General features: G+C 52.2%; 54 protein-coding genes and 1 riboswitch (2 of these 55 cut by a window edge). Of the genes, 22 read left to right on the top strand and 32 right to left on the bottom strand.

Annotation, left to right across the window (positions count from 1 at the left end; genetic code table 11):
- Together MKX42_RS19335 and MKX42_RS19340 are read right to left on the bottom strand one after the other, a co-directional pair.
- On the bottom strand, positions 1–826 hold the 5' portion of the coding sequence (locus tag MKX42_RS19335) for a diaminopimelate dehydrogenase (RefSeq protein WP_340753924.1). It extends 158 nt beyond the left edge of the window; only the first 826 of its 984 coding nucleotides appear in the window; the start codon lies at positions 824–826; its stop codon lies beyond the left edge, outside the window.
- Between the two features lie 252 nt (positions 827–1,078).
- Entirely contained in the window at positions 1,079–2,320 is a 1,242-nt protein-coding gene (locus tag MKX42_RS19340) for a hypothetical protein (protein ID WP_340753925.1), read from the bottom strand.
- A gap of 252 nt (positions 2,321–2,572) precedes the next feature.
- Here MKX42_RS19340 and MKX42_RS19345 point away from each other — a divergent pair, with 252 nt between their 5' ends.
- Positions 2,573–3,925: an FAD-binding oxidoreductase gene (locus tag MKX42_RS19345; protein ID WP_340753926.1), complete on the top strand. Its 1,353-nt coding sequence runs from the start codon at positions 2,573–2,575 to the stop codon at positions 3,923–3,925.
- A 70-nt stretch (positions 3,926–3,995) separates the two neighbouring features.
- On the opposite strand, the gene MKX42_RS19350 is transcribed toward MKX42_RS19345, so the two are convergent.
- The 7 genes from MKX42_RS19350 to licT form a co-directional block, all read right to left on the bottom strand.
- Entirely contained in the window at positions 3,996–5,582 is a 1,587-nt protein-coding gene (locus MKX42_RS19350) for an ABC transporter substrate-binding protein (protein WP_340753927.1), read from the bottom strand.
- Between the two features lie 192 nt (positions 5,583–5,774).
- Positions 5,775–6,665, bottom strand: coding sequence for an Rpn family recombination-promoting nuclease/putative transposase (locus MKX42_RS19355; protein WP_340753928.1), 891 nt, complete (start codon positions 6,663–6,665; stop codon positions 5,775–5,777).
- A gap of 320 nt (positions 6,666–6,985) precedes the next feature.
- Positions 6,986–7,285, bottom strand: coding sequence for a heme biosynthesis protein HemY (locus tag MKX42_RS19360; protein ID WP_036729071.1), 300 nt, complete (start codon positions 7,283–7,285; stop codon positions 6,986–6,988).
- Positions 7,286–7,525: 240 nt separating this feature from the next.
- Positions 7,526–7,849, bottom strand: a complete 324-nt coding sequence (locus MKX42_RS19365) for a hypothetical protein (protein ID WP_340753929.1) — start codon at positions 7,847–7,849, stop codon at positions 7,526–7,528.
- Positions 7,850–7,952: 103 nt separating this feature from the next.
- On the bottom strand, positions 7,953–9,422 hold the full coding sequence (locus MKX42_RS19370; protein WP_340753930.1) for a 6-phospho-beta-glucosidase: 1,470 nt from the start codon (positions 9,420–9,422) through the stop codon (positions 7,953–7,955).
- Between the two features lie 34 nt (positions 9,423–9,456).
- Positions 9,457–11,355 carry a beta-glucoside-specific PTS transporter subunit IIABC gene (locus MKX42_RS19375; protein WP_340753931.1) on the bottom strand — a complete coding sequence of 633 codons (1,899 nt, stop codon included), beginning with the start codon at positions 11,353–11,355 and terminating at the stop codon, positions 9,457–9,459.
- A gap of 109 nt (positions 11,356–11,464) precedes the next feature.
- Entirely contained in the window at positions 11,465–12,301 is an 837-nt protein-coding gene (licT, locus tag MKX42_RS19380) for a BglG family transcription antiterminator LicT (protein ID WP_340753932.1), read from the bottom strand.
- 302 nt (positions 12,302–12,603) lie between these two features.
- Here licT and MKX42_RS19385 point away from each other — a divergent pair, with 302 nt between their 5' ends.
- On the top strand, positions 12,604–13,077 hold the full coding sequence (locus MKX42_RS19385) for a DUF1572 family protein (protein ID WP_340753933.1): 474 nt from the start codon (positions 12,604–12,606) through the stop codon (positions 13,075–13,077).
- An 87-nt stretch (positions 13,078–13,164) separates the two neighbouring features.
- Here the strand turns inward: MKX42_RS19385 and MKX42_RS19390 are convergent, their stop codons facing one another.
- Both MKX42_RS19390 and MKX42_RS19395 read right to left on the bottom strand, forming a co-directional pair.
- Positions 13,165–14,121, bottom strand: a complete 957-nt coding sequence (locus MKX42_RS19390; RefSeq protein ID WP_340757739.1) for a DMT family transporter — start codon at positions 14,119–14,121, stop codon at positions 13,165–13,167.
- 317 nt (positions 14,122–14,438) lie between these two features.
- Entirely contained in the window at positions 14,439–15,905 is a 1,467-nt protein-coding gene (locus tag MKX42_RS19395) for a chromosome condensation regulator RCC1 (RefSeq protein WP_340753934.1), read from the bottom strand.
- Between the two features lie 324 nt (positions 15,906–16,229).
- Here MKX42_RS19395 and MKX42_RS19400 point away from each other — a divergent pair, with 324 nt between their 5' ends.
- Genes MKX42_RS19400 through MKX42_RS19410 form a run of 3 tightly spaced genes read left to right on the top strand, consistent with a single transcriptional unit; the run spans position 16,230 to position 19,807 of the window.
- Complete coding sequence (locus tag MKX42_RS19400) at positions 16,230–16,937, top strand: hypothetical protein (protein WP_340753935.1); 708 nt, start codon at positions 16,230–16,232, stop codon at positions 16,935–16,937.
- A gap of 18 nt (positions 16,938–16,955) precedes the next feature.
- Entirely contained in the window at positions 16,956–18,641 is a 1,686-nt protein-coding gene (locus MKX42_RS19405; RefSeq protein WP_340753936.1) for a vWA domain-containing protein, read from the top strand.
- Positions 18,642–18,667: 26 nt separating this feature from the next.
- Positions 18,668–19,807, top strand: a complete 1,140-nt coding sequence (locus tag MKX42_RS19410) for a toxic anion resistance protein (protein WP_340753937.1) — start codon at positions 18,668–18,670, stop codon at positions 19,805–19,807.
- An 88-nt stretch (positions 19,808–19,895) separates the two neighbouring features.
- Here MKX42_RS19410 and MKX42_RS19415 read toward each other — a convergent pair whose 3' ends face one another.
- On the bottom strand, positions 19,896–20,819 hold the full coding sequence (locus MKX42_RS19415) for a helix-turn-helix domain-containing protein (protein ID WP_340753938.1): 924 nt from the start codon (positions 20,817–20,819) through the stop codon (positions 19,896–19,898).
- Positions 20,820–21,048: 229 nt separating this feature from the next.
- Here MKX42_RS19415 and MKX42_RS19420 point away from each other — a divergent pair, with 229 nt between their 5' ends.
- The 3 genes from MKX42_RS19420 (at position 21,049) to MKX42_RS19430 (ending at position 23,997) form a co-directional block, all read left to right on the top strand.
- A complete protein-coding gene (locus MKX42_RS19420; RefSeq protein ID WP_340753939.1) occupies positions 21,049–21,897 on the top strand; it encodes an ornithine carbamoyltransferase in 849 nt (282 codons plus the stop codon).
- A gap of 70 nt (positions 21,898–21,967) precedes the next feature.
- A complete protein-coding gene (locus tag MKX42_RS19425; protein ID WP_340753940.1) occupies positions 21,968–23,269 on the top strand; it encodes a DUF5050 domain-containing protein in 1,302 nt (433 codons plus the stop codon).
- Between the two features lie 167 nt (positions 23,270–23,436).
- Positions 23,437–23,997, top strand: a complete 561-nt coding sequence (locus MKX42_RS19430; protein ID WP_340753941.1) for a hypothetical protein — start codon at positions 23,437–23,439, stop codon at positions 23,995–23,997.
- Between the two features lie 80 nt (positions 23,998–24,077).
- Here MKX42_RS19430 and MKX42_RS19435 read toward each other — a convergent pair whose 3' ends face one another.
- From MKX42_RS19435 to MKX42_RS19450, 4 genes are all read right to left on the bottom strand, one after another.
- Positions 24,078–25,217 carry a DUF4179 domain-containing protein gene (locus MKX42_RS19435; protein WP_340753942.1) on the bottom strand — a complete coding sequence of 380 codons (1,140 nt, stop codon included), beginning with the start codon at positions 25,215–25,217 and terminating at the stop codon, positions 24,078–24,080.
- Positions 25,207–25,743: a sigma-70 family RNA polymerase sigma factor gene (locus MKX42_RS19440; protein WP_340753943.1), complete on the bottom strand. Its 537-nt coding sequence runs from the start codon at positions 25,741–25,743 to the stop codon at positions 25,207–25,209. The genes MKX42_RS19435 and MKX42_RS19440 overlap by 11 nt, the downstream gene beginning before the upstream one ends.
- A gap of 266 nt (positions 25,744–26,009) precedes the next feature.
- Complete coding sequence (locus MKX42_RS19445; RefSeq protein WP_340753944.1) at positions 26,010–27,242, bottom strand: aminopeptidase; 1,233 nt, start codon at positions 27,240–27,242, stop codon at positions 26,010–26,012.
- A 135-nt stretch (positions 27,243–27,377) separates the two neighbouring features.
- Entirely contained in the window at positions 27,378–27,725 is a 348-nt protein-coding gene (locus tag MKX42_RS19450; RefSeq protein ID WP_340753945.1) for a hypothetical protein, read from the bottom strand.
- Positions 27,726–27,857: 132 nt separating this feature from the next.
- On the opposite strand from MKX42_RS19450, the gene MKX42_RS19455 reads away from it, so the two are divergent.
- Positions 27,858–29,003 carry a VanZ family protein gene (locus MKX42_RS19455; protein WP_340753946.1) on the top strand — a complete coding sequence of 382 codons (1,146 nt, stop codon included), beginning with the start codon at positions 27,858–27,860 and terminating at the stop codon, positions 29,001–29,003.
- Between the two features lie 15 nt (positions 29,004–29,018).
- Positions 29,019–30,503 (top strand): amidase family protein, encoded by a 1,485-nt coding sequence (locus MKX42_RS19460; RefSeq protein WP_340753947.1) that lies wholly within the window; start codon positions 29,019–29,021, stop codon positions 30,501–30,503.
- 119 nt (positions 30,504–30,622) lie between these two features.
- On the opposite strand, the gene MKX42_RS19465 is transcribed toward MKX42_RS19460, so the two are convergent.
- Positions 30,623–31,390: an exodeoxyribonuclease III gene (locus MKX42_RS19465; RefSeq protein ID WP_340757740.1), complete on the bottom strand. Its 768-nt coding sequence runs from the start codon at positions 31,388–31,390 to the stop codon at positions 30,623–30,625.
- A gap of 175 nt (positions 31,391–31,565) precedes the next feature.
- On the opposite strand from MKX42_RS19465, the gene MKX42_RS19470 reads away from it, so the two are divergent.
- Positions 31,566–31,853 (top strand): hypothetical protein, encoded by a 288-nt coding sequence (locus tag MKX42_RS19470; protein WP_340023200.1) that lies wholly within the window; start codon positions 31,566–31,568, stop codon positions 31,851–31,853.
- A 114-nt stretch (positions 31,854–31,967) separates the two neighbouring features.
- Here the strand turns inward: MKX42_RS19470 and MKX42_RS19475 are convergent, their stop codons facing one another.
- Both MKX42_RS19475 and MKX42_RS19480 read right to left on the bottom strand, forming a co-directional pair.
- Positions 31,968–33,074, bottom strand: coding sequence for a citrate synthase/methylcitrate synthase (locus tag MKX42_RS19475; RefSeq protein ID WP_340753948.1), 1,107 nt, complete (start codon positions 33,072–33,074; stop codon positions 31,968–31,970).
- A gap of 125 nt (positions 33,075–33,199) precedes the next feature.
- Complete coding sequence (locus MKX42_RS19480; RefSeq protein ID WP_340753949.1) at positions 33,200–34,042, bottom strand: helix-turn-helix transcriptional regulator; 843 nt, start codon at positions 34,040–34,042, stop codon at positions 33,200–33,202.
- A gap of 132 nt (positions 34,043–34,174) precedes the next feature.
- Between MKX42_RS19480 and fabF the strand changes: the two genes are divergently transcribed.
- On the top strand, positions 34,175–35,413 hold the full coding sequence (gene fabF, locus MKX42_RS19485; protein ID WP_340753950.1) for a beta-ketoacyl-ACP synthase II: 1,239 nt from the start codon (positions 34,175–34,177) through the stop codon (positions 35,411–35,413).
- 116 nt (positions 35,414–35,529) lie between these two features.
- Here fabF and MKX42_RS19490 read toward each other — a convergent pair whose 3' ends face one another.
- A complete protein-coding gene (locus MKX42_RS19490; RefSeq protein WP_340753951.1) occupies positions 35,530–36,963 on the bottom strand; it encodes a glycoside hydrolase family 43 protein in 1,434 nt (477 codons plus the stop codon).
- Positions 36,964–37,135: 172 nt separating this feature from the next.
- On the bottom strand, positions 37,136–38,206 hold the full coding sequence (locus MKX42_RS19495; RefSeq protein WP_036729120.1) for an ABC transporter ATP-binding protein: 1,071 nt from the start codon (positions 38,204–38,206) through the stop codon (positions 37,136–37,138).
- 314 nt (positions 38,207–38,520) lie between these two features.
- On the opposite strand from MKX42_RS19495, the gene fabV reads away from it, so the two are divergent.
- Positions 38,521–39,711: an enoyl-ACP reductase FabV gene (gene fabV, locus MKX42_RS19500; RefSeq protein WP_340753952.1), complete on the top strand. Its 1,191-nt coding sequence runs from the start codon at positions 38,521–38,523 to the stop codon at positions 39,709–39,711.
- A 55-nt stretch (positions 39,712–39,766) separates the two neighbouring features.
- Here fabV and MKX42_RS19505 read toward each other — a convergent pair whose 3' ends face one another.
- Genes MKX42_RS19505 through MKX42_RS19525 form a run of 5 tightly spaced genes read right to left on the bottom strand, consistent with a single transcriptional unit; the run spans position 39,767 to position 44,728 of the window.
- Entirely contained in the window at positions 39,767–40,738 is a 972-nt protein-coding gene (locus tag MKX42_RS19505; protein ID WP_340753953.1) for a phosphotransferase family protein, read from the bottom strand.
- Between the two features lie 3 nt (positions 40,739–40,741).
- Positions 40,742–41,710, bottom strand: a complete 969-nt coding sequence (locus MKX42_RS19510; protein ID WP_340753954.1) for a sugar phosphate isomerase/epimerase family protein — start codon at positions 41,708–41,710, stop codon at positions 40,742–40,744.
- Between the two features lie 41 nt (positions 41,711–41,751).
- Complete coding sequence (locus MKX42_RS19515; protein WP_340753955.1) at positions 41,752–42,822, bottom strand: Gfo/Idh/MocA family protein; 1,071 nt, start codon at positions 42,820–42,822, stop codon at positions 41,752–41,754.
- 48 nt (positions 42,823–42,870) lie between these two features.
- A complete protein-coding gene (locus MKX42_RS19520; RefSeq protein ID WP_340753956.1) occupies positions 42,871–43,968 on the bottom strand; it encodes a Gfo/Idh/MocA family protein in 1,098 nt (365 codons plus the stop codon).
- Positions 43,961–44,728 carry a sugar phosphate isomerase/epimerase family protein gene (locus tag MKX42_RS19525; protein ID WP_340753957.1) on the bottom strand — a complete coding sequence of 256 codons (768 nt, stop codon included), beginning with the start codon at positions 44,726–44,728 and terminating at the stop codon, positions 43,961–43,963. Before MKX42_RS19525 ends, MKX42_RS19520 begins: the two co-directional genes overlap by 8 nt.
- Before the next feature lie 312 nt (positions 44,729–45,040).
- Between MKX42_RS19525 and MKX42_RS19530 the strand changes: the two genes are divergently transcribed.
- A complete protein-coding gene (locus tag MKX42_RS19530; RefSeq protein ID WP_340753958.1) occupies positions 45,041–45,859 on the top strand; it encodes a helix-turn-helix domain-containing protein in 819 nt (272 codons plus the stop codon).
- 399 nt (positions 45,860–46,258) lie between these two features.
- Positions 46,259–46,939, top strand: coding sequence for a TIGR00266 family protein (locus tag MKX42_RS19535; RefSeq protein ID WP_340753959.1), 681 nt, complete (start codon positions 46,259–46,261; stop codon positions 46,937–46,939).
- A 93-nt stretch (positions 46,940–47,032) separates the two neighbouring features.
- On the opposite strand, the gene fur is transcribed toward MKX42_RS19535, so the two are convergent.
- Entirely contained in the window at positions 47,033–47,506 is a 474-nt protein-coding gene (gene fur, locus MKX42_RS19540) for a ferric iron uptake transcriptional regulator (protein WP_036729146.1), read from the bottom strand.
- A 286-nt stretch (positions 47,507–47,792) separates the two neighbouring features.
- On the opposite strand from fur, the gene MKX42_RS19545 reads away from it, so the two are divergent.
- The 4 genes from MKX42_RS19545 (at position 47,793) to MKX42_RS19560 (ending at position 50,475) form a co-directional block, all read left to right on the top strand.
- Positions 47,793–48,368 carry a hypothetical protein gene (locus tag MKX42_RS19545; RefSeq protein ID WP_340753960.1) on the top strand — a complete coding sequence of 192 codons (576 nt, stop codon included), beginning with the start codon at positions 47,793–47,795 and terminating at the stop codon, positions 48,366–48,368.
- Positions 48,369–48,482: 114 nt separating this feature from the next.
- Positions 48,483–49,157, top strand: a complete 675-nt coding sequence (locus MKX42_RS19550) for an S-layer homology domain-containing protein (RefSeq protein ID WP_340753961.1) — start codon at positions 48,483–48,485, stop codon at positions 49,155–49,157.
- Between the two features lie 174 nt (positions 49,158–49,331).
- On the top strand, positions 49,332–49,838 hold the full coding sequence (locus MKX42_RS19555) for an RNA polymerase sigma factor (RefSeq protein WP_340753962.1): 507 nt from the start codon (positions 49,332–49,334) through the stop codon (positions 49,836–49,838).
- Complete coding sequence (locus tag MKX42_RS19560; protein WP_340753963.1) at positions 49,822–50,475, top strand: hypothetical protein; 654 nt, start codon at positions 49,822–49,824, stop codon at positions 50,473–50,475. The genes MKX42_RS19555 and MKX42_RS19560 overlap by 17 nt, the downstream gene beginning before the upstream one ends.
- Positions 50,476–50,674: 199 nt before the next feature.
- Here the strand turns inward: MKX42_RS19560 and MKX42_RS19565 are convergent, their stop codons facing one another.
- From MKX42_RS19565 to MKX42_RS19585, 5 genes are all read right to left on the bottom strand, one after another.
- Positions 50,675–50,827 carry a hypothetical protein gene (locus MKX42_RS19565; RefSeq protein WP_340753964.1) on the bottom strand — a complete coding sequence of 51 codons (153 nt, stop codon included), beginning with the start codon at positions 50,825–50,827 and terminating at the stop codon, positions 50,675–50,677.
- A 312-nt stretch (positions 50,828–51,139) separates the two neighbouring features.
- A complete protein-coding gene (locus MKX42_RS19570; RefSeq protein WP_340753965.1) occupies positions 51,140–51,889 on the bottom strand; it encodes an amino acid ABC transporter ATP-binding protein in 750 nt (249 codons plus the stop codon).
- Positions 51,890–51,907: 18 nt separating this feature from the next.
- Positions 51,908–52,576, bottom strand: a complete 669-nt coding sequence (locus MKX42_RS19575) for an amino acid ABC transporter permease (RefSeq protein ID WP_340757741.1) — start codon at positions 52,574–52,576, stop codon at positions 51,908–51,910.
- Positions 52,576–53,427, bottom strand: coding sequence for an amino acid ABC transporter substrate-binding protein (locus MKX42_RS19580; RefSeq protein WP_340753966.1), 852 nt, complete (start codon positions 53,425–53,427; stop codon positions 52,576–52,578). The genes MKX42_RS19575 and MKX42_RS19580 overlap by 1 nt, the downstream gene beginning before the upstream one ends.
- A 146-nt stretch (positions 53,428–53,573) precedes the next feature.
- Positions 53,574–55,094 carry a DHA2 family efflux MFS transporter permease subunit gene (locus MKX42_RS19585; RefSeq protein WP_340753967.1) on the bottom strand — a complete coding sequence of 507 codons (1,521 nt, stop codon included), beginning with the start codon at positions 55,092–55,094 and terminating at the stop codon, positions 53,574–53,576.
- 182 nt (positions 55,095–55,276) lie between these two features.
- On the opposite strand from MKX42_RS19585, the gene MKX42_RS19590 reads away from it, so the two are divergent.
- The 3 genes from MKX42_RS19590 to MKX42_RS19600 all read left to right on the top strand — a co-directional run.
- Positions 55,277–55,933, top strand: a complete 657-nt coding sequence (locus MKX42_RS19590; RefSeq protein WP_340753968.1) for a TetR/AcrR family transcriptional regulator — start codon at positions 55,277–55,279, stop codon at positions 55,931–55,933.
- 66 nt (positions 55,934–55,999) lie between these two features.
- Positions 56,000–56,102: riboswitch (TPP riboswitch) on the top strand.
- Complete coding sequence (locus tag MKX42_RS19595; RefSeq protein ID WP_340753969.1) at positions 56,097–57,002, top strand: ABC transporter ATP-binding protein; 906 nt, start codon at positions 56,097–56,099, stop codon at positions 57,000–57,002. (Overlaps the previous riboswitch by 6 nt.)
- A protein-coding gene (locus tag MKX42_RS19600; RefSeq protein ID WP_340753970.1) for an ABC transporter permease crosses the window boundary here: on the top strand, positions 56,983–57,671 show its 5' portion. 88 nt of this gene lie beyond the right edge of the window; only the first 689 of its 777 coding nucleotides appear in the window; its start codon is at positions 56,983–56,985; the stop codon falls past the right edge of the window. The genes MKX42_RS19595 and MKX42_RS19600 overlap by 20 nt, the downstream gene beginning before the upstream one ends.

Genomic DNA, 57,671 nt, shown 5'->3' on the forward strand with positions numbered 1-57,671 from the left:
TGTCCAGCTTCAGCCCGAATTCGGCGATCTGTTTGCTTCCGCCTCCGGTCACTCCGCTGCGGATGACGAAGCCGCCATGCGGCATCCCTGAATGCTCAGCAGCAAGCTCCTCGTCCGTAATGAATTGAACCGTTGTGTCGTAATCGGCGAAATAGTTCGGCATCTCCACAATCGTCCGGGTAATGGCATCGAGGTCAGCTCCTGCTTCAGCCACTACGTAGCATTCCCGGCGGTGCTTCTCGCGGGTGGACAGCTGCGGGGTCTCGCCTCCGCGAATGCTGTCAATAACCTCCTGGACCGGCACGGTATATTGCACGCCTGCCTTGACACCGGGAACCCGGCGGATCGCATCCGAATGCCCCTGGCTGACTCCTGTACCCCAGAACGTATAATCTTCGCCTACCGGCAGGATGGACTGCATCAGCAGCCGGTTCATAGAGAACATGCCCGGGTCCCAGCCGGTGGAGATCACACTTACGCTGCCGCCTTCGCGGGCAGACTTGTCCACCGCAGCGAAGAAATCAGGGATTTTGGCATGAGTGTCAAAGCTGTCCACCGTATTGAATAACCGGGCCAGCTGCGGAGTCTGCTCCGGCAGATCTGTTGCGGAACCGCCGCACAGAATCATTACATCAATCTTGCCTATGTACTGCTCGGCGGCTGAGATGTGCTCGGTGCGCGTTCCTGTGATGTCTGCCAGCTGCTGCGGATCTCTGCGGGTGAATATGGCTACCAGCTCCATATCGGAGTTCTGCTCAATGGCCTGTTGTACCCCTTTACCCAAATTTCCGTATCCGACGATGCCTACTCTAATGGTTGATGTCATGTCTGTAATATCCTCCCTTGCCGGGTAACCCGGAGATATGAATCCTTCAAAAGTTAAGTATATATACATTACACGAAATGTAAATAATTAAAGTGTTATAAACCACAGTTATTTATGGAAAGCAGCCGCTGCTGCTTCACGAAGCCCGCAATCAGGCAGATGAGCATGCACACCGGGCCTTAACAGAATGCTGATCCAAGCAGACGGAGGGCAGCCCGGTGGCAAGGAACACAACATGTGATACAGGAAGTCCTAAGCTACGCTGAAAAGCACGGTTTTGGTGCCTATTAACGTTGAACCGCTGTTTACAAAATAATAGTTGGACGATGTATCCAGCGTGAGCGGACCGGTCCAGGTAATCGTGGCGAACTGGCTGCTGAAAATTCCGGTTGGCGGCACATCTGACAAAGCAAGCGTTACTGTAACCGCAGCATTAATAGTTGTGTTAGTAATGTGGGAATACCCCCGGACATTAATGACCCCGTCGGATTGGCTGTCCACCATACGCTGAATATTAAGCCCATTATGCACCATTGTATTGATCCGGCTATGGTACAGGTAAGTGTTCAAGTTCCCCATATGTCCAGACTGGATGATATCCCCAACCACCCGGGCATTCAGCAGCTGAAATTCAATCGTTGTAAACGGGTCTCCGACCGCCACATTCTGGAAGGTGACATTGCCGCTGATAATGGCACCGTCTGTATAATTCGTATGCGTGCTTACCGATGTCCCGTCATCAAACGTGCCGATTACAGTGACCGGACGCGCATCAAATGCTGGCCCTTGTATAAGATATACGTCCTCGGCAGCCTGACTGGTCTGAATGGTTACATTACGGGGAGTGGAGGAAGCGAAATTGGCCAGATCCGCATTGCCCAGCACCCAAGGACCCAGACCAAGCAATTGAATGTGCCTGGCCGGCGGGATGACTACATCTTCATCAAAAATTGAATTCGCCGCAATAAGCACAATACACCGCGCTCTCATACCGATGCTCACGGCCAACGGACTGTTAACTGCGGCATCAATGGCCGCCTGAAGGGAATTGAATGGGGCAAACGGAGAACCGTTGCCAGGCCCAGGAGCTGCCGAATCCGCCCAAAAGATCGTTTCACCCCATTCGAAAACCGGTGTTCCTGCGGGCGCCAGCACTTCAGAGGATACCAGGCGGTGAGCTGTCACCAGCTGCCCTGCCGAATTTTTGCCCCATGCTGAGATTTGAATCACTTCAGAAGCGGCATCCTCAACGGTGAAAATAAACTCAAATGCATTCAGATTGGCGAAGTAGTTCTTCGTGATCACTTCATTTGGAGCGATGGAAAATTCATCTTGCGCATACAGCGTCCGGGTTCCGTTCAAGACATAGCCTTCTACCAGAATCACCGAAGAGATTAGCGAGTCCCGGTTATCGAATTTGATCGTTACCTGTTGAGTGGGTCTACTCCCACTGGTAGGACTATTCTCAATTGGACCTGTCGATAAAATCGCCATACTGTATTCCTCCTCACAATTGCTAGATTTAAACCATCCCTTCAGATTAATGTATGTACTGTGTTTAACAACAAACCTGTACATTCTAGCAATAATTAACTCCTGCTGTCGGGCATAGACAAATAGAAACGCATCTCTATTCCCCGCATATCATATTATAGCCCACGCCTTAGACTAACGTCCTGCATACATTAACCTAGTCAAAGTCATTTCCATGTATGCCAATATTAGCTCAAAAGGAGCTGGAAACCAGTGAACTCAGCAACGAAGCTTACCGGACGCGTCATCTACAAAGGTGATCCGGGTTATGAGGCCGCGCGCAAAAATTGGGACCCGCATACCGACAGATTCCCCAAAGTATTCGTGTTCGCACAGAAGACGCAGGATGTAGCCAATGCTATCAAATGGGCCAACGAGCACCGGATTCCCATCCGGCCCAGAGGCGGCAGACATGCACTGGAGGTCAATCTGTCCCAGGTGAACGGCGGCATCGTCATTGATGTCAGTGAAATGAACAGCATTAAGCTAAGCCGCAAAACCGGGACAGCCGTCGTCGGAGCCGGAAACACAGTGGGGAGAATCGCCCATACGCTTGCCCGGAAGGGGTATATGGCGCCTTTCGGGGACAGTCCTACCGTTGGCATCGGCGGCATTACACTGGGCGGCGGCATCGGCCCGCTTCAGCGTACCCTTGGGCTCGTCAGCGATAATCTGGTGGAGCTTGAAATGGTCGATGCCAAGGGCAGAATTGTTATTGCAAATAAGAAAAGTAATACCGATCTGCTCTGGGCTTCCCGTGGCGGCGGCGGAGGCAACTTCGGTGTGTGCACTCGTTACAAATTCAAAGTACGCCCGGCTCCTGCCACAGCAACGGTATTCCGCATCACCTGGCCCTGGGGCCAGTTCGAGAAGGTCCTTAAGACCTGGCAGCGCTGGGCTCCCGCCGTGAATACCAGACTGGGCAGCGAATTATCCATCGGTCCCAAAAAAGGCGGAAATGTTAGCATGCTGGGACTATTCCTCGGATCTAAGGCTGAGGCTGTCCGCCTCTTGAAGCCCATTACAAGTGTAGGAACCCCTAAGATCCAAACGATCCGTTCCCTGCCTTACCCGCAAGCGGTCAGCTTCTTGTTAGCTCCCGATCCGGTTCAGACTCAGCGCTTCAGCAACCAGTTCTCCAGCGCCTTCGCAAGGAAACCGTTCCCGGATCAGGCATTCAAGCCGATGCGTGAGTTCCTGGAGAAGGTGGAGGGGAAAGACGCCGGGTTCTTTTTCCTCAACTGGGGTGGGGCTGTAAGCCGTAAATCTCCTAAATCTACTGCCTTCTACTGGCGAAAGGCCAAATTCTACGTGGAGTGGAACAGCTCATGGATCAAGAAATCGGATGCCGCCAAAAATATATTCTACGTCCGCAACACCCGCCGCAAGCTGCAGCCTTTCATCGTGGGAAGCTACATCAACGTGCCTGACCAGGGCATCAAGCATTCCGGCCCGGTCTATTATGGAACGAACTATGCCAGATTACGCAGAGTCAAGGCGAAATATGATCCCGGGAATGTGTTCAACAATCCGCAGAGTATCCCGCCAGCCCGCATCAAGAGCTGAGTTCGAATAAAAACGAGCAGGAGGCGTTTGCCGACCCTGCTCGTTTTTTTGAAGCTATGCTATGCTTGGCTTATTGTGCTGAATTCGCCAGGAATTCATCAATCTGACGCTGAACCTCTGCGATGATGGTGTCGATACCGGCTGCCTTAACCTGCTGCTGGAGCTTGGCCAGACCCGCGTCTACATCCTTCACAGTTCCGTATTCCAACGGAATGCCGTATTGCAGCATCACATTGCCGACATTGGCCACCTCTGTCTTCACCTTGCTATTGTCGAAAACGAAGGTCTCTAGCGGATAGTGATAGACCTCGTTCTCCCATTTGTCAGTCAGGGCGTTCGCTTCATCCGGGAAGGAAGCATTATCCCGGTTCAGCGGCGAGTTGAAACCCCAGTTCGAGAAGCCGGTGTAGTTGGCATTCTTCTCGGCGTTTGTGAATTTATCTTCGCCGACCGGATTATAATGTACCGCCGTGATGCCGTTCATGATCAGATCATGCAGTTCCTTATCGTTCTGGAGCAGATCAATCATCATCAGTGCACGTTCTGGCTGCTTGGAGGTGGAGTGAATCGCTACGCCGTTCTGCGTAGAGACGGCAACGGATTTTTTCTTATCCGGGTTAATATCGGCCAAAGCCAGCTCATACGGGGAGTTCTTCTCCCGCATATCGGTCATCAAGGCGCCAAGCGTACCCAGATTGTGGGTGATGGAGGCTGCCTTGCCGGCCTTGAATTCCTGCTGATGATCCAGCTTGCTGTTCAGTGCGCTCTTCGACCAGGCGTTGTTCTCGGCTAGATCTTTATAATAGTAGACAAGCTCCTTGAATTCAGGAGTCTCATATAAGTTGAATACCTTGCCGGCCGGATCATCCAGCTTGAAGCCCATCGGCAGATCGAGGTCGAACAGATTCCATTCGTTCTGCTGCTTGAGCAGGATCCGGTCCAGATTATGCAGCTTCCAGTCTCCGGTCTCCGGTACGAACGGGGTAACCCCCTTCTCTTTACCGGATATAGTCTTGAGATAGTTGGCGTACGCCTCAGGGCTGTTGATCTCCGGCAGATTATATTTTTTGCGTAGGTCTTCGCGGTACAGAATCAGCTTCTCCACGGTTTCGCCACGGTTCTGAGGCACCATATACAGCTTGCCGTTCACCTTCGCCTGACCCCAGGCTACCTCAGGCATCGCCTTCCAGGTCATCGGAGCATATTTCTCCAGCATCTCGTTCGTCAGCTCCAGGAACCCGCCCTTGAGTGCCTGGTCGTTATAGCCTGCCCAGTTGGCGGCATAGATCAGATCGAAGTCCTCGTTAGCCGCCAGCTTAAGCGGATATTTCTGCGCCCAGTCGGACCAGTCCAGGAATTCGGCTTCCAGTGTAGTGTTTATTTTCTCCTTGAGCTGCTTATTGATCTCTCCAAATACCTGATCGTAATCAACCGGCTTCGGACCTACGAAGATCATCTTCAAGGTAACAGGCTGGGATGTATCCACAGTGACGGAATCTGCGGCGGGCTGATTGGTTCCGGCAGCTTCCGTTGCTGCGGCTGAGGCCTTCGGCTCCGCTGCGTTCCCTCCGGCATTGCCGTTGCCGCCTCCGCACGCGCTAAGCAGAGAGATCATCAGGATACTGGACATCAGTGTCATTGCTTTTTTCTTATTCACTAGAATTTCCCCCCAGCTATATGTGTGTAATCGCTTACAAGAACAGTATAATAAAAAATCTGCGCCGCGCTAATATAGGCATTCAACGATATTGCATACTTTTGCAACGACTTTTAGGGCGGGATAACATAATATTCCTGTAAAAGAGCCTATCATAAAAAGACCCCGGGCAACATCCGCCCAGGTCTGTATTCACATCAGCTTCTTAATCTCATCCAGCGGCAAATCAACGGCTTTGGATACCGCCTCGGGAGTGAATCCGTTGAGCAGCAGCTTACGGATAATCTCCGCCTGGCCTTTCTCCCTACCTTCCGCTATGCCCTCTTCATAACCCCAACGCTTCCAAGCTGGCATTAGTTCCATAATGGCTTCCCCCTCCTCCGGATAGTGATCTATTAATTCTCTTAGAATCTCCTCATCCTGTACCCGGTCCGGCTTAAAGTACAGATCCGCCAGGGACATGATCAGTGCCAATCGGCCCTGATCCAGCCGCGCTCTCAGCTTCATGAACATCCGCAAGAATTCCCGGCGCACTTCTCTCGCTTCTCTTGTAGTATACCCCATCTTCGCCAATAACGCAGCAGCCACAGCATTATCTGAATCGATGAACCGCCGCCAGTTCTGCTTACGCAGCTCCACCTTAAGAAACTGGAAGCGCAGAATGTTGTGTTCCGGGATGGACATCTCTAGCGTGTCCTGTTCCTCCCTGACCTCATCCGAGGTAAAGATCGCAATAGGGATAATGAGTTTGTGATCTTTACGGTATCGCTCAAACAGGCGGCTGAAATAAATAAACATCCGGTCACGAAATTCATGATCCTTGTACGATTGCGGCTCCAAGTGAATTAGAATGTAACCGTCCAACCCTTTGTAGCGAGTCTCCAGCAGCAGATCCAGCTCCCGCGCCTCCTCGCCGACAATATCCACCAGCAATTCCTGCATCAGAAACCGGGTCTCACTATAGTCGAGCATATCGCCCAGCTCAGGAAAGAACAAATCAATGAATTCCTGATAAAAAGTTTCCAGCAGCTTTTTAAAAGCCTCATCATGCGGTATAGAAATCTCTATCGCCTCCCGTGTCAAATGTCGGACTTCTTGAATGTAATTATATTCCATAATTTAGTGATTATATATGATAAAAGGAACATACATTCTCATTTAAATGTGCTAACCGTGCTCCATAGCGTCATGCTTTCATTCTCAAACCTCCACCTCAATAGAAGAAAATCCCTATCTAAGTGTTTTTTGTTTTAACCACGCTTGTATGGAGCAGCATGGTTGCACTTCGTGCAGGATCTCCCTAAAATCTAACAACAAAAAGACGGCACCGTCCAAATCAGCCTCGCCCGGCTGATTCAGACAGCGCCGCCCCTAAGGCAGCACAGATGATAGTGATCTGATGCTTATTTCTCCAGGAATCCGGTAGACGGATTGGTGATGAAGAAGCCTTCCTGTGGCACATAGAAATACTGAATCCAGACGCCGTCGAGCAGCGGTTCGCGCGTATCCAGCAGAATCTCGATATCCTTATCTGTAGCAACCACTTCATCGTGCTCAGTAGGTGTATCCAGCGCTACATCATAGTGTCCGTGATCTCCGTGATTCTGGGTGATGACCACGCGGATTTTCTTGCCTTCCGCTTCCGGGCTGTTCAGCATATCTTTTAGAACCTTAGCTGCATTGCGGTTAATTTTTACTTTCATCCTCTGGCGACCTCTATTCTACTTAGTATGAAATCAGAAATTCATTATAACATATTATAAGGTGCTATAGATAATTAAGTGGTTACTCCAGTGAGCAGACTATAGATCACCACTTCAGCCAAGTGGAAACGGCTTTGCCGTCCTTTTAAAGGACAGTACCGTTTCAGCGGGAAATAAAAAGCTGCCCCAATCAGCCATATTTCACGGCTTGCGGGACAGCTTCTCATATGTGTACTTCTATTATGAAGCGTTCTGATTCGATAGAGCGGCTAACACTTCATTGGTAATGTCCTTGCCGCCCTTGAAGTTAGTAATGAACGCCCCGATGGAATAGATCGGCCCCCAGGGAATCCCCCACCAGCCCACCAAGGCCGTCAGCAGAGTGTACTTTAGTCCTTTTTTGACGGAGCCCTCGCCCGCCTTGATGAAATAGATACCCGAGCTACGTCTGAACGTCATCAGGACAACAGAGAAGCAATATGTGTAGATCACGAATTTACCGCCTTGCTGAATCTGGCTCATAATGTTGCCGCCGTCCATGTTCTCGATCCCTTTTATGATCATAGGAAATCCCCTTTAACGGTTGTTTATTATCATATACCGTAGGGATGGCGGACTGAAACAGCAGACAGATATTTGTAAAAAGTGAGCTGACAGCAGACGCGGATTACTCCAGCTCAGCTCCGTTACTGGCGATTACCCGTTGATACCAGAAAAAGCTGTCTTTGCGGGACCGGTCAAGCGTCCCCTTGCCTTCGTTATCCTTATCCACATAAATGAAGCCGTAGCGCTTCTTCATCTCTCCGGTGCCTGCACTGACCAGATCGATGCAGCCCCAGGAGGTGTATCCGATTAAGTTCACGCCGTCAGCCAGCGCCTCCCCCATCGCCCGGACATGTTCCCGCAGATATTCTATCCGGTAATCGTCCTTAATTGAACCGTCTGCTTCTACGGTATCTACTGCGCCAAGGCCGTTCTCCACCACCATCATCGGCAGTCCGTAACGGTTGTAGATATTATTCAGGGACCACCGCAGGCCTTGCGGGTCAATCTGCCATTCCCACGCGCTTGCCTGCAGATACGGGTTCTTCAGACCCAGCGACATATTGCCGCCAATCGACTCCTGATCCGGAGCTGCGCTTACGCAGGTGGATGAATAGTAACTGAAGGTGTAGAAGTCCACACAGCCTTCTTTAAGAATCTGCTCGTCACCTTCCTCCATCTGCAGCTCAATTTGCTTCTCCCGGAAGTATCGCAGCGCGAAGCCCGGATAAGCGCCTCTTACCTGCACATCAGAGCAGAGGAAATTACTCAGATTATCCTTCTGCTGGGCCAGCAGCACATCTTCGGGATTACAGGTCAGCGGGTAAGAGCACATGTAGGCAATCATACAGCCGATCTGAAAATCCTTATGAATCTCATGTCCCAGCTTCACCGCTCTGGCACTGGCGATGAACTGATGATGGAGCGCCTGGTATCTTAGCTGTTCATTGTCGGTTTGCGCGGATGCCGTCAGTTCGGCGCTTCCCTCCGGTTTCATCGCCCCGGCCATGAAGGTCCCGAACGGCATCGTAAGGATGTTGATCTCATTGAAGGTCAGCCAATACTTCACGCTGTGCTTGTAGCGGTTAAAGATCACCTCGCAGTAACGGACGTAGAAATCAATTGTTCTGCGGTCCGCCCATCCGTTATAGGCTTCAGCCAGATGATAAGGCGCTTCATAATGGGAGATCGTCACCAGCGGTTCGATCCCGTGCTTAGCCAGCTCGGCAAACACCCGGTCATAGAACTGCAGCCCTTCTTCGCTTGGCATGGCATCATCCCCGTTCGGGAAAATCCGCGACCAGGCGATCGACATGCGGAACACCTTGAAGCCCATTTCGGCGAACAGCGCGATATCCTCCTCGTACCGGTGATAGAAATCAACCGCTTCATGGCTCGGATAATTAGCTCCGGCTTCGAGCACAGGTGTAATTCTCCGGGAGACCGTATGCGTTCCCGCGGTCATGACATCTGCCGTGCTTAACCCCTTGCCTCCTGCATCGAACCCGCCTTCGAGCTGATTCGCAGCCGTTGCGCCGCCCCACAGGAAATTCGCCAGAAAACTTCTGTTGCTCACATTCACGTTCTTGTTCATATTAATTCCTCCTGAGATTGGATTAGGATACCACTTAGATCATGACGGTCAGCAGATTCTCCCGGTAATCGACGCTCTTCTGGTCTGTCTCAATAACGTCGAGATACTCACCGGAATTGGAGATAATCACAGGCGTGGTCAGCGTATAGCCCGCCTCTCTGATCGCGGCAACGTCGAACTCCATGAGCAGCTGGCCTTTGGTGACGGTATCGCCTTGCTTGGCCCGGGGAGTGAAGTGTTTGCCCTTTAATTTGACCGTGTCCTTGCCGACATGAATCAGAATATCAACCCCATTATCACTGGTGATGCCAATCGCATGGCCGGAGGCGAACAAGGTGGTCAGTACCCCGTCAACGGGAGAGTATACCTTGCCTTCCAGCGGTTCAATCGCTATACCTTTGCCCATTGCGCCTGTAGAGAAGGCTTCGTCCGTCAGCTCCGACAAGGCTCTGATCTGTCCCTTCAGCGGACTTCCCACCGTCTCCTGCTTCACCAGAACGCTCCGGGCAGTCCCGCCACTCTTACTGTCTACCGCTTCCTCATCCTTGAACCCGGAGAAGAAGACAAGAATGAACCCGAGAATGAAGCTAATCACAATCGCAGCAATCGCGCCGTAGAAGCCTTTATCCATCCCGTCCGGACTGATGTAGCTTGGGATACCGAAGATCCCCAGACCGCCGAGAATATAGCCTTTGGTGCCCATCAGACCGACGATACCGCCGCCGACCGCCGCCGCGACACAGCTTAAGATGAACGGCTTCTTGCGCGGCAACGTAATTCCGTAAATGGCGGGCTCCGTCACTCCGAAGATCCCTGAGATAATGGCTGGAATCGACAATGACTTCAGCTTGGCGTTCTTGGTCCGCAGCATGATCGCCAGCACAGCACCGGTCTGGGCAAACGAAGCGCCGAAGGAAGCCGCCAGAATCGGATCGGATTTCAGTACAGCCATGTTATTGAGGGCAATCGGCACCAGGCCCCAGTGCAGCCCGAAGATAACGAAGACCTGCCAGAACGCGCCTACCAGCAGCCCCTCAATAACCGGACTGAGATTGTAGAGGAACAAGGTTCCCTGCCCCAGCAGTTGTCCGGCCCAGGTGGAGACCGGTCCGATGGCAATCAGCGCCAGCGGAACGGTGACCAGCAGGGTGAAGAACGGGACGAGGAAGGTGCGCACCACGCTCGGCGTTACTTTTCGGAAGAAGGCTTCCAGCTTGGAGCCAATATAAGTCGAGATGATGATTGGAATAACGCTGGAGGTATAGGACATCAGGATGACCGGAATCCCCAGGAAGGTAATGTACACAGGCGATTCAAAGATCGTTCCGCTAAAAAGTGTGTACAGCGGTTCGCCCGCCGCCGTGATGCTGCCGAAGGACGGATACACCAGCGTAGCGCCTATCGCCATCCCGATAAAGATATTGGCCCCGAATTTCTTGGCCGAGGTATACCCCAGGAAGATCGGGAAGAAGTAGAACAGGCAATCCCCGAGCGCATTCAGAATCTGGTAGGTCCCCGACTCCTTGGTAAGGAGTCCCACGGTCAGGAACAGGGCGGTGAAGCCCTTGATCATCCCCGTTGCAGCCAGTACGCCGAGGGTCGGCGAGAATACGCCGGAGATCATGTCGATGAAGCTGTTGAACAGACCCATTTTCTCGCCGGAGGCTGTCTCTGATCCGCCTTCCTGCAATCCGCCCGCTGTCATCACCTGGGCATAGACCTCAGACACATGATTGCCGATCACGACCTGATACTGGCCGCCGCTCTGAATCACCGTTACAATTCCGTCCATATTCTTCAGCACATCTGTATTCGCCGCCGCCTCATTCTTCAGCTTGAAGCGCAGACGGGTCACGCAATGGCTGAGTCCGTTGATATTCTCCTTGCCGCCGACATGCTTGATAATATCCTTGGCTAATGCCTCATATTTCATAGTAAGTCCTCCCGTTTCCTGATGAATGATAAGCAAAAGGCGAAACCATCCCGGCAGCTTCCTGCCTGATTTGGTTTCGCCTGCATGACCAGTAACAATCCAAGTGGTTTTATTCAGTTTGTCTTTGCGTTACCCGCTGAATGTGAATCGTCAGATACAGGATTTCTTCATCCAGGAGCTTCAGATCCAGATACTTCTCGATTTTGAGCACACATAGATGCGCCTTCCTGTATTTCACCCTCACCTGCTTGAGCAGAAAATCGTCCACGGACTCCTCAGACTCCTGCTTGCGCGAACGCTGGAAGAAATATCGCAAATGGGTGATGAACCTTTCGTAGCTGACGGTATGCTCATCAATTTCGTTGTTATAGGAATACTTTACAATATTGAGGATGTCATCAATCTGCTGGGTCTGCCTGGTAAGATCTGCAATCTTGTTGCCCGAGCTGTTCATTTGCGCGTTGATCAGGTGGAGTGCAATGTTCCCGGCTTCATCCTCCGGCAGGCGGATACACGTATCCTGCTCAATCATTCCCATAGCATGATGTCCGATGGCATACTCCCTCGGATAACAGCGCTGAATCTCCCAGAGAAGCGGATTGTCATTATGGATGCCCTGCTCATGAAGCCTCAGCGCATGAGTCAAATGATCCGTCAGGGTCACATAGATGTAATCGCTCAGGCGGGCCTTCAGCGTCTGCTTGGCATACTCGATAATGTCATAGCTTAAGGCTACATATTCGGCGGGGGCATCCGCCATTAAGGCCTTGAATTTCTCGGACGCGTCATTTCGCTTAAGTACAAATGTCTTCTCGATCAGAGAGACATCCACCGGATCACCCGGGCTCTTCTTGAAGCCGATGCCGCGTCCCATAACAACCAATTCATCCTTACCTGAATCCTTGGCAATAATGGCATTGTTATTGAAAATCTTCTCGATAATCAACCAAGCTGCCCTCCTTTACCCCGAATTTCATTTGCACTGCTTACAGGATGTTAGACGGGTCAAGGCTTCCTTACGGCGTCCCGCAGGGCCTTAACATAAAGAAAGGCAAAACCCAAAACACGTGACCATGTTTTGGGTTTTGCCTTTGCAGTAACAATCCCAAATTCAGAATAGCACCTAATTTCACTTTTGGCAACAAAAATGTTTGCGCTTACAAATTGGTATGGTGAATAAAAAGGATTGCAAAAACATTAAGGCGAATAAGAAAAATATGTAAATCTTATTCTTAGGAGGTACTATCAATGAATTATGATTTTAACAGGGACTGGCTTTCAAAAAAGTTTGATGAGATAAGTACGCGTCTACTCAAATCCCTGCAACAACTTAGCGATGAACAAGTAAATTGGAGACCTGATAACACAAGTAACAGCATCTCGACATTAATAAAACATGTTGAAGGTAACATTCATGAAAGAATACTAAAGGGAATTTTACATCAAGACGTTCATAGAAATCGTGATGAGGAGCTCAAACCAACGTATATTACCAGGTCCGAACTGGAACAGATCATCCAAGCTAAGTTTGAATTGATCATTGCCACGGTAAAAAACATTACCGATGAAGAGTTAGAGCAAACACAATGGGTCAGGAATCTTGAAAGAACAAATCTGGATATGTTGCATCAATGTGCCGCACATTACTCGGAGCATACGGGTCAGATCATTTATATCGCAAAACAAATTTTACAAGAAAGTTACAAGTCAACATCCATATAGTTCCACAGACAAAGACAACAATGCTAGCTGTAAAAGGAGTGCTCCCCTATTCACTGGGAACACTCCTCTTCTTCTATCCTCCAGAGCTCAGACCGATGACGAACTCACGCTCTGAGCATTACCCCACCGCAGCTTATACAGCTCCGGCAATACCACACCCAGCAGCACCAGCACTACTCCGGTCCATTGCAGAAGACTTACATGCTCTTGCAATACGAATGAGGACATTAAGACAGCCACAGGCAGTTCGACGGCGCCCAGAATACCAGCCATCCCTCCGCCGATATGCGGAACCCCGATGGCGAACAGCAGCGGCGGGATAAAGGCGCCGAACAAGCCCAGCAGGAAGCCGAACAGCAGCAGCGGTCCCCATAGCATACCGTTAAACAGGAAGGTCGGCGGGAACAGGATACACAGCAGCACCAGGCCGCCAGTGACCATCCAGGCGCTCCGGTAGGCCGGATGGGCCGAAGGAACGGCTTTGCCGCTGAATATAATGAACATGGAATAGCTGACTGCCGATAGTAATCCCAGCAGCAGCCCCAGCAGGTTAAACTCGGCAGCTCCCTGATTCAGAATACCTGCGGCCAGCAGGGTTCCGCCGAACAGCAGGATCAGCGTCAGCACCGTGATTTTGTCAGGGCGTTGACGTTTGCTTACCGCCTGAATCAGCACACTGATCCAGGTGAACTGGAACAGCAGGATAATCGCCAGCGAAGCCGGAATATACCGGAGCGACTGGTAGTACAGCAGACCCGTAACCACGGTTGGCGCACCGGCCATCATCAAGAGCAGTCTATGCTTCCAGGTCAGCCGGGTGGGAAGCGCCTTGGCGGGTGCCGTAACGTTCGCTGTGCTGCGCTGTTTGCGGTTCGCTCTAAGCTTGGTATATAACGCGAGCAGCCAGGCGAGAATACAGCCGGTTAAGAGCTGAGTGCCGACCACCTCTCCCAGCTTGTAACCTTGCCCGTAGGCCAATACAACAATCGTTGATAAAATGCCGTAGCTCATAGCGCCTACAAGTACGGAGATTAAATATTTCATATCTTTCATGTCTGTTATGCCTCCTGAATCTTCTGTTTCGTCTACACTTGAATTACAGCCGCAACACGCAAAAAATCCTAACTCCGGGACAGGGACCACTGGTTCACGGTCCTTATCATCGTAGTTAGGAAGAGTAGGCTTCCTGTAGAAACCCTCGCCCTGTGACATCTGAATGGCTGCGAGGTTATACGAGAACAATATAGAGTTATGAATGATTGCCTGGTTGACGACTGTTCATATGTTACACGCCAAGTGAGCTGGCGTCAAGCCTTAATTCTTTTAAATTTGAAACTCAGGGGACATAGACCTCTGTTTAATCAATTCTCCAGCCTAACTTCACCCGTACTTTTATTCCACTGTAAGCCAATACCGAGAAGATCACATATTGCTTCCAGCGGGAATTGTGCCGAATCCGGCAGCCTATTCATTGTAAACTCGCGGTCTGATTTCTTGCCATTGATATATAATTCGAGCGGATCGCTGAACTTTACCTGAACGGTATTCTTACCGTATACGAAAGACCATACCGTGAATTGATAACCATAAAATTTCGGGTCAGGCTTGGACGTGCCTGAGCTTACCTTCACACCAAGCGCCTTGAACACGCTGTTAGCCGGTACATACAGCTTGCCGTCCTTAACGGAAGGCGTGCCATAGAATGAGAACGTCTCCCCGTTCACACTGAAACTCAGCGGCGGCTGGACCGGTGCCAGAATATATCCGTCTTCATCCTTGGTCATCGCCCCCCTGCCAGTCGCAAGTCCCGTATCGAAGCCGTCTCCCCACCCCATTAGAGTCCCATCCTTGTGCTGGGCAAATCCAAAGGTTCCGCTGCTTCCCCACAGATTGCTGATATGACTTCCTTTTTTGATCTGAAAAGGCTTAACCAGCGCTCCAGAGTTGTAGTTCCATTGCCAGAGCGTTCCGTTCCGCTTCAGTGCAAACAGCCGGTAGAAGCCGGTATCCAGCTTATAGACATTAGTAAGACCGGCAACGGCAGAAAGCACTTTAGAATCCTTGTTCCAGCGCAGCACCTGGCCGTCACTTCGCAGCAGGAACAGCTCACCTTGTGTAGCTGCCATACCGGTTATTGACGATGAAGCGAGCGTAGCTACACTGACAGGATCACTCTCCAAACGCATACGGTTATAGACGTTGTTAACGATACTCATCTGCTTCACACTGCCCTCTTCAGTAAGAAACAAAGCATCGTTACCGTTAATTAGGGCGGATCTAATCCCCGTAACTGCCTTGAGCTCCAAATAGTGAATCTGTACCGGAAGCACACCGGGCTGATCGTAGGAAGGGTACCACAGGGTGGCCGTCCCGTCTTTTTTTACAGCGATGCCCAGGCTGCCATTCGCAGTGATGGAGGATACTTCCCGAAGACCCTCCAGCTTGACCGGACCTCCCCGTTTTTGATACCTCAACAGAGGATCATTCTCAATATAGCTGCTGTAGTACAAGCCCCAGCCCCATACCTCCCCATCCCTGCTGAGTGCAAAAGACACTCTTCCTGCCGCCGCCACCTGCACAATCCCGCTCAGACCTTCTACCTGTCTGGGGATGTATTGGTTAATACTTGTCCCGTCCCCGACTTGACCGAACTTATTATCTCCCCAGCCGGTTACCGTCCCGTCACTCCAAGCCGCAATTCCATGCGCAGAGCCGCCCGATACACTTACAGCTCTGGGCACCGCAGCAACGGCCTGACTGCCGGCAGGAAAGCATAAGGATAATATCAGAAGTGACGCGATGAGAAGCTTTGATTTACGAAAAAACAATGGCTTATCCCCCTTGTAATTTACTTTATTCTCATAAATTCTGTTAACCTTCCTATTATACTTCCATTTATTTGTAATGAACAGCAATCCAAGGGCAGCCCTCTATCAATAAATAAAGTAAAAATTTGAAACATAGACAAGTTACGATACGTATCAGTGTATAACCGTCCTTTATTCCAATCATTTCTATGTGAGATGGGTAATATTGTGAAGGGAACCACGGTGATCACCCGAAGGTATGAATGATCCCATGGTTTACCGAAATATACATAACTGGAGGAGGTGTAGATCCTGAACAGATCCGGGCCCATTAAGCTCCTTGGCATGATTGCCGGAGTTGTCATCTTAAATGTCATCGTTCTATCTCCCGGCCTGCTCGGTATCGAGATCGGCGGAAGCCCGCTGGAAACGGCATCTGCGGTAACCCTGCTAATCATCAGTCTGCTGGTCGTCCTATACGGGAGTTACACCTTGCTCTTCAGACCCCCGGCTGCCAAGCCCGTTAGCGTGCAATTAGAGACGCGGGAGGATTACATTGCCGGCCTCGGCCGTCACCGGAATGTGAAGGTGCTGAAGGAGGATATCTCCCTCGCCTTGGACCAGATCGAGCGGATTGAGAAGAAGAAGACCGCACTGCTCCAGGTGCTGGGCCGCAGGTTCGATCCGGCTGAGCTCAGCTTCCGCAAGTTTCATTCCGTCATAATGGAGGTCGAGAAGCTCTTTTATCTGAATATCCGCGGGCTGCTGGGCAAGCTCAGTGTGTTCGATGCCTCGGAGTTCGCCAGATTTAGTGCAGATAACGCGTCAAGCCGGTTCTCCAGCGCTCTAATTCAGAAGAAAACCGCGTTATACAACGAGTATCTCTCCTATGTCAAAGGCTGCCTCGGGGCCAATGAGGAAATTCTGCTGAAGCTGGATCAGCTGCTGCTGGAGATTACCGAGCTGGGCAGCGCAGATTATAGCAATGTGGAAGACATGCCATGCATGCAGGAATTAACCGCCTTGATCGGGCAGACGAAACTCTATCAGTAAGGAAAGGGAGATGAACCTATGAGGAAAGGCAAAACACTGTTCATACTCGGCATTATCGCCGCATCCGTCTTCGCACTTGTCTATTTCGGAATTACCTTAACATCCAATCTGGGCAAATCCAAGACTGAAATCTCTGCCGAAGACGCCGACAAAAGACTGAACCGCATCTATAAGGATATCAACGTGACCAGTGCTGAGCCAGTAAAAGGGCAGATCGATCTTGATCCGGCGTCCATCGGCGATTCGTTGCCCGATATCTCCAAGTTCCCCATCTCCGTAGAGAGCACAACCGATAGCTACGTCGAGATTTTCTCCTCCACAGAGAAGTCCGGAACAGGCAATGACGGCTGGCTGAATGAAGTCGCAACAGACTTCAACGCTGCCGGTATTACAATAGACGGCAAACCAGTCTCCGTCAAAATCCGTAACATCGCTTCCGGCACAGCCGCTGATTATATCCGGTCCGGCAAATATGTGCCTGACGCCTTCACTCCCTCTAATGAGCTATGGGGCGAGATGGTCAAGGCCAGCGGCGTGCAAGCCGAGCTGGTTACGAAACGTCTGACCGGCAACGTGGCCGGAGTGGTAATGAGCAAGCAGAAATACGATCAGCTGGTCGACAAATACGGCTCGATCAACGTGAAGACAATTACCGACGCCATTGCGGCTAATGAGCTGGCTATGGGGTACACTGACCCTTTTGCCAGCTCAACGGGGCTGAATTTCCTGGTCACCGCACTGAGCACCTTCGACAGTACGGATCTGCTGGGAGCCAAGGCGGTTCAAGGCTTCGAGAAGTTCCAGGCCAACGTGCCCTTCATCGCCTCCACCACCCTGCAAATGCGGGAAGCGGCCAAATCCGGCATGCTGGATGCCTTCGTCCTTGAGTATCAGACCTTTGTCAATGCGAAGGATCTGACCAGCGGCTATGTGTTCACCCCGTTCGGCGTAAGACATGACAGCCCGCTGTATGCACTCGGGCAGCTGCCGCCGGAGAAGCTGGCGATCATTAAGAAGTTCGGCGAATTCGTCCAGCAGGATAAGTACCAGAAGACGGCTGCGGACAAGGGCTTCAACGGCCTGACGGATTATGTCTCAGAGCTGGCACCGGTTGACGGCTCCATTCTCTCCTCGGCCCAGAAGCTCTGGAAGGAGAAAAAGAACGGCAGCAAGCCGATTGCGGCAGTGTTCGTAGCCGATGTCTCAGGCAGCATGGCCGGTGAACCGCTGAACCGTCTCAAGGAGTCCTTGCTGAAGGGCCAGAAATTCCTCGGCAAGGACAACAGCATCGGCTTTGTCTCCTATTCCAGTGACGTGACCATCAATCTGCCCATCGGCAAATATGATACCAACCAACAGTCCATGTTCGTAGGGGCGATTAACAGCCTTCAGCCTGTGGGCGGTACGGCTACCTTCGACGGGTTGGTGGTTGCGATGAAGATGCTGAAGGATGAGCTGGCGGTGAACCCGGATATGAAGCCTCTGATCTTCGTGCTTAGCGACGGGGAGACGAACGAAGGCCATTCCCTGGATGATATCCGGGGCCTGATCGAGACTTACAAGATTCCGGTATACACCATCGGGTATAACGCTAATATCAAGGCTCTGGAGAGCATCTCCAGCATCAACGAGGCGGCCAATATCAACGCCGACACAGAGGATGTAGTATACAAAATCGGTAACCTGCTCAACGTGCAAATGTAGACTTTATATTCTGAAGGAGGGTTCATATGTCATTCACCATGGAAATCCCCAGCCCCGAGAAGCTGAAATCGGTCATTGAGGAGCAGGTCCAGCCGGAGCCGGAGGAAGTCACCCAGCTTAAGGAGCAGGCGATCAGTAATGTCTCCAGTATCCTGGAGCTGGACTTCGAGTCTTTGGAGAAACGCAAGGCTGTGCTGCAGTCGATTGACAGCTTCGGGATGGGCACCATGCGCTCCTCGTCGGAGAAGAACTCCCTGCTTCAGGTATCGGTGGGCAATCTGTCCAAGACCGGGGATGAAGGCGGCCAGGTCGCCAAGGGATTAACCGAGCTGCATCAGCAGCTTAAGGATCTGGACCCCAGCGCGGTAGATTTCGCCAAAAGCGGGTTTCTCGGCAAGTTTTTTCACCCCCTGCGTAATTATTTCGCCAAATATCAAAAGGCCGATGCCGTCATCTCAGATATTATTCTATCCTTGGATAAAGGCAAAGCCGTGCTGAAGAATGACAATACGACACTGGAGATTGAACAGCAGACTCTGCGGGAGCTGACCAAGCGCCTTAAGAAGGAGATTCAGCTCGGCATCCTGATGGACGAGGAAATCGAGAAGCAGATTGAAGCTGCCAAACAGCGCAGTGAAGATGAGGATAAGGTGCGGTTCATCACGGAGGAGGTCCTGTTCCCGCTGCGCCAGCGGGTGATGGATCTGCAGCAGATGCTTGTGGTCAATCAGCAGGGCATTATGGCCATCGAGGTTGTCATCCGCAACAACAAGGAACTGATCCGTGGAGTGGACAGAGCCAGAAATGTTACGGTATCTGCGCTCAAAATCTCGGTTACAGTCGCCAGCGCCTTATACAACCAGAAGATCGTTCTCCAAAAAATCGAGCTGCTGAACCAGACCACCGACAATCTGATCAGCGGCACCTCCAGAATGCTTAAGGAGCAGGGTGCTGCCATTCACAAGCAATCGCTTGAAACCAGTATTTCGGTCGACACGCTGAAGCAGGCCTTCACCGACGTCCTCTCCGCCTTGGATTCGATTAGTACCTACAAGCAGGAGGCGCTCCCCAAGATGCGTGAGACTATTACCCAGTTCCGGGAGCTGGCAGATAACGGCGAACAGCAGATTCAGCGGCTGGAAAAGGGCAATACGCTCGGGCTGTAGCATCACTGTCCATATACAAAGCAAAACAGAGCACGGCGGAGAATACGCCGGTGCTCTGTTTTTTTGCTGTCTATTTTCTTTTTTCCATCTAACTCCCTTTATTCAGTAAGCCTGTCACCATTCTGCTCAACGTCCCTTGATCGATAAATGGAGCGAGGCTTGCCAGCAGATCCGGGCTAAGCTGTTCAGCTTCGACTTCACCAAGCAACTTCCCAAGCTTCCCCCTGTCCAGAAAAGGAGCGAGGCCTGTGAGCTGATTTCCATCGACAGCACCGCCTGCCACCCGGTCAACTAGAAGGCCCAACGTTTCCCTGCTAATAAAGGGAGCCAGTCCTTGAATGGAATGCCAGCTGGGGCTGTCCCCTCTGGCTTGTTGCACCAACAGATCCAGCTGTTCCCGTTCCAGAAAGGGGGCGATGCCCACAAGATTGTTCACCTCTCTGGAACCGTCTGCTGCTTGATCAACAAGCAGGCTTAAGGTGCCACTGCTGACGAACGGGGCAAGTCCGGAAATGACATTCCAAGCCATTTCTTTCTTTTCAGCCTGACGAACCAGTTCATCCAATGTATCTCTTCCCAGAAACGGGGCTAGCCGCATAATTACATCTAACGTAAGGACGCTGCTGTCTATGCCCTCTGTAACCTTATTGAGGGCACTTGCTTTTACAAAAGGCGCTACCTCTACAAGCTCTTCCATCTCCAGCTTACCGGCATTGACCATCTCTGTAACCTGGCCCGGCCTGTTCTCTGCAATCTCCTCTACGATCCGTCCCAGATGCGGGTGCTCCCGATGTTTTGCGTGGTCTCCTGCATTCAAAATGTCATCTACGGTTAGGCCGAATAACCCCGCAACCTGCGGAAGTGTTCCAATATCCGGCAGCGAGTCGCCCCGCTCCCATTTCGATACCGCCTGATGACTTACATTCAGTTGATCGGCAAGCTCCAGCTGGGTCCAGTCCTGGTCTTTGCGAAGCCGCGATATATAAGCCCCAATTCTACGTAAGTCGAGCATGATATCCCTCCGAGATTATTAAATGTACAGTGCGCACTGCCAGAAACAGCATAGCATTTCAGCATACACAATCCTATCAATTGCTGGTTGAATAGCTGCATACCCTCTGATTCAACTGCCGGTAGAATGTACTCTTTAACATTAAATGGGTTGTATACTATTCCTGATTATTGTATATTTATTCAACCGGCATTTATTGCTGATTTCTCATCTACCGGGGGATACACCGATGCATTTTTTGAATATCAACCAGCTTACTTCAGAGCAGATTCTGGATATCTTTGAATTAACCGACCGGCTTCGTCTCCGAAAATCAGAACCGCTGCTCGAAGGTAAAACAATGATTCTCTTCTTCCCGGAGACCAGTCTGCGGACACGGGTCAGCTTCGAGAAAGGCATCCGTGACCTGGGCGGGGACTGCATTACCTTTCCGCCGGAGACACTCGATAAGAAAGAAGCGCCGGGCGATATCGTCCGCTACCTGGAGAACTGGGGGGATGGTATCATTGCCAGAACACCTGACCTCTGCAAACTGGAGGAGCTGTCCGCCTACGCCTCTGTTCCCGTTATTAATGCGATGACTGCACATAATCACCCCTGTGAGATTCTGGCTGACCTGTATGCTCTGCGCAGCCTCCGGGACAACTACCGGGAGCTGACCTACACCTTCATTGGACCGCCCGGCAATATATCAAGAACATGGCTGGAGGCGGCGCAAGCCCTGAATCTCTCGTTCCATCATGTATGTACGCCAGGTCATGAGATGGCCTGCGGCAATCACCCGAACTATACCTTTCATACAAGTCTGGATAACGTGTTACCGGAGAGCGATGTGATTCTTACCGATTCATTGCCCAAAGATTTCCTGACCCCGGAGTATATCATCACCTATCAGATTACACTGGACCGGATGAAGCAGACAAGACCCGGGGCACTGCTGAACCCCTGTCCTCCCTTCTTCCGCAATGAGGAGGTCAGTGAAGAGGTGATTGCTTCGCCTTATTTTGCCGGATTCGGGTTCAAGAAAAGCCTGGTCTATCTTCAGCAGGCTATCCTGATCTATTGCTTATCGCATTGATGCACCCGGACCATGAGTCCCGGCGCAACGGTTTATTTGTTCACCACATTGGCTGAAGGGGAGAATGACTATGAAGGCTTTACAATTACTATCCAGAAAAACAGGTGTCCTTCTGCTTGTATTGCTACTCGCGTCACTCGGTACATTTGGGGGAGGCAGACAGTCACACACAGCAGCAGCGGCTGCTTCTGCGAAATCATATGTGTACTATGTCTCTAACGATATTCTATACCGTGTGACCACAGATGGAAGTGAGACACAGAAGATCACTGAGAACTATGACGGCAACGGACTAGACTCGACCGGCAAATATCTCTATTTTTACTATGATGACGGTATGGGAATTCAGCGGCTGTCCCTAAGTGATCCCGATGCTTTAATTACGAGCTTCCTCGGGGACCGGAATATCCTCTTTTACCTGTTCGAGGGTCCATATCTGTACTTCCTGGATGATACAGGACACATTTACCGCACCTTGGCCGACGCTGACGATGATTCACAGCTTACTCTTATAGCAGACAATGCTGATGTGAATTTCCGGGCCTTCGACGTATCAGGCGGGCGGATCTACTATAATGCGCTGAAGAACAACACTACCTGGGTTGCTTCGAGGTCCCGCGACGGGAGCGGTGTCATTCAGTGGATTGCCAGCGGAGCTATTCAGAAGAGCAAATTTTATCATCCTTATGCTACAAGTGTTAACCTTATGATTGACAACAAACCTGCCGAAACCGAGTATTCTCTAAACTCTATGGTGCTCTATACTCTCCCCCTTAGCGGTGGAGCTCCCAAAGCAGCCAATGCCAAAAACCCGCTTGAATCCAATGCCGCCACTGCCGGCAACTGGTCCGACCATTATTTTCTGTTCAACAAAGGCATTAAAGTGGATGCCACAGGAGATGAGCTGGACTATAACACCGGCAAAGGCTTCCTGATGGATAAGAACGGGAAGATCCTGCAGCTCAGCCAGAACAGTGTGATCAGCATCAGCGAGATTGCCACGAATAAGCTGGTCTATGCAGATTCCAAAGGCAAAGCTTACATCAGCACGCTGGCTAACGGCAAAATTATCTCCTCCAAGTCGCTGCCGCTGTCGAATGTTCAAGATATCCGAACGGTTAGAAACGGAGCGGCGCTTACCACCGTATTGTTCACCGCAGCCGATGCTTACGTCCTGAATGCCGATTCATCCTTGACCAAAACGACGGGCGTTGAGTCCGATTACTCTGTAATTACAGACAATATTTCCGGCTTGTATTATATCAACGGTCTGGATAAAGACTGTCTGTACCGGTATAGCAATGACGGCACAACCAAAACCAAGCTTTCTACTGGCCCTGTAAGCTATATAGCACTGGTCTCCGCTAAGTAATATATAGAGAGAATAAGCCGGAATTTCCGTTAACGGAAGTTTCGGCTTTTTTAGAGATGCGAATAGATAAAGTTCAGTTTATAACAGAGACTTGCCTATGAAGAGACTTCATTTCCGTTATACAGTGGGAGTAGGCATTATAGATAATTGCAGAAAGCAGGCGGGAAATGAATATTGAAATCAAGCTTACCGGACCGGATGAAGCCTATATCATCAAAAATATGTTACCGCTCTATCTGCATGATCTGTCGGGACATTACGGACTTGTGGAGGGGCATCTGCCTAACCGGCATGGCATCTTTGAGGACACGGACGAATACCGCACGCTGGCAGACCAGTATGAGGTGCAGAATATTTGGTGGGACAAGCCGGGCATTCTGTACTCTTTTCTGATTCAAGCTAATGCGATGCCGGCAGGCTTCGCCCGCATCGCCACCCCTCCTTACTGCGCACAGGGCGTTGATTATTTCGTGAGCGACTATTTTCTGCTGCAGCCCTTCAGGGGGACGGGAATCGCGGAACAGGCGGCGGTGCTGGTATTTGAACAGTTTCGCGGTGAATGGGAGCTGTTCACCAACCCGGCTGCGAAGAATATCACCGGACAGAAATTCTGGCGGAAGACCGTCTCCCGCTACACGCAGGGCCGCTATTCCGAGCGGACCGGAGAGACTTTTGACGGCAATAAGCTTGCCTTCAGGTTTGATAACCGGGTATTACAACCACTCTAACCCAACCGCCAAAAAGGCTGACCCGCCGGATATACCAGCAGTCAGCCTTTTTAAATTCGTTTCCACTTATATGCAAGGGTTCATGGCAGAATGGGCAAGTTAATCTCCCTGGTATTCTTGCCCGTCCCTGCCTTCATGATCATACGCATCGATTCAGGCTTATCGAGCATATTGCTGCCAGAGTACCATTCAAAGCCCTCGTAAGTGCCTGATCCTGAGGACATCCCTATCTCGGTGGTCCCATACTTCGTAATCGATTGAATTTTTTCCCCGTATGCAGCGCCAAATATCTTTTGCCGGTTCTGCCATGTAACCTCAGACTCGTTTTTAATTTTGACTATAGTGCGGGTCATCAAGGGGGAGAGCTCAACCTGCTCCAGCATCACTTGAACGCCCTCCAGCATGAAATCCTCCTCCGGCTGGACAATGACCGTCTGCTGCTGTTTGAATTTCGGGTCCAGCTTGAAGCTGATCCTGAGTCTAGGGGAATAATGCACATCGGCTACATTTACACCCTTGCTCTTCCCCAGATCTTTCATTTTACCTTCATTCATCGAGGCAATCAGGAAATTGGCTTCAACCTGCTCCGGGAATGGTTTGCTCCGGTCCAGATAGATGACGCCCCGGCCATAGAAAATGCGATAATCGTCGTAACCGTTTGTCTCAGCATTAGCGCCAATCTGACCGCCGCTGTCGAGATCGTATCCGGTTGCCAGATTCTTGATTCTCGCGCTGCTAATCCCATAAATCTCCTGTCCTTCCGCAACATTAGCTGTATATAAAAAGATGATTTTGTTCTCATCCGCCGTTACCGCATTCAAGGTCATCCGGTAATCCCCGCTGGCTGCGCTCTGATTAATCTCCTGAATGTAGCCGTGCCTAATCGCCGTATCCAGTGTAGGCGCTTCTGAATCGAATTCATAGAGCCGCTTGAACATTTCCAGCCCGCCCCAATTCACTTCACCGGCAGGTCCGGCAGCGCGAGGTGCTGCATCATGAATGACTGGGATGAAGAACAGAATCACTGCAGCAATCGCGGCTGCGGCTAATCCGAGGAAGGAGCCTTTGGTGAGTCTGCCTTGCCAGCTCTTCCGGCGTCCGCGCTCGATTCCCGCCTGCACCGCCCCTCTAATCTCATTGCCCCCGCAGTCCACCCGTACCTCCTCACGGATACGTAGAGCATCAGACAGCATCGCCTGTTCTTCTCTGCTACTGTTCATTCCATTCACCCCGGTTCTTCATAATTTCCCTAAGCTGCTTCAGGCCCTTGTGCTGCCAGGTTTTGACGGTTCCCTCCGGCTTGCCCAGCAGGACTGCGATCTCGGCCAGGGTCAGATCATTATAATATTTGAGCAGCAGCACATGGCGGTATTTCACCTTCACCTGCGAGAGCGCCCACTGCATTTCCATGGAATCCGTACTGGTCTGCAAGACCGGCTCCTGCATATTCTCTGCGGCTGTAGGGACTGCCCTCTTTCTTCTGCGCTGCTCGTCTATGCAGACATAGATTAATATTCGGATCAGCCAGGTTTTGAACGCGCTGGGGTCCTTCAGGGTTCGCCGCTTTATCCAGGCCCGGCAGGTGGTCTCCTGGAGCGCTTCCAGTGCGTCATTGCGGTTGCCCAGATAACTGTAAGCAATATGGTATAGCTGGTCGCTATGCTCCATCACCGCTTTGACAAAATCCGTCTCTTCAAGCGGCACAGCGGCAGTGACCCGCTTCATCTCTGCCCCGGACATCGTCATCTCTCCCTCTCCTCTCCATCACTTTTACATGAATTAGACGGAGAGGTTATGCAAACAGTTTTAGTCTGCGGCAATTATTTTATAACCCTCATGAACAACAGAAAAGCCGCAATCCCCGCTGCCGGGAATATTGCGGCCAGTCTTGTTATATAGGAAACTATAGTTTCCTGCTGCTGTGGAGAAGGTGTGCTGGTGCGAAAGTAATCCTATTCATCCGTTAGGATGACTTAGTTCTGTAGATTACTTCACTTCTCGATAGGACACACCTAGAGTAACCAATTTCCCTTACGGAACACCGGCTCAATCGTGCCGTCAGCCAGTTCTCCGTCAATATCTAGCGCATCGGAGCCTACCATGAAATCGACATGCGTGAGGCTGACGTTAGCTCCTCTGGATAACAGTTCCTCGCTGGTCATGGAGGTGCCCCCTTCAATATTCACCGGATAGGCGCTGCCCAGCGCGAAATGACAGGAAGCATTCTCGTCAATTCCGGTGTTGTAGAACACTCTGTTCAGCCGGGAGATCGGCGAATCATACGGCACCAGCGCCACTTCTCCTAGATAGGAGGCACCTTCATCCGTATCCAGCAGTGAGGTCAGGTGCTCACGGCCGGATTCAGCGTCATAGGCGGTAACCTTGCCGTCTGTGAAGGTAACGGTAATTCCATCGACGAGCCGCCCGTTCAGGTTCAGCGGAAGCGTACTTTTGACGGTGCCATTCACGCCGGTGCGGTGGGGCATCGTGTAGATCTCTTCTGTAGGCATATTGGCTACAAAATAGACGCCACGCGCGTTCTCTCCGCCGCCGCCGCGCCATAAATGGCCTTCCGGCAGCTCGACACGCAGATCCGTGCCCGGAGCGCGGTAGTGCAAGCTTTTGTAGCGCTTGGCATTCATGCGGTCCTGGCTCTGCTTCAGCTCGCCGATATGACTCCGCCAGGCAGCCACCGGGTCTTCGCTGTTCACACGGTTCATCTGGAACACCGCTTCCCACATTGCATCGATCCGCTCTTCCTCCGGCAGATCTGCGAACACCTTGTCCGCCCAGGCACGTGTCGGCGCCTTGATCAGCGACCAGCTGATTCTGCTGTTGCGGGTGTAGGCCTGGTATTTCTTGCGCGCAACCGCAGCCGCCTTAACGGCAGTAGAGACCTTGGCCGAATCGATCCCGCGGAATAATTCCGGGTCCGGCACCTTTATATGTAATATAGCCCCGCCTTCTTCAGCGAATCCCTCCAGCATATCGGCATGCCACTGCGGATAATACCCGAACGATTCCTCAGGAGCCCTCTCGTAACGGATGCGTGTGACCGCTTCATCGTCCCAGTCTACAAGCACGTATTTCGCTCCGGCGTCATAGGCCTTGCCTACAATCAGCCGGGTAAGCTCCGCTGTCTCCAGCGGGGCGTGAACCATCAGCACTTGTCCCGGCTGCACATTCACACCGACCTTGACTACCAGCTCTGCGTATTTCTCCAGCATCTGCTCAAAATCCTTCATTTCTTCTCTTCCTCCATATCTTCACTGTCTCTGTATAAGTATAGCGGAAGACCGGGAAGATGGCACGCATCTATAATCTATGTACAACCGGAAGCTGAGCATGATGTAAGTCCTCCACTTCCGGCAGCGCTTCCTCTACTGCTTATCCACCTGCAGCAGCTGAATGGTCTTCACATCATACGTATGGGCGATTTTCTCTTCCGCGATCACTTTCAGCTTCGTCAGGCTGGCCACCTTGGCCGGGTCTGCCCGGGAGAGCAGCCTCCACAGCTCGGGGTCAGACAGGGTCTGATAGAGTTTGTCGTCATCATATTCCTTGCGGTTCTGCGTGACCAGCTTGACCTTGTAGCTGCCGAACACCGCTTCGGTCTGCCCCGCTTCATTAACGTGGGCAAGGATCTCCTGGCGGAGTCCGGCCAGTTCCTTTTCCAGCTCCTTCTGCTTCGCCTTGAGCTTGTAATACTGTTGAACCTTCTTTTCCATACAGTGCTCACGCTCCTCTCCTAACATGTCTATGCAGGAAAGAACGGTTAGAATGATTAATTCTGTTGAGACGGTTTATGTTTAATTCTATAATGGAGTCGTTGTGACATAAACCAGACAGCAGGTGAACCCATGTTCCAGACTTATCTATTTCCGATTTCCTATGCATTCATGGCCTTTCCGGTTGCGGCACTATTCTTCACCTTACCGTTCCTGATTGTGCAATACCGACGGCACGGCTATATCAATAAAATCCGGGCCTTGGTGCTGTATCTGCTGCTGCTGTACCTGCTTAACGCATTCTTCCTGGTCCTTCTGCCTTTGCCTGATTCCAGGCATAATGCAGCCCCCTCCGGAAGTATGCTCCAGTTCGTGCCGCTACAATTCATCCAGGATATTCTGCACAATACGCCAATTACGCGCAGCGACCCTTCCAGCTACCTTAATGTGCTGACCGGAGCGGATTTTCTGCTGGCAGCCTTCAATGTACTGCTGACCGTACCCTTCGGTATGTTCCTGGGCTACTACTTCCGCACGCGCTGGGTGGTATGCATTATTCTGTCCTTTGCGCTGTCGCTGTTGTTCGAGATTACACAGATTACCGGCATTTACGGGTTCTTCGACCATCCCTACCGGATCTTCGATGTCGATGATATGATCACGAATACGCTGGGCGGCATTGCCGGCTTCAAGATATCCCTATGGATCTCCGGCCTGCTTCCGAGGATTGAGAAGCTAGACAGCCAAGAGGACCTTTCTGCCAAAAAAGTAACCTACACCCGCCGCGCCCTTGCTTTCCTGCTGGATTCCATCCTACTGCTCGCGGTGACCATTCTCCTCAATCTGCTCTCGCTGAGTATTTCGTTGTGGGCAGTTAGTATGGTGTATTTCCTGAGCATTCCTCTGTTCACAGGCGGACGCACCTTCGGCAAATGGGTTGTGCGTATCCAGCTAAGGAGTGAAGACGGCGGTTCGGTCCGGCCCTTGGGGGTATGGGCACGATATGGATTACTCTATGGCGTCTTAGGCGGAATGAATTCCCTGATGCCTGACTCTTCCTTCTTCGTCTCCATCGGCACAGCCCTGGCTGCTCTTGTGAAAATAGTCATCCTCTTGGCAGATTTGGCCTTCTTCATCCATCTGGTGCTGCGGCTGATTAAGCGTGACCGTCCGCTCCTCTACGAGGAGCTTAGCAGAACCCGCAATGTAATCAGCTGGCCTAAGCGGCATCAGGCAGCGGCAAGCGAGACCGTGGACAACACGACAAACAATGAATAGAGGTACAACATTCTTATGAGTAATAACGACTTTTCGCGTATATCCCCTGCTCTAAATGAGCAAGAGTGGTTAATAGAAGCAGACATCACCAGCATTCAAGAGAAAATGACACAAGGAAGCCTAACCTCCAAGGTGCTGGTGGGCTGGTATTTGGAAAGGATCAACCGGTTGGACGGTCTGCTCCGCTCCGTACTGGAGGTGAATCCAGAGGCTCTTGCGATTGCCGCGAGGCTCGACCAGGAACGAAGGGATCAGGGCAGCCGGGGACTGCTGCACGGTATTCCGGTCCTGGTCAAAGATAACATCGGTACAGCAGATCAGCTGCACACCAGTGCAGGAGCCCTGGCGCTTGCAGAGTGTATAGCAGCAGATGATGCTGAGCTTATCACACGGCTAAGGACAGCCGGGGCAGTGATTCTGGGCAAAGCCAATATGACCGAATGGGCCAACTTCATGTCGCCCGCGATGTGGGCCGGATACAGCTCGCGCGGTGGGCTTGTACTGAACCCTTACGGACCCGGAGAGCTGTTCATTGGCGGCTCCAGCTCGGGAAGTGCGGCTGCGGTTGCCGCTAACCTTGTCACCGTCGCCGTGGGCACGGAGACCTCCGGCTCCATCATCAGCCCGGCAGCCCATAACTCCATGGTCGGCCTGAAGCCTACCTGGGGACTGGTCAGCAACAAGGGCGTTATACCGGGAATCAGCAGCCAGGACAGCGCCGGTCCGATGACCAGAACGGTCAAGGACGCTGCACTCCTGCTTAATGTATTAGCCGGGAGCGCTGACTCTTCTTCCTCTGCTGCACTGGATTATTCGGCAGGTCTGGAGCTTCATGCACTGGCAGGCAAGCGGATCGGAATTCCGCGATTCTATTATAAGGATCTGGATAATGAAGCCTTGGATATGATGGAATCTGCCATAGCGGCCCTGAGAGAGCTGGGGGCAGAAATCATTGACCCCGTAGAGCTCCCCTGTCAGGATGCGGAATGGAAGGCTACGATTCTGCAATATGAATTCAAGCCAGGGTTGAACCGCTATCTGGGAGGCCTGCCGGAATCCGCTCCTGTGCATTCTCTGCACGAGCTGATAGATTTCAATCAACAGCATAGCGAACAGGCACTGAAATACGGCCAGGGAACACTGGAATGGCTTAACACCTCCGGGGATGATATTACAGAGCAGGAATACCTTGAGGAGCTGCATTCTTCCCGTTCACTGGCCGGTAGTCAGGGAATCGATTATGCCCTGGAGCATTACGGTCTGGATGTGCTCCTGTTCCCCGGAGATCACGGATGTGAAGTAGCGGCGAGAGCGGGTTATCCGCTGATTACAGTTCCTGCCGGCTACACCTACTCGGGTATTGTTGCACCAGGCGGCTATCTTACCAAGGGTCCGCAAGGTATCACCTTCTGTGCATCAGCACATAGTGAAGCTATGCTGCTAGGGATTGCATATAGTTACGAGCAGGCCACGAAGCACCGGCGACCGCCGGTGCTGTAGCCAGGCAGTGCGTCAGAATAACCGGGCAAGCCGCCCCTCAACCGGCGTTACAATTGAAAGAGGCCGTATCCCGAACTCCGGGATACGGCCTCTTTTTATATCGTATATATACACTCTGTCTATGCTTCCGCCGCATCCGCCAGATGGAGGACCACCGGGCAATGATCGCTGCCAAGGACATTACATTCAATTCCGGCGTCCAGCAGACGCGGGGTCAAGCGCTCTGAAGCGAGAAAATAATCGATCCGCCAGCCCACATTCTTCTCTCTGACCTTAGGCATGTAAGACCACCAGCTGTAGGCACCCTCCAGCTCAGGATAGAACCATCTGAAGGTATCCACGAAGCCGGTTGCGAGCAGCGTGGTCATTTTGCCGCGTTCTTCGTCGGTGAAGCCTGAATTCCCCCGGTTCGATCTCGCATTCTTCAGGTCAATCTCCTGATGCGCCACATTCAGATCCCCGCACACCACAACCGGTTTATGCTCATCCAGCTTCAGCAAGTAGGTGCGGAACCGATCCTCCCAGTCCATCCGGTAGTCCAGTCTCGACAAATCGCGCTTAGCATTCGGCGTATATACATTAACCAGATAGAAATCCGGGAATTCCAAGGTGATAATCCGCCCCTCATCCTCCGTCTCCTGCTCCAGTCCATATCGTACGGATAGCGGCTTGATTCTAGTGAATACAGCCGTACCCGAATATCCTTTTTTGAGCGCATAATTCCAGTACTGGGCATATTCCTCCCCGTGATCCAGAACAATCTGACCTTCCTGGAGCTTCGTTTCCTGCACACAGAAGATATCTGCGTCAACCTCCCGGAAATACTCGTTAAACCCTTTATTCACACAAGCTCTCAGACCGTTAACATTCCAGGACACCAGCTTCATCGTTGTCATTTCCCCTTACCTGTCACTAGATTACATCCAGTGTACCATAGATTCGGGTTGTCTATGAACCTCAAGGCATCCTATTGAAATGTGTCAATCTCCCATGGCATACGTTACAGCAATCATAGTTTTGCCGAATATACTATCCTATCACAAGGAAAAGGAGGACATTACAATGGCTATCTTATTACCGCAACAATTCTTCAATCTGCCGGCTTCTGTAGGTAAATCTTTCTATGAAAATCTGGCAGGTGGCATCAACGCTGCTGTGACTGTAAACAACAATTCCGGGTTCCCCGTGGATCTTGTTATTTACAGAGTCAATGCACCTGTGGTAACTTATATTATCCCTGCATTTAACAGTCTCACTCTTTCCGTTCATGCCCTGCTGGTCGCAGGACTTCTGAGCACAGCTGCCGGTGCAGTCTTCGGCACAATCGAAGTAGCAACCTCTGATTTCTAATCTAATGTAAGAGTATCCCCCTCGTACTCTCTCATTAACATTCCCTTGTTAAGCATCTCCGGCTGGTAGACGGCCGGGGGTGTTTTTGCACGTTCAATAGAGAAGCAGCTGCTATCAGAGCGTCTCTGATTCAGGCATAGGTCCGATATAAGTAGATTGTGGCCGGAAAATCCGGTTATGGGCTGACTGCTCCAGCAGATGGGCCGTCCAGCCGACAATTCTTCCCGCTGTGAACGTAGGCGTGAAGATCTCCGGCGCCAGCTTCAGCGCCTTCAGAATAGCCGCAGCATAGAACTCTACATTGGTGAACAGGCGGCGGCCCGGCTTGTATTCCTCCAGCAACGCAACCGCTGTAGCCTCCACATGAAGCGCAAGATCAAAGTAGGCGTCCTTGCCGATCATCGTAAGAGTCGCAATCTGCAGCGCTTCAGCCCGCGGGTCCTTGGTCTTGTAGATCCGGTGCCCGAAGCCCATCAGCTTCTCCCCGGCCTCAAGCTTCCCTCTCAGCCAAGGCTCTGCGCGTTCCTTCGTCCCGATCTCCTCCAGCATCGATATCACTTCATACGGCGCGCCGCCATGCAGCGGACCCTTCATGGCCCCGATTGATCCGGCTACAGCCGCACATAGATCCGATTCCGTGGACAGCACCACCCGTCCGGCGAAGGTCGAGGCATTCATGCCATGCTCCATGCAAAGGATCATATAGGCGCTAAGCGCCTTCACATGAGCCTCTTCAGGCAGCTTGCCTGTGAGCAGATACAGATAATTCGCGGCATGGCCGAGCTCAGGAAGCGATTTCAGCGGCGGCAATCCCTGAAGGCTGCGGTACCTGTAAGCTATGATCGCCGGAAGCATTGCCGTCAGCCGCACGGCCTGCTTCAGCGTGGGCGGCCAGGTAGCGTTCTCCTCATCCCCAAGCGCAGCCACTGCACTTTGTAATACCAGCATCAGCGGTACAGAAGCCGGATACAGATCAAGCATCTTGGAGAGATATTCAGGAATCGCTCTCTCCGCTGCCATTTGCGCCTTGAGCTGCGCCAGCTCCTCCGCATTAGGCAGGTGTCCGTTCCAGAGCAAATAAGCGACTTCTTCATAGCTTTTGCTCACCGCAAGCTCCTTCGCCCAGTGTCCACGGTACACCAGATACCCTTTCTCTCCATCTACCAATCCAATTGCTGTTTCTCCGGCAACTACGCCTTCTAATCCCGTTACTTTAGCCATTATGTCTTTACCCCTTTTCCGGTCCCCGCAGGAAGAAATTCATCATATTAGGAGTATAAACTGCAAAATCTATATTGCATATTTATAGTTTTTTATGAATCCATAAGAAAAATCTATCGCCTTCATTACTTAAGCTCCATGAGCTGCTTCAGCTTGGCTTCTGTACCCGTTTCACCCGCTGGCGTGTAGATGCTGCAGCGCAGATCCGCTGCACCTTGCACTTGGAGGGAGGTGAGATGGAACAGCATTTTACCGGCTTTGGCATGCCGGAATTCGAGTACAACATCCGGTGCGGAGCTGACCCGGCTCTCTTCCCATAAATGATTGAATTCCGGATGCCGCTCCTTCATCTCCGCGATGAATTCATCGTACCAGCTGTCCTCCAGGTATTGCCCATAGTAAGCGCGGAAGATCGATAAGTATCCCCGGACGAACTGCTCCCAATTTACCGCCAGCCGCCTGAACTCCTTGCGCTCGAACAGCAGTGAGATCATATTGCGCTGCTGTGGAGCCAGTTTGGCGAAATCAAGAAATACATGCGCCGCAGCCTCATTCCAGCCGACAATACCGCAGTGCCGGTCCGAGATGATTGTCGGGCAGGTCTTCAGCTCCTGCAATATCTTCTGCAGGGACGGATGAATCACCGAAGGCTCCTCTTGGGTATAGTCTGCGACTCCCGGTCCGTTCTCCAGCGCCAGAGCGAACAAGTAACTCCGCTCATCCTTCGTCAGTTGAAGTGCTGCAGCAATACAATCAAGAACGGATGGAGACACTTTAATATCCCGCCCCTGCTCCAGCCAGGTATACCAGGTGCTGCTTACTCCGGAGAGCTGCGCCACTTCCTCGCGCCGGAGCCCGGGCGTCCGCCTGCGTGTGCCTTCCGGGAGCCCCGCCGCTGCCGGGGTGATGGCAGCGCGTCTTGCTTTCAGGAATTCCGATAATGCTTGAAGCCTGTTCTGATTGGACATCATGCTTCCTCCTGCCATAACCTTCGTCTGTCAGTTAGTGTAGTAGTGATTATACTAGTATAAACTACAACTTGTAATAGGATAAGCAACATGAAAAAATAAGCTTATTCAAAATAACAGGAGGAATAGCAAATGGAACGTGTCGTGATTACAGGAATGGGTGTCATCTCCCCGCTCGGCAATACTGTGGACCAGTTCTGGAGCCGCCTTACAGCAGGAGAATCGGGGATTACGCCGATTGAATCTTTTGATACCACCCATTTCAAAACCAAGATCGCCGGCTCGGTGCAGGCCTTCGACCCGGATGCCAGATTCGGCCGCAAGGAGGCCCGGCGGATGGACCGGTTCAGCCAGTTCGCGCTTGCCGCCGCAGAGGAGGCCTGGACACACTCCGGTCTCCGGCTGGAAGAGCTGGACCGGGAACGGCTGGGCGTCTATGTAGGCTCCGGCGTTGGCGGTATCCAGACGTTGATGGACCAGGGCGAGCTGCTTCGTTCCCGGGGGCCGGAGCGGGTAAGCCCTACCCTTATCCCGATGCTGATCTCCAATATGGCGGCAGCGATGATCAGCATCAAGCTCGGGGCACAGGGGCCTACACTCTCGCCGGTGACTGCCTGTTCCATCGGGAACACGGCCATTGGCGAAGCCTTCCGCCTGATCCGTTACGGCGGGGCCGATGTGATCATCGCCGGAGGGGCGGAAGCGGCGGTGACCGAGATTGCCCTGGCCAGCTTCGGCAATGCGACCGCCTTGTCTACCCGGAACGGGGAGCCGCAAGGGGCGAGCCGGCCTTTTGACCAGAACAGGGACGGATTTGTCATCGCGGAAGGCGGAGCTATTGTAATTCTGGAGTCCCTCTCCCATGCCCTGCGCAGAGATGCTGTCATCTATGGCGAGGTCACCGGATATGGCGCGAGTTCGGACGCTTATCATATGGTAGCCACCCATCCTGAGGGTGTAGGAGCCTACCAGGCGATGAAGCTGGCACTCAGCGAGGCCGGAATCACACCTGGGGAAGTAGATGTCATCAGCGCGCACGCGACCAGTACAATCGTCGGAGACCGTTCGGAGACTCTGGCTATTAAGAAGCTGTTCGGAGATCAAGCCTACCGGATTCCGGTCACGGCGAACAAATCGATGACCGGACATGCCCTCGGCGCAGCCGGCGGTCTGGAAGCTATTGCCCTGCTGCTGAGCCTGCAAGAAGGGCTCATCCCGCCGACGATTAATCTGGAGCAGCAGGGCGAAGCCTGCGATCTGGATTATGTCCCTAACGTAGCCCGCCAAGCGGACCTTAAGATCGGGATCTCCAATTCCTTTGGCTTCGGCGGCCACAACGCTGTAATCGTTCTGCGCAAGTATGAAGCATAATCGCATCTAATTCCTATATACAGCAAACAGCGGACCGCCCATTCTAAGGGAGACCCGCTGTTTGTAATGGTTAAAGGTATGATGCCGGCTGCGGCTTTAATACTCGCAGGATCAGGTTACTTTTTCTCCGGTGACACATGGCTGCCCCAGACTGCAACGCCTTCTGCTGAAAGTGCCGTGAAGGTCATTACCTCGCTTGAAGCCGCTTCATTCCATTCCCGCAGGAACACCCCGCTGTACTCCGCACCCTCTATCGTCAGCTTCGCCATATGATCATTACTCAAGGCCCATGTACCTGTTACTGCCCCGCCTATCGTGCCGTCTGTGTTCAGCTCCACCAACTGCGACTCCGCCAGCTCAGCCGTAATCTCCTTGCCGTGGTTCACCAGCTTGTAAGCACCCGTCACCTGCTTGGCCGTGTACTTACCTATCTTCTCGCCGCCGTAACGGTGGGGTGCGACAACTGGCCAGCCCGCTTCGTTCATGAACATCTGGTGAACCCGAACCTCATGCTGTTCCCCAAGTCCAGGGAACCGGGTGTGGAAGATCAGATAATACTGCCCGCTCTTCTCATCATAATAGGCCGAATTATGTCCCGGGGAGACATAGCCTGTACCTGATCCGGCGGCTTCTTCAGCAGTATTCACAAATTCATAATTCCCCATCAGCTTCACGCCGTAAGGTGCGTAGGCCGGATCATCGAACAATACCCCAGGTGTCCCCTGCGCTTCCAGCATAGCCTTGCCTTCCGTGTCCTCGAACGGTCCAGCCGGATGCTTGGAACGGGCTACTCGGATATTATAACCGCCATTCGCATCAAGCCCGCCGTAAGAGAGGAACAGGTAGTAATAGTCCGTCTCCGGGCTATATAGCATATACGGCCCTTCAATCCGCGCATGATTCCCTCCGAGCAGCTTCTTGCCATAGCCCTGGCCCTCCAGCGGGAAGCCCGTAGCCGGGTCCAGCTCCAGGATGAAGATGCCGCCAGAGTAGGAGCCGTAGACCATCCACAGCTTGCCTTCCTTATCCCAAAACACATCAGGGTCCACCACATTCGGCTTCTCCGTAGCATCATAGACCTCTCCATCATCCCCGATGCCGGACATTCCCGATTTCAGAATAATGCCTTTATTCTTGTAAGGGCCTTCAATTTTATCGGCCACGGCAATACCTAGCGCCGACAGCGGAGAATCCCCCTTGCAGGCATCGTAATACATGTAGAACTTGCCGTCTGCCAATTGAATGACATCCGGTGCCCACAGCGTATCCGACTGGGCCCAGCTAAGCGTCTCGCTAAGCTCCTCCGTTACATTCGGTATCAGCACGTTATCATCCGTCACGCCGGAAGAAATCTGCGTCCACGACATCAGGTCCTTGGATTTAGCCGAGGCCAGATGTGAACCGAACACATAATACGTATCCTCTACCTTAATCACAGAGGGATCGTGTACAGATACATTCCCGAACTCTGGCGGCCCTTCCGGATTCCCTCCACTGCATGCCGACAGCAGTGATAAGGATATCAACGCCGTTAAGGATCTTTTTCTCATCTCATCATAACCTCCCTATGTATACCCTTACATTTTGCTGCGCAAATGAGATTAAGTCAACACTTTTATTTATATTAGTTAGTTTTGTTTTAGGTTTACATGAAATATAACATCCCATATAACAAAAAACGCCAGGCCCCTGAAGGCCTGACGTTGATCTAATCAATCGAACTTAGTATTCGCTGCTGTTGCCGACAAGTACCGGCTCTGGATAAGCATTGCTCAAGACGCGGCGCTGTTTCTTCACGACATCCGGCGGCTCTACCGCTGGTGCCATCGGATGCATCAGCCAGGACTTCACAAGATGGGAGTCCGATACCTTGTACATTGGCGGTTCCTTCTCCATGTCGATCGCCATTGCATACGTGCTGCGCAGGGCAAAAGCATCACCCTTAGGCGGCTTGATCAGGTCGGGAGGTGTGCCCGGGATCGCTGTAAGCATCGAGCCCTTGCTCTCCAGACTTGGCATGGAAGCCAGCAGGCCCCATGTGTACGGATGTCTTGGATCGTAGAAGATCTCTTCTGCGGTACCCATTTCAACGATCTGTCCGGCATACATTACGGCAACACGGTCAGCCATTCTCGCCACAACCCCAAGGTCATGGGTGATGAAAATGATCGCTGTATCAATCTTCTTCTGCAGGTCCTTCATTAGATCAAGGATCTGTGCCTGAATAGTTACGTCAAGCGCGGTTGTAGGCTCATCGGCAATCAGGAGCTTAGGGTTAGCAGCCAGTGCCATAGCGATTACAACACGTTGGCGCATCCCGCCGCTGAATTCATGCGGATACTGCTGGAAACGGCGTTCCGGTGACGGAATCCCTACCAGATTAAGCAATTCAACGCCACGTTTGTAGGCAGCTTCCTTCGTGATATTCTCATGCTTGAACAGCACTTCCGTAATCTGCCGGCCAACCTTCATCATCGGGTTGAGTGAAGTCATCGGATCCTGGAAGATCATTCCGATTTCTTTGCCGCGGATCTTTTGCATCTGCTTCTCACTCTTGCCGATCAGATCTTGTCCATCGAACAAAATCTGTCCACGTTTATATTCGCCCGCAGGCTGAGGAACCAGCTTCATGACGGCTTGCGAGGTTACGCTCTTACCGGAACCGGATTCGCCAACAATCGCCAGTGTCTCCCCTTTATTTACATGAAAGCTGACACCACGGATTGCTTGAACTTCTCCTCCGCGTGTTCTGAATGATATAGCCAGGTCTTTTACCTCTAAAAGGCGCTCCATCCTGTCACCCTCTCTGTTTCTTTTCAAGTTATGATCTTCATTCTTAATATCGAAAAAACACGCAATACTATTATTTTATCTATCTTAGGGGGCTTACGTCAAGATTTTTCTGAAAACGCCACCGTCAACAATCATTATTCAGGGCCAGGCGTTACCACTACTATGAGAATACACGAAGAGCACATCCATAGCAAAATTCCTGACAGTTACGCGCATCATCTCCACATCCCTCCCTTTGCCAAAGAAAGTAGTCATCTGGTATGGTTATTTCAGCAGTCCCTGCATCCACCGATGAAAGCGAGGTAGCTATTCTAATGATCATAAAACCGAGAACCCGCGGGTTCATCTGCACAACTGCCCACCCGGCAGGCTGTGCACAGCAGGTACAGGAGCAAGTGACCTATGTACTGAATCAAAAAAGGTTTACAGGTCCCCGCAATGTGCTCGTTATCGGCGCTTCAACCGGTTATGGGCTTGCCGCCCGAATTGCAGCAGCCTTCGGTGCTGGAGCAGCCACTGTAGGTGTCTATAGGCCGAGTACAGCCAGCGAGACACGAACTGCTTCCGCAGGCTGGTATAATTCCGCAGCGTTTGAGGAGATGGCCCATACAGCCGGCCTGCGCTCCTATAGCGTATGCGGGGACGCTTTTACCGCTGAGACGAAAGAACGGACTATAGCGTTGATCCGCAGCGAGCTTGGACAGGTTGACCTTGTCATTTATAGCGTTGCCTCGGCACGCAGAACAGACCCGCAGACCGGAGAAGTTCATCAATCTGTGTTGAAGCCCATCGGCAGCCCTTATACCAATACAACCGTCAATTTCCATACCGGAGAACTAAGCACCGTACAGATTGAACCGGCCACCGAAGCTGAAATCAATGATACAGTTCATGTGATGGGCGGGGAGGACTGGCAGCTATGGATTGAAGCGCTCCGGGATTCCGGCGTTCTGGCAGCAGATGCGGTTACCCTCGCCTTCTCCTATGTAGGTCCAGAGTTAACACAGGCTATCTACCGCGACGGGACCATCGGCCGGGCTAAAGACCATCTGGAAGCCACATCCATAGAGCTGAATGCAGAATTATCACGGAATGGCGGCCGCGCCTATGTGGCAGTCAGCAAGGGTCTGGTGACCCAGTCGAGCTCGGCGATTCCTGTAGTTCCGCTGTACATTTCAGTCCTCTACAAGGTCATGAAAGATCAGGGAGTGCACGAAGGCTGTATTGAGCAAGCCTATCGGCTGTATACCGATTTCCTGTACAACCCTGAAGGGACTCCGGTAGATGCACAAGGGCGCATACGGATAGATGACCATGAGTTGAGCTATGCCGTGCAGACAGAAGTGGACCGGATCTGGCCCATGCTAAGCACGGAGAACGTCTACGAATATTCAGATCTTGCCGGTTACAGACGCGAGTTCTTCCAGCTGTTTGGCTTCGAATCCGGCGGCGTTGACTATGAAGCTGACACCGATCCGGTTGTTGCCATCCGCAACAGTTACTGAGGATCAACAGGTTATAAGGCCGGATCTCAATAAGAGACCCGGCCTCATAAGTATGCTATAGTACCAAAGCTGTAAACCGCGTCCAGGATTCCGCAAGATTATCGTGTACCCAGTTAATATGATTCTCATCCTTATACTGGCGTGAGTAACATTCGATCACTAGGATCAGATCCAGATACAGGTCATATAGCTGCTTGCGCAGCCCTTCATTGCGGCTGGTAAAAGCCGATCCGTATCCCTCATAGAACGCCGCCGAGCTCTCGAAATGCCGGAAATAATACTCCAGCAGCACATCGCCCCACATCGCCCGCTCCCAGTCAATAATCGATACGATTACCCCATCCTGTATAAAAAGGTTGCCGCCCCACAGATCCCAGTGTACCAATCGCGGCTGGGTCACTTCATCCAGAGCCGGCAGGTACAGTTCCAGCACCTGCTCTATTTCCTGCTGACCAGCCGGCAGCCTCGCCTCCAGTCTGACCGCATCCTGAAGCACATTCAGCAGCATAGACTTGAAGGTCTCCCTCCAGGTGAGTCCGATTCCGCCAGGCTCTTTGCCGAACAGACCGAAGGCTGAACCTTCAATCGCATTGATTCTCCGCTGGTACCGGCCCAGCTCGAATTCAATGGAATACCGTTGTTCCTCGGTGAGACTCTCTTTCACTTCGTTATACGGCTGCCCTTCAATCTTCTCCATAAAAAAATAAGGACACGGAACCAGCTGCAGACTGTCGTCATAGCTGTACACTTCCGGTACAGGCACACCGCCTGCAGCACGTACCAGCCGTAGAGCCTCCACCTCAGCACGCATGATATCCTTCTCATAGCTAAGAGTCTCTGTCTCCGGGTCCGGAGCCACCTTAAGAATGACAGAACGGCCATCGCTAAGCTCCAGATCATAGGCCGTATTAAAGAATCCTGCGGTCAGCTCCCTGCTGCTGGCGATCTGCACATCTGTCCCAAAGGCTGCGGCAGTCAGGAGACTAAGCTGCCAGTCGTTCAATTGGACTTTAGTGAAGCTCTCCACCGGTTAGACCCACCACATCTCAGACAGCGGCTCTTCGATCAGCACCTGCTTGAGATTGTCTACCGCTTTGGAGAAGCCTTCTTCAATCGACATCAGGCCGTCTTCATGCTCGATGCTGACTACAAAGTCGTAGCCTACAAGACGGAGTGCGCTCATCATATCTGCCCAGACCTTGACATCGTGTCCGTAACCTACGGAACGGAACTGCCAGGCGCGGTCCAGCATATTCGTATAGGACTGCATATCCGTCAGACCATGCTTGTTAACGTTCACCGGATCGATAGCGGTATCCTTCGCATGGAAGTGATGAATCGCGCCTTCACGGCCGAGAATATGAATAGCCTGCACCGGATCAATTCCCTGCCACCACATATGGCTCGGGTCAAGGTTTGCCCCGATGGCATCCCCGGCAGCTTCTCTTAATCTCAGCAGGGTAGCCGGAGTGTGTACCGAGAAGCCTCCGTGCAGCTCAAGACCAATCTTCACATCATGTGCAGTAGCGAAGGCCGCTTGCTCTGTCCAATAAGGAATGACCTTGTTCTCCCACTGCCAGGCCAGAATCTCCTGGTAATCATTCGGCCATGGGGCAACCGGCCAGTTCGGATATTTCGCGCCTTCATGATCGCCCGGACAGCCGGAGAAGGTATTCACAACCTTGACGCCCAGCTTCTGTGCAAGCTTCACGGTGTCTACGAACACCTCATGATCCTTGTCTGCCAGCTCCTTCTGCGGGTGCAGCGGGTTGCCGTGGCAGCTTAGTGCGCTGATGATCAAGCCGCGTGATTCAATTTGCTGCTTGAATTCCCGAAGGGCCGCTTCATTCTCCAGCAGCTCCTTGGGATTGCAATGGCTGTTCCCGGGATACCCTCCGGTACCGATCTCAACAGCCTTTAGTCCTTTGGAGACCACATAGTCCAGTGCATCCTCCAGCTTGCGGCCGCCGAACAACACCATAAATACTCCAAGTTTCATTTGCAGATTCCACCTCTCCTAAGGTCGTATTGAAGCTTAACTTAAGCTCCGTAGTTATCGAAATTCTTAATCGTCTCATTACGCTCTTCTGCTTCAAAGATTGCCTCAATGAGCTTCAGCACACGAAGCACCTCGGCATTCTTGACAATCGGCTCCGCCGTGCCTTCGATGACAGCGGCCAGATTATCATAGAAGCTGGAGGGCATTTCTAATGCCGCAGGCAGATCTTCAAGGACCGTCGAGCCTTCTGAAGGCGGGGCCATCGTCTTGGTCAAGCCTACACCTGCGCGGATCGGTGTCGGTTCGATCTTTTCCGATTCGTGGTTGGGGGCTACAATTCTGCCTCTCAGTGACCAGTCTTCAATAATAGCGGTTCCCCCGGTGCCCTTCACATACCATCTTGGCATCGTGATGAAGTTGGTTGTCCCTACCTCCACGATGGCTCTGATGCCATTCTCGAACTGCAGCACTGCATCGAATCCGTCATCCACGTTATTGCCGAGGATATAGCTCAGACTGCTGCTGACACTGCTCACCTTGCTGTCAATCATGAACAACAGCTGATCCAGCAGATGCACACCCCAGTCCAGCAGCATCCCGCCGCCTTGCTCCTTCACATGACGCCAGTCGCCGGGAATTCCGTTGGCACCGTGCACCCGGGATTCAATCTGAAAGAGTGATCCAATCGTTCCCTGCCCATACATCTCCCTGATTACGCGAAAGTCCTCATCCCAGCGTCTGTTCTGATGCACCATCAGCACCCGTCCGGCCGCCTCCGCAGCAGCCTGCATCTCGATGAATTCAGCCGAGGACATGGCCACCGGCTTCTCACAGACTACATGCTTGCCCGCCTGAAAAGCCTGAAGGGCGATGTCCTTGTGAACATCATTCGGTGTAGCGATCAGAACGATGTCCACAGCCGGATCTGCCAGCACTTCTTCATAGCTGGAATACGCGGTGTAGCCTGCTTCCTCAGCCAAGGCGCGCCGCTCTGCCAGCAGATCGAAAGCGCCAGTCACTACCACCCGGTCACTCTCTTTGATTAATTGGGTATGGTAGCTTCCCATTCCGCCGTAACCAATGATGGCTACAGTATGTTTAATTGAACTCATGGATTCCACTCCTGTTTCTCTGATAGTCGCGTGAGCCGAAAGATGCTCTTAGTTGTCAGAACTTCCGTCGAAATATACGGCGCGTCCGGTACGTGCTGATTCATACACTGCTTCAAGAATCTGGGTAACTACGAAAGCCTGCTCCGGCAGAACCACCGGTTCCTTGTCTTCTCTTACGGCTTCCAGCCACAAACGGGCTTCACGGTCTGCTTCATTCTCCGCAGCTCCGCTGTAGAAGGCGACACCACCGGAGGACAGGTCCACCTTGGTCTCATACAGGCGGCCGGCACGTTCGCCGTTCAGACGCAGCCCGTCCTTCATATCTGCTCCGCCTTCCGTTCCGGCAAGCATGGTCTTCGCTTCACCGAATTCAGATACGTTCAGCGCCCAGCTGGATTCAAGTACAATTGTAGCACCGTTCTCCATTGTAATGAAGCCGAAGGCGGAATCTTCAACCTTGAATTGCTCAGGGTCCCACGGACCGAAGGCATTCGCGGCATTCTTCTTCTGGCCCAGCTTATGGAAGGTAGAGCCTACCACCATACGCGGCTTGTAGTTATTCATCAGCCAGAGTGTCAGATCCAGCGCATGGGTACCGATATCGATCAGCGGTCCTCCGCCCTGCTTCTCTTCATCTAAGAACACGCCCCAGGTTGGAACCGCACGTCGGCGAAGCGCAATAGCCTTACCGTAATAGATATCGCCAAGCTCCCCTTCTTCACACAGCCCCTTCAGATATTCGCTGTCTGCGCGGAAACGGTTCTGATAGGCGATGGACAATTTCTTGCCTGTACGCTTAGCGGCATCCAGCATTTCCTTAGCTTGTGCAGTGGTCTTGGCCATCGGCTTCTCACACAACACATGATTGCCGGCTTCAAGTGCAGCAACCGTAATCTCGGAGTGGCTGTCATTCGGCGTGCAGACATGCACGATATCGAATCCGCCCGTTGCCAGCAACTCGCGGAAATCGGTAAATACGGCAGCGCCTTCACAGCCGTAGGTCTTGGAAGCCTCCTGGGCACGTTCTTCCACGATATCACAGAATGCCACCATTTCGGCATCCTCCTGACGGGCAAGGCTTGGCATATGTTTTCCGTTTGCGATACCACCGCAACCGATAATAGCAATTTTGAGTTTGTTAGACATGAATACTTCCTCCTTGATTCTCATATGTTTTGATCCAGTTCAGGCTGTCGGCCACACTACCAAGCGGCGAGCGGCTGCAGAAGTCCTGCTCCACCACTGCCCATTCCACACCAGCCGCAGCAGCTGCTTCAATGATAGCAGCCAAATCCACTTCACCTTCGCCGAGTACTACAGTCTCCGGTGAGCCGTCCTCTTTCTTCTTCAGGTCCTTGAGGTGGATGATCGGCAGGCGTCCTGCGTACTTACGGATATATTCTGCCGGATCATATCCGCCGTAATACACCCAGCATGTATCCATCTCTACTTGAAGCTGCTCAGCAGGCACCGCTTCGAACAAATAATCAAAGGCTGGCTGGCCGTCAACCTTCTCTGTGAATTCAAAGTCATGATTATGATAAGACAGAACAGCACCGGCAGCCTGGCATTTCTCGCCGATGGTCCGCAGACCTGCCGCTACCTCCGGCCAGTTCCGTTGTTCTTCTGTCAGATAAGGCACAATCAGATTGCGGTTGCCGATCTCCAGATTGAAGCGAATCTCCTGCTCCGTATCATTCAGCATCGCATCGTACGGGCGGTGCGCTCCGACAGCAACAAGCCCTGTCTCTTCAAGCAGCGCCTTCACCTGCCCGGCCGTACGCCCGAAATAGTGGAAGAACTCCACACCGCTGTAGCCCAGCTCGGCTACTTTACGTATAGTTCCCTCGAAATCCTGTTCCAGTTCTTCTCTTAGTGTGTACAGCTGTAATCCAACCTTAAGCATTGTTATTCCCACTCCTTATGTGATCCGGAGTCATCCTGTGCTTGCTGCCGCCGCACTCCCGGTTACCTTCCCTGAAGCGCATCACCTGAACAAACGGGCTGTAAACATTGGAGAACGCTACGTTCTCTTGGTTTCATCCACTGCTTCCAGAGTTTGTAAATATAGCGATTAGCGCCGCAATACGGCCTTCTCCACATCATTTGTATGTTTTTTGCTTAGCTACATGGTAATATGAAAGCGTATATAATAAAATGAATAATATGATTAAAACATGAACAATCTGCTTATCATTTATCAGACTAGGAGGGACACATGACTTCATCTGCCGCTTGCCACATTCTATCCGCCGGATTCTCCTTCCACCGCAAACCGTTTCATATGTCACGCAGCGAAGGTGTACAGTATTATCTGCTGCGGCTCCAGACTGAAGGGCGCAGCCGCACCAGGGAGAACGGAGTCATCACGACCGTTGAGAGCGGTGATCTCATGCTGTTCGCTCCGGATGACCCGTACTATTTGAGTATCGACAAGGAAGTCTATCCCGTCGGCAAGCCGAGGATCGAGAGCGGCGACTATCATATCTTTTGCAGCGGGCCATGGATTGAAGAATGGTGGGGACGCAAGCAGCGTCCGGCGGTTCTGCGCCTGCCGATGAGCGATCATATTCTCGGCCTCTTCCGCCAGCTTGTGCTGGAGCAGCGCCGCTTGTCGGACTCCTCACCGGACATTTCTGCTTGTTATCTGCAGATTCTATGTATGGAGATTGACCGGCTGATGATTGATCAGCCCGCGATCTCACCGAAGGCTTATCTGGCTTACCGGATGAAGCAGTACGTTGAAGAGCATGCCTCTTACGCCTTCCGGCTGGAGGATGTAGCCGCACATGTGGATATCTCGGTCTCCCGGGCAGTTCATCTGTTCAAGGAAGCGTTCGGCACCACGATTGTCAAATATGTAAATGATGTACGGCTGGATATGGCCCGGGAAAAAATTACGTTCAGTCCCATGCCGCTGGAGCATGTCTCCGAGACCTGCGGATTTGCCAACTATACCTATTTCCACCGGATTTTCCGCAGCCGGTTCGGCATGTCGCCCAAGGAGTACCGTATTCATAGCAGGGCACAGGTTTAAGCATTCTGCAATTATGCCCAGGCATGCAAAAGGAGCGCCATCGTGGAAGATCCGCTCCTTGTGTTTGACCTTATTCAATTGCTGGTGTTTGCCGGGTGTAACTCTAACATGCTGGGAGATAGCCCCGTAATCCTGATTGAGTCTGCGGTTTCTTTCTGCACACCATGTGCCTGAGCGCTCTGCCTTAAGCAGCGCCTTCTGCGTTCTTGTCCGTGCCATAAGCGGCGACACTCCTTGTCATTCGTATGTTCAATGCGGCTGCACTGTCTTTTCCATTCTATCACATTATTCTGATCCTTGCGCAGCTTGCAGTTGGACTATCTGGTAAAGTATGCTTGAAGAGCAAGATACATACCTGTGGGCACAACCAATAACCGCAAGAATGAGGAGGAGTACTATATGAAATATGATGTGCTGTATGACGGCGCCTTTGCTATGCTGAAGGTCCAGCTGGAGCCGGGCGAGAGCGTCAAGGCGGAGATGGGGGCGATGGTCGCGATGTCACCGAATGTGGAGCTGCGGGGCACCGTGGACGGCGGAATTATGCGCGGCCTGGGCCGTATGCTGAGCGGGGAGAAATTCTTCTTCCAGGAGCTGACTGCCACGCGCGGACAGAGTGAGGTGCTGCTCTCACCCGGTTCCATCGGGGATGTACAGGCCATTGAGCTGGACGGGTCGTACAAGCTGATCGTACAGAAGGACGGCTTCCTGGCGGGAACCCAAGGCATTCAGGTCAATACCAAGATGCAGAATCTGACCCGCGGCCTGTTCTCCGGCGAAGGCTTCTTCATTCTCGAAATCAGCGGCAGGGGCACCGTCTTCCTCTCCTCCTTCGGAGCGATTCATGCCATTAACCTCGGACCGGGCGAAGAGATGATCATCGATAACGGACACCTTGTAGCTTGGCCGGACTATATGGATTACAAGGTGGAAAAAGCAGCCTCCGGCTGGCTGAACAGCTTAACCAGCGGCGAGGCCCTGGTCTGCCGGTTCCGCGGCGAAGGGGTGATCCTGGTTCAGACCCGCAATCCCGGCAGCTTCGGAACCTGGATCAAATCCTTCGTACCGAACCGCTCGTAGCAGCGGCATTTCGCAGATTACGTAACTTCTTATATTTGCAAGAAGGCGCAGGCTGAACTTCAGCCCTGCGCCTTCTGTGCGTTGCAGATGTGCTTATGAGACGGCGCGGCAGTCCTTGTCACCCTTGCAGCCGTTTTTTTGACAGCTATTATAGGTGCCTTTGAAATCGAGACGGTGATCAGTCACACTGAAGCCATATTCACGGGCTACCCGCGCCTCCAGCTCCACCAGCCAATCATCCTTGATCTCTTCCAGCTTACCGCATACATTGCAGATCAGGTGATGATGCATATGCACATGATCGTCGTCGCGCAGATCATAACGGGCGACGCCGTCGCCGAAATTCATTTTTTGCACAATATGAAGTTCACACAGCAGCTCCAAGGTACGGTAGACCGTCGCCAGCCCCAAATGCGGGTAACTGCGCTTGACCAGCATATATACCTCTTCCACGCTTAGATGATCCTTCTCATTATCCAGCAGCACCCTCACTATCGCCTCACGCTGTGGTGTAAGCTTATAATTATGAGCCGCAAACTGCTGGCTGATATTTGCCACTCGGTTCACCCGGGTTCCCACCTTTCCGGAAGTAGAACAATTCCCGCAGAATAATTAGTAATCGTTACGATATAAGCATAACAAACTTGCCCGTCAAAGAAAAGTCCTGACACCAGTATAACATCACTTGCCCGCAATAGCCCCCTCTGCCGCTCCACGCATAGATAATATTTCTGCCGAAACCGGGTCCGCCCATTCCGAAGTGCGCGCTATCCCCATACTCTATATCAAGATCAAGTGAAACCTGCAGGTGCTTATAATGAAACAAATCTGTCAAAAAGTGAGGATGATCCGGATGGCGAAAGTACAACCTAAGCAGACGCAGCGGCTTGTAACAGCTCGTGTACTGCGCAGCGTAGCTGCGGCCATGCTCCCATTCTACCGGAAAATTGCCGGAAACCGCAGTTATGCCAGGCAATGGACAACCGCGATTGTCACTGCCGACCTGGACCTGATGGGCAGCTTGCTCCACAGTATACCCGCACTTGCGGACGCGGAGAATTACGGAACCAACGGGATCGGATATTTTATCTCTTTCCCTTTTCCGCTGCCGATTGCCTTCTATACCAATGGAACGACAATTCCGCCGGGGACTGTTCAGTTCACCTTCAATACAGACGCCCACCGCTGCATAGCGCGTTCCATCATCCCGCTGTACCGTGAGCTTGCGGTTAACCGGAGCTTCGCGGAAGCCATGGCTGCCGCCATCAGACGTAAGGACAACCGGGCGGTAAGGGCAATGGTCCGCAGTCTGGTTAGAACAACGTCACTGAAATCCGTAACGATTGAAGAAAGCGGAATAGCACTGCTGTTCAAAACCAGGTTCAGCAAGTATCCTTACCGCAACCTTCTGTTTCAGGAAATGATGTAGCTGGCCGGTCCCGCAGATCGGGGTTGATACGCTTGCAACCTTTTCTGATCTCATTACGTTAGAGGAGTTGATACAGGCCAAACGGCCCAACCCTATAATAGAGGTGGAATTCAGATGAGTATGAAAAAAAACACGATCGCAGCTATTACAGCAGTAACCCTCCTTTCCTTCTCTCTTGGCGGACAAATTTTCGCAGCAGGCAGCAGCTTCAAGGATATCAGCCAGGTGACAGGTAAAGATAAGATCAACTCTCTGAAGGAGCAGGGCCTGATCAAAGGAATCTCCGACACCCAATTTCTGCCGGCATCCACAGTAACTACAGCGCAAGGGATACAGTTTATCTCCGGCGGTCTCCAGCTTAGTCTGGCGGCAATTGATTTCAATAAGGCACCACAGGCAAGTGCGCTGTTCTCCAAAGTAAAAGACAATGCCTGGTACGCCGAAGCCTTCATCAATGCCCATTATAATGGCGTGAATATCCCGGCCAATATCGATCCGGCCAAGCCGATTACCAAAGAGCTGTATACCAGTATGCTGGTTCAAGCCGTGGAAAAAGCCGGTAACCTGCCGATGATCAATCTTGTCCCAGTTGAACTTACAGATGCAGACGCGCTGGACCCTTCCTATCAGGGCAGCATTCAGCGGGCGCTGAAATACAAGATCACTGCCCTCGATGCCAGCGGCAAGTTCAATCCGAAGAGCAACATTACCCGCGCTGAAGCAGCAGTAATGCTGTATAACACGCTGGACTACTTGAAGACCGTCAGCGATGGCGGCACACAGAAGTAAAGGAAGTTGGATTCGTTCATACCGCTTTATACGCGTATGATAGATAAAAGGCTGTCCCGGAAGCCGTTACGGCTAGGGGCAGCCTTGTTTTTTTTAACATGAAATACGTAGGCTTATTGTGAAGTGAAACATTCTCCCCTTACCATACGTGTTAGGAGTGAATGGAGGCGAATAATGGGGAACAACGACAACCTTTTGAATGATCCTGACAACTTAACAACTACTGTCAACCAGTATGCCGATATGATACTTCGCTTGGCACTGGCTCATCTCGGTAATTTGGCGGATGCTCAGGATGTGTGCCAAGAGGTATACATCAAGTATTTCAAGCACCAACGTATCTTTAACAACCCGGAGCATGAGAAGGCATGGTTTATAAGAGTAACAATTAATACGTGCAGGGACGTAATCCGCAGCCCGTGGCGGAAATGGTTCTCCCCCTATGAAGAAGTCCCTCTTCCTAATGAACCGGCAGAAGATCTGGAAATCGTCACCTATGTACTTATGCTTCCCCGGAAATATCGGATCGTCATACACCTCTATTATTATGAGGGCTACAAAACAGCAGAAATTGCGCAGCTCCTGAGCATCAATGAGAATACGGTCCGCACACAGCTTAAACGGGCCAAAGCCCTTCTGAAGACGAAGATAATGGAGGAGTGGGATGATGATGAAGCATAAATATGTGCAGGGGATGAACGAAATCAAAGCAGACGAGGCACTCAAACAAACTATAATCCGCAGAGTCACGAATAATTCCGGAACGCCAAAGACCTCAGCTTGGACATTTCGCAGAAAAATTATGACCACTGTATTCTCCTGTGTGATTATACTCTTAATCGCCATCTGGGGACCACTCCTTGTAAACAGCGGCGATCCAGCTAACCCTTCTCCCGTTTACAGCGGGTTCATGGTGACAGCTTATGCAGCTGACGGCGCCCCGGTAGTGGCACAACCCGATGTCGAATTTCCGCTGGGCAAGTATTCTATGTTCATGAGCAGTGTGCCGGGCTTTCCCTTAACCCTTGTTGCTGAAGGTGCCGACAGGATTGAGCTGCAAGCCTCCGAAGGAGAACTGCTCCTATGGAATCCGGCCGATTCCAAGCTACTCCCACAGCGGCAAGCTGCCGCAGTTCAATCAGGTGACACAATCTACTGGAGTCCCGTAGCAGACGGCTCTTCCCAACCCGCAGCCACGGACGGCATTCTGGAAGTTACCGCTTACCGTGACAATCACAAACTGGGCAGCACACTGATCCAGATTCATACGCAGGATCACATCTTCTACTCTGCTAAACTAATGGCTACAGAACAATAGTATTCTAAAAGGTGAAAGGCGTGAAACTTATACGGCTTTTGTAAGACAGCCTCCCTCGCCCCAGTAATGAAGGACACTCATGCCCCTCATTTGCTTATTCAGCCCACTTTATAGTTCGATTTGTAAAATTCATCCATGAGATCTGAGGTATTTCTAGAATATTGACTTTGTATATAGAACCTGCGTGTTTAATCTAAATTTACTCCATCTTGTCCTTATCCTTTTGAATATTAATCAAAATATCAAGTCTTTCAATGATGCGTTCATCATTCTTTAAATGTTTCTTCAACCTCCCATCGATGCTGGCTACGCCTAAAAGAGCTACGCACGCAATGAAAATAAGGATACCCATGTAATCCCCCCCATATGTGTCTGTTGTGCTATGCTTAATACCATTGTAAAATTCATCAAATAATTCCACAAGTTTAATTGCATTGGTACCATGAAGTCACGCTAAACTGTCAGAGGTAGCAATCACGACTTCCCCTCTAAAGTTCATGTAAATATCCTCCTCTTGTTGATCTTTCACCTCACCGTAATAGACTGGATTGGAGTGTATTCGGTTTTTCGCATACATCGTGTGCAACATATAAATTTCAAAAAAGACAGACCGGATTGCCCTTGGCCTGCCCTTGCACATTAGCTATTATAAGCGTTACCCCTATCACTCTTCCCCGCTGAGCCGGTTCAGGAATTGCAAGGCGCGCGGGTTCTTCGTCTGCTCCAGTACCTCCCGGGGCGTTCCTTGCTCCAGAATGAGTCCGCCTGCCATCAGGATGATCCGGTCTGCCACATCGGCCGCGAATTTCATCTCATGGGTGACGATGACCATGGTCATGCCTTCCCGGGCCAGCTGCTTGATGACCTTCAGCACCTCGCCGACCAGCTCAGGGTCAAGTGCCGAGGTCGGCTCATCGAACAGCAGTACCTCTGGCGAGGCCGCCATAGCGCGGGCTATCGCTACACGCTGCTGCTGGCCGCCGGACAGCTGATGCGGATATGCATTTGCCTTGTCTGCCAGACCCACCTTGTCCAGCAGGGCCAGCGCCTTGCTGCGTGCTTCTTCCTTGGAACGCTTTTGCACCGTGACCTGTCCCTCCATCACATTGCCGATCGCCGTCATATGCGGGAACAGATTATAAGACTGGAACACCATTCCTGTCTGCTGGCGCAGGGACAGTACGGTACGCTGTGGAATTTTGGCGCCCGGGGTGAAATCCAGCTTAATTGTGTTCAGTGTAAGACTGCCCTTGTCGGGGGTCTCCAGCAGGTTGAAGCAGCGCAGCAGCGTGGTTTTGCCGGAGCCGGAAGGTCCGATAATGACCATGACCTGGCCGTGTTCAACGGTGAGATCCACACCTTTTAACACCGCAAGCGGCCCGAAGGACTTATGTAAATCGCGTATCTCAATCATGCGTGAGCCTCCTTCACCTTAACTGGCCGAATACCGGTCCAGCCGCTTCTCCAAGTAATTCTGCAACGCCGACAATACGGAACAAAACAGCAGATAGAACAGCGCCGCTTCGCAATACAGCAGCAGGGGTTCATAAGATGTCGCTACAATCTGCTGGGCTTTTCTAAAAATCTCGACATAAGTAATACTGGCCGCAAGCGAAGTATCCTTAACCAGACTAATAAAAGAATTCGATAACGGCGGAACCGACACACGGGCAGCTTGAGGCAATATTACCCGCCGCAGCGCCTGCCTCCGGCTCATCCCCACGGAGAACGCGGCTTCCCACTGGCCTTTATGAATAGACAGAATGGCAGCCCGGACAATCTCCGACGAATACGCCCCGACACTGAGCGTGAACCCGATGACAGCGGCGATGAACGGATCGAGCACAATCCCGGCGGCAGGCAGTCCATAGAAAATAATGAACAGCTGTACCAGCAGCGGCGTTCCCCGGATCACCCAGACGTAGAAACGGGCGATCAGCCTCGGAAGCCTCCAGGAGGACAGCCGGGCAAGTGCAGTAATCACCGCCAGCAGCAGCCCCAGAATAAAGGATACCAACGCTAGCGGAAGGGTAAAAGCCACCCCCGCTTTGAACAGGGGCAGCAGTGAATCGAGAAATATTTGTATTTGGCGCTCATCCATCATTTCGATACGTCAGCTCCGAAGTACTTCTCGGAGATCTTAAGGTAGGTCCCGTCGCTCTTCATAGCGGTCAGCGCTTCGTTCACAGCCTGCACCAGCTCGTCATTCCCTTTCAGGAAAACTGCGGCACTATACGAGCCTTCGGCAATCTCATCCACCTTCTTGATCTTGATATCCGGCTTCTGCTTCTTCAGGTCGAGGAAGGACAAGCCGTCATTAACGGTAGCATCGATCCGGCCGGAGGTCAGCAGATCAATCGCCTGATTGAAGCCCTCGGTGGATACGATCTCGGCACCGTTGTCTGTGGCGATTTTGCCGAGGTTACTGGTGAGCGACTGACCGGCTTTTTTACCCTTGAGATCAGCGAATGTCTTAATATCCTGATTATCCTCCGGCACGATCAGCACAGCCTTGGAGACAATATACGGATCGGAGAAATCATATTTCACTTTGCGCTCATCGGTGATCGAGACTTCATTGAAGATCACATCGAAGCGCTTCGCATCCATCCCTGCAAAAATCCCGTCCCACTGCGTCTCAATGAACTCCGGCTTCACACCCAGGCGCTTGGTGACTTCTTCGGCGATTTCGACATCGAAGCCCGTCAGCTTGCCGTCCGCATCATGGAAGGTGAACGGTGCGTAGGTCCCTTCGGTTCCGATGCGCAGCTTGCCGCTGGCTTTGACAGCCTCCAGACTGTTCTGCTCCCCTGAAGCTGCACCCTCTGAAGCCGCTGCCGTGGGTTCAGCCGCAGTATTGCCGCCCGCTGCTGTCTTGTTATCATTGGTTCCGCAAGCTGCAGCCGTGACCATGGTCAGGAGCAGCATAATAGTTAAACTCAGTTTTTTCATTTGATGAATCCCCTCTCATATCTTCTCTGCAGACACCAGCTTAGCTTGCCCCAATTTCTGCTCCTGCAACACAAAAAGCGACCCTCCGGGAAATGGAGAATCGCTGCTCTATGGACTACATAAGCTCTGCTTCTATATGGGTATTACTATACATGCATGATTTCCGGTGCTGCCTTCTCCTTAGAACGTTCAGTTCCGGAATGGCGGCCGCGGCGCAGAAGCAGTCCAAGAACCGCACCGCCAAGCGCGACAAACATCATAATGTGGAATGTGTCCGCGAAGCCCTGGGATAATACGGTTTGCTTAGCCAGCAGCAAAGCTTGCTGTGAAGCGCCTGCGGTGCTTTTACCGGCAGCCGCCGCCGCTTCCTGCATCTCTATGCCGCGCGCCGTTGTTCTTGCGGTCAGAATCGTAACCAGCGTCGAGACGGCCAGCGAAGTAATTACCTGCTGCATCGAGTTCGTCAGCGAGGTTACCCGGTTCACCAGATGGCTGGGCGCCTTGTTGAGCAGATGCGTGTTCATGGGCATCATCATCATCCCCATGCCCGCCCCGCACATGATCAGCGGAAGGATCAAATCACGGCTCTGCGTGGTAAGATCCACATGAGAATATTGAAATAATGCGCCGGAGACCAGACTGAGACCGCAGACCACGAGCCAGCGCACACCGATCCGGTCGAACAGTATCCCGGCAATCGGCATCATCAGCCCGGAAGCGATCGCTTGCGGCAGCAGCGTCAGACCGGTATCAAATGCGCCGAAGCCGCGGGCCTGCTGCAGAAATTGCGGGAGCAGGAATAACGCGCCGTATAAGCCGAACTGGGCAATCCACTGCACGATGATTCCTGTCGTGAAATCTACGGATTTCAGAATCCGCAGCTCCAGCAGCGGTGTCTTGGAGCGCAGCTCGGCGATGACAAAAGCAATCAGCGCCACAGCGCCCAGCAGCAGCCCAATCAGCGTCTTATCAGAGGTCCAGCTCTGAGCGCCCTGGCTAACCCCGTAAGTGAGCGATGCAAAAGCCAGCGGGCCAAGAACCATACCTAGCTTATCCATGCCGGGCACGCTGTTCTTCGCCGCACTCGGCAGCTTGCGCAGTCCAATCAGTACAGCAATGATGCCAATCGGAATATTAATGAGGAAGATCCAGCGCCAGGAATGGTATTCAACCAGCCAGCCCGACAATACCGGACCAATAGCCGGTGCGAACAGAACGGGAATGCCCATAATCCCCATGACAACGCCGACCTTACTTTTGGGAGCCAGTCTGTATACGTAGGCCATTCCTACAGGGAGCACACAGCCGCCGCCCAGTCCCTGAATAACCCGGAAAACAATCAGCCACTCGGCGCTGCTTGGTGTAGCGCACAGAATCGAGCCTATCGTGAACACAATTACCGCTGTCAGGAAGACCGTCTTGGCTCCGAACCGGTCAGACAGCCAGCCTGACAGCGGAATAACGGAAGCTTGGGCCAGCATATATCCGGTAACTACCCACTGCAGCGTATGCAGGTCCGTCTTGAAATCCACCACCAGCCTGGACAAGGCTACGTTCATCGCCGTACTGTCCAGCACAACCATAAATACTCCTGCAATAATAGCCAGCAGCGGAACCAGAATGCTGGACAGCCGGAAATCGGCTTCCTGCTTCAAGGTCTGATCCATGTCTCTTCTCCTCCTAAAGCTGTCCGCGTTCTAGATTGACCTGCGGGCAGATTGTTCTATATAATGAGTGAACGGACAACTGTCCGTAAGTGCAATTCATAGTCTACGGACAATTGTCCGTTGTGTCAATTCTTTTATTTATTTTTCTGTAAATCACTGATTTATTTCTGAAAGGGGTCCTCATGAACAAGCCAGACACCGATGCTGCACAGCTCCCGCGCTCAGCTCCGCAAGCCATAGAATCCGCTCCGCCAGTGTCCGCCGATCCTTATGTACAGCGGATTCTTGAAGCTGCCCGCCAGTTGTTCACTGAGAGCGGACTTGAGGCGGTCAGCATGTACAGCATTGCCAAGCGTGCAGGCATAGGGCAAGGCTCCCTGTACCGCCGTTTCACGGACAAGGGTGAGATCTGTTCTGCACTACTGAAGGGCAGCGCAGATCAATTCCTGTCCGGGCTGGAGCAGCAGGTCGCTGCCAGTGCCGGAGAACTCCCGGCTCTCGCTCAGCTGCAGAGCAGCATTGAGCAGATTGCCGATTTCATTGAGCAATATGCCGAGCTGCTGAATATGATCAAAGCCGAGTTCACCGGCAAGAAGCAGCTGACCCAGTTTGAGCATCCTTTTTTCCAGCGGCTGGGGGTGATGATGACAGAACTGCTAGAGCGCGCTGCGGCAGGGGGCGAGATTATTGACATTGATCCGGCCTTTGCGGCCACCGCCTTAATCTCTGTCCTCAGTCCCGATCTGTACCTGTATGAGCAGAAGCGGCACCACTCCTCCAAGCTGGACATCTCCAGGGGCATCATCACTTTGTTCGTGACCGGTCTGGCAAAGCGCTGACCGCCTGCCCTTTACAAGAGGAGAATTTGTGGTATATTAAGTAGCAATTACGAATTCAATAGCAACATTATTCACTAGGGGAGTCGGCCGACTGAGACGGAGCTTAAGCTCCGGACCCTTTGAACCTGATCTGGATCATACCAGCGGAGGGAAGTGGAGCAGAATGTATCAGTGGTTCTCATCACACCAGCAGCTGACTGTACCTTCCGCCCCATTCATTGCCTCCGGGAATGAATGGGGCTTTTTTGTGCTCCGCGAAGTATCTATTTCAACACGAGGAGGCTTCGTACATAGTCTTATGATCAACATTAGCAATCTATCCTATGCTTTCGGGACCGGTTCGTCCCGGACCCCCGTCTTCTCAGGGCTATCCATGAATGTGCAGCGCGGCGAATTCATTTCTGTCGTAGGCGGAAGCGGATCCGGCAAAAGCACTTTGTTCAAAATCATCGCCGGTCTGCTGGAGCCGGGCAGCGGCAGAATTATGCTGAATGGAGCCGAGTCCATTACAGCAGCGAAAAGGCTGGGCAGTGTGGCCTACATGCCGCAGCAGGATCTCCTCCTGCCTTGGCGGACCGTATTGGACAATTGTCTGCTGCCCTGGGAGCTCAAGCACAGCCGTCCCAAAGCGGCCGCCGTTGCCGAGATCCGTACCCTGCTGCAACGCTTCGGCCTTGAGGGAACCGAAGGGGCTTATCCCCAGGAGCTGTCCGGCGGGATGCGCCAGCGCGTGGCGGTCCTCCGCACCGTGGCGGCGGGAAACAACCTTCTGCTGCTCGATGAGCCGTTCGGGGCGCTTGATGCCATTACCAAGCGTTCGCTGCAGCGCTGGCTGCTGGAGTTATGGGCGGAGCTGGACAAGACGGTGCTGTTCATCACCCATGACCTGGAGGAGGCGCTCCTGCTCAGTGACAGAATCTATCTAATGACTGGCAGAGAGGGCAGCGGAATGCAAGAATTCTCAGCCGGTCTTCCCCGTCCTCGTCATCACAGTCTGAACTATGAACCGCAGTTCGCCGCCCTGCGTCAGGAATTGGAGCTGAAGCTATATGAGAACCGCCGCTCCTAGAAGATTGCTCCAGCATTACGGGCCGGCTGCCCTGCTCGCCCTGCTGACGCTTGCGGTATGGGAGACAGTAGCCCGGCTGGGCCTGGTCCCTCCCTTCATCCTTCCGGCTCCGTCCGCCATCTGCAGGGCCATGCTGGAGGAACGCCGCTTATTATTCGGGGTGCATCTGCCTGCTACCCTGCTTGAGGTACTCACAGGCTTTGCATTGTCGGTGATCTGCGGCAGCCTGCTGGGAATCGCCATGCACCTGTTCCGTCCGCTGGCCAAGGCGCTGTACCCGCTGCTGATTATCAGCCAGACGGTTCCGCTGATCGCGCTCTCGCCCCTGTTCATCATGTGGTTCGGCTACACCTTGTGGAGCAAGGTCGCCGTTGTCTTCCTGACCGCTTTCTTCCCGGTGGTCATCGGCACCTATGATGGCTTGTCCAAGAACACGAACGCCTACCGGGAGCTCTTGCTGACGTACGGCGCGAACCGCTGGCAGATTCTCGGGAAGGTGGGCGTCCCGCTGGCCTTGCCTTCTTTTTTCTCCGGACTGAAGCTGTCGGCTGTGTACTGTGTGATTGGTGCAACCATCGGGGAATGGCTTGGGGGCAGCCAGGGACTGGGCTATTTCAGCCGCAGAATGGCCGGGAATCTGCAGAGCGCCAAGATGTTCGCCGCTGTTGT

The organism is Paenibacillus sp. FSL R7-0204, assembly GCF_038002225.1.
Taxonomy (GTDB): Bacteria; Bacillota; Bacilli; order Paenibacillales; family Paenibacillaceae; genus Paenibacillus_AQ.

Bases quoted from the DNA above. Each gene is read 5' to 3' on its own strand.
- MKX42_RS19340 (WP_340753925.1), bottom strand. From the start codon at position 2,320: ATGGCGATTTTATCGACAGGTCCAATTGAGAATAGTCCTACCAGTGGG.
- MKX42_RS19360 (WP_036729071.1), bottom strand. From the start codon at position 7,285: ATGAAAGTAAAAATTAACCGCAATGCAGCTAAGGTTCTAAAAGATATG.
- MKX42_RS19365 (WP_340753929.1), bottom strand. From the start codon at position 7,849: ATGATCATAAAAGGGATCGAGAACATGGACGGCGGCAACATTATGAGC.
- MKX42_RS19370 (WP_340753930.1), bottom strand. From the start codon at position 9,422: ATGAACAAGAACGTGAATGTGAGCAACAGAAGTTTTCTGGCGAATTTC.
- MKX42_RS19375 (WP_340753931.1), bottom strand. From the start codon at position 11,355: ATGAAATATGAGGCATTAGCCAAGGATATTATCAAGCATGTCGGCGGC.
- MKX42_RS19385 (WP_340753933.1), top strand. From the start codon at position 12,604: ATGAATTATGATTTTAACAGGGACTGGCTTTCAAAAAAGTTTGATGAG.
- MKX42_RS19390 (WP_340757739.1), bottom strand. From the start codon at position 14,121: ATGAAATATTTAATCTCCGTACTTGTAGGCGCTATGAGCTACGGCATT.
- MKX42_RS19400 (WP_340753935.1), top strand. From the start codon at position 16,230: ATGATTGCCGGAGTTGTCATCTTAAATGTCATCGTTCTATCTCCCGGC.
- MKX42_RS19405 (WP_340753936.1), top strand. From the start codon at position 16,956: ATGAGGAAAGGCAAAACACTGTTCATACTCGGCATTATCGCCGCATCC.
- MKX42_RS19410 (WP_340753937.1), top strand. From the start codon at position 18,668: ATGTCATTCACCATGGAAATCCCCAGCCCCGAGAAGCTGAAATCGGTC.
- MKX42_RS19415 (WP_340753938.1), bottom strand. From the start codon at position 20,819: ATGCTCGACTTACGTAGAATTGGGGCTTATATATCGCGGCTTCGCAAA.
- MKX42_RS19420 (WP_340753939.1), top strand. From the start codon at position 21,049: ATGCATTTTTTGAATATCAACCAGCTTACTTCAGAGCAGATTCTGGAT.
- MKX42_RS19425 (WP_340753940.1), top strand. From the start codon at position 21,968: ATGAAGGCTTTACAATTACTATCCAGAAAAACAGGTGTCCTTCTGCTT.
- MKX42_RS19430 (WP_340753941.1), top strand. From the start codon at position 23,437: ATGAATATTGAAATCAAGCTTACCGGACCGGATGAAGCCTATATCATC.
- MKX42_RS19435 (WP_340753942.1), bottom strand. From the start codon at position 25,217: ATGAACAGTAGCAGAGAAGAACAGGCGATGCTGTCTGATGCTCTACGT.
- MKX42_RS19440 (WP_340753943.1), bottom strand. From the start codon at position 25,743: ATGACGATGTCCGGGGCAGAGATGAAGCGGGTCACTGCCGCTGTGCCG.
- MKX42_RS19445 (WP_340753944.1), bottom strand. From the start codon at position 27,242: ATGAAGGATTTTGAGCAGATGCTGGAGAAATACGCAGAGCTGGTAGTC.
- MKX42_RS19450 (WP_340753945.1), bottom strand. From the start codon at position 27,725: ATGGAAAAGAAGGTTCAACAGTATTACAAGCTCAAGGCGAAGCAGAAG.
- MKX42_RS19455 (WP_340753946.1), top strand. From the start codon at position 27,858: ATGTTCCAGACTTATCTATTTCCGATTTCCTATGCATTCATGGCCTTT.
- MKX42_RS19460 (WP_340753947.1), top strand. From the start codon at position 29,019: ATGAGTAATAACGACTTTTCGCGTATATCCCCTGCTCTAAATGAGCAA.
- MKX42_RS19465 (WP_340757740.1), bottom strand. From the start codon at position 31,390: ATGAAGCTGGTGTCCTGGAATGTTAACGGTCTGAGAGCTTGTGTGAAT.
- MKX42_RS19470 (WP_340023200.1), top strand. From the start codon at position 31,566: ATGGCTATCTTATTACCGCAACAATTCTTCAATCTGCCGGCTTCTGTA.
- MKX42_RS19475 (WP_340753948.1), bottom strand. From the start codon at position 33,074: ATGGCTAAAGTAACGGGATTAGAAGGCGTAGTTGCCGGAGAAACAGCA.
- MKX42_RS19480 (WP_340753949.1), bottom strand. From the start codon at position 34,042: ATGTCCAATCAGAACAGGCTTCAAGCATTATCGGAATTCCTGAAAGCA.
- fabF (WP_340753950.1), top strand. From the start codon at position 34,175: ATGGAACGTGTCGTGATTACAGGAATGGGTGTCATCTCCCCGCTCGGC.
- MKX42_RS19490 (WP_340753951.1), bottom strand. From the start codon at position 36,963: ATGAGAAAAAGATCCTTAACGGCGTTGATATCCTTATCACTGCTGTCG.
- MKX42_RS19495 (WP_036729120.1), bottom strand. From the start codon at position 38,206: ATGGAGCGCCTTTTAGAGGTAAAAGACCTGGCTATATCATTCAGAACA.
- fabV (WP_340753952.1), top strand. From the start codon at position 38,521: ATGATCATAAAACCGAGAACCCGCGGGTTCATCTGCACAACTGCCCAC.
- MKX42_RS19510 (WP_340753954.1), bottom strand. From the start codon at position 41,710: ATGAAACTTGGAGTATTTATGGTGTTGTTCGGCGGCCGCAAGCTGGAG.
- MKX42_RS19515 (WP_340753955.1), bottom strand. From the start codon at position 42,822: ATGAGTTCAATTAAACATACTGTAGCCATCATTGGTTACGGCGGAATG.
- MKX42_RS19520 (WP_340753956.1), bottom strand. From the start codon at position 43,968: ATGTCTAACAAACTCAAAATTGCTATTATCGGTTGCGGTGGTATCGCA.
- MKX42_RS19525 (WP_340753957.1), bottom strand. From the start codon at position 44,728: ATGCTTAAGGTTGGATTACAGCTGTACACACTAAGAGAAGAACTGGAA.
- MKX42_RS19530 (WP_340753958.1), top strand. From the start codon at position 45,041: ATGACTTCATCTGCCGCTTGCCACATTCTATCCGCCGGATTCTCCTTC.
- MKX42_RS19535 (WP_340753959.1), top strand. From the start codon at position 46,259: ATGAAATATGATGTGCTGTATGACGGCGCCTTTGCTATGCTGAAGGTC.
- MKX42_RS19545 (WP_340753960.1), top strand. From the start codon at position 47,793: ATGGCGAAAGTACAACCTAAGCAGACGCAGCGGCTTGTAACAGCTCGT.
- MKX42_RS19550 (WP_340753961.1), top strand. From the start codon at position 48,483: ATGAGTATGAAAAAAAACACGATCGCAGCTATTACAGCAGTAACCCTC.
- MKX42_RS19555 (WP_340753962.1), top strand. From the start codon at position 49,332: ATGGGGAACAACGACAACCTTTTGAATGATCCTGACAACTTAACAACT.
- MKX42_RS19560 (WP_340753963.1), top strand. From the start codon at position 49,822: ATGATGATGAAGCATAAATATGTGCAGGGGATGAACGAAATCAAAGCA.
- MKX42_RS19565 (WP_340753964.1), bottom strand. From the start codon at position 50,827: ATGGGTATCCTTATTTTCATTGCGTGCGTAGCTCTTTTAGGCGTAGCC.
- MKX42_RS19570 (WP_340753965.1), bottom strand. From the start codon at position 51,889: ATGATTGAGATACGCGATTTACATAAGTCCTTCGGGCCGCTTGCGGTG.
- MKX42_RS19575 (WP_340757741.1), bottom strand. From the start codon at position 52,576: ATGGATGAGCGCCAAATACAAATATTTCTCGATTCACTGCTGCCCCTG.
- MKX42_RS19580 (WP_340753966.1), bottom strand. From the start codon at position 53,427: ATGAAAAAACTGAGTTTAACTATTATGCTGCTCCTGACCATGGTCACG.
- MKX42_RS19585 (WP_340753967.1), bottom strand. From the start codon at position 55,094: ATGGATCAGACCTTGAAGCAGGAAGCCGATTTCCGGCTGTCCAGCATT.
- MKX42_RS19590 (WP_340753968.1), top strand. From the start codon at position 55,277: ATGAACAAGCCAGACACCGATGCTGCACAGCTCCCGCGCTCAGCTCCG.
- MKX42_RS19595 (WP_340753969.1), top strand. From the start codon at position 56,097: ATGTATCAGTGGTTCTCATCACACCAGCAGCTGACTGTACCTTCCGCC.